The following is a 40,764-nucleotide window of genomic DNA, read 5'->3' on the forward strand; positions in this document are numbered from 1 at the left end:
CCCGCCTCCGCGTCGAGCGCCTTGGCGAAGCGGCTGAGCGCATCGGCCGGCGGGCGGATCGCCTCATTGGCTGCCGCCGTGCCGGAGAACTCGGCTTCCGCCTCGCCGAGCGCGACAAGTGCCGCAGGATCGGTGGCCAGCCATTCTTCGATGGCTTCCAGATCCGAACCTTCGAGCGAACCGTTCAGGTAGAACGGCAGCAGCGTTTCCATTTCGTCGCGGCGCGACATCTTTTCAGCGGCGCTCATGGCCACCCCCTGTCGTAACCGGCGGCCTTCAAGGCTTCGCCGAGTTTCTTGCGGGCGTAGAACATACGGGTCTTGACGGTCGCGACCGGGATGTCGAGCACCTGTGCGATCTCGGCCACCGATTGCCCTTGATAATAGGCGAGGTCGATCACCGTGCGGTGCTCGTCGGGCAAGGCGTCGATGAGGCGGCGCAAGGCGGCGGCCTTGTCCTCCTTCATGGTGACGACCTCAGGCGTGTCGGCGCTGTCGGGCACCGCCGCGGCGGCCTCGTCGTCGATCCAGTCTTCCTTCTTCTTGCGCAGCAGCGAGAGCGCCTTGAAGCGGGCGATGCCGAGCAGCCATGTCGAGACTTCGGACCGCCCTTCGAAGCTCGGCGCCTGGCGCCACAGTTCGAGGAACACTTCGTTCGCGATGTCGTCAGCCATCATTTCCGATCCCGTCTGGCGCGCCACGAAGCGGTAGACCCGCGCGTGATGACGCATGAACAGGAGCCGCACGGCGGCCCGGTCGCCCTTCGCGACCCGGTCGACAAGCGCGCGATCGGTTTCCGTCGCCGCCGTCATGGCCGGTCGAGCCGCCCGGCTCCTGTCTGCTCTGTCGCCGATCGATCCAAAAAGGTTCATCCTCCGCCAAGGAATTCTGGGAGGCTAACCGAAGAGCGGGACGGTTGCCAGAGCATCCCTTCTCGCCGTTTACGGGGAGAAGGTGCCGGCAGGCGGATGAGGGGCGGCGCCAGCCACTCAATCAGGAGAGAAAAGCCTTCGCCTTCATCGTCGCCGGCACTGGCACGCCAAGCCGGCTCAGAACCGTTGGCGCCAGTTGCAACTGGTCGAGCAGCGTATCGGCTTCCGGCCCTTCGCCCTGTCCGAAATAATACAGCGCGAAATCCTGCATCTCGTCGTCATGGCCGCCATGGTGGCCGCGGTCGGTCTGGCCGTGGTCGGCAGTGACGATGACCTCGTAGCCGGCCTCGATCCAGCTCGGCATGAAGGCCGCCAGCATGCCGTCCATGGCGTAGCAGGCATGGTCCATCTCGTGGCAGTCATGGCCGAAACGGTGGCCCATCGAGTCCAGCGTGCAGGTGTGCAAGACACCATAGTCGATGCCGTGGCGCCGGGTGAGCATGGTCAGCGTCGCGAACAGGTCGATATCGCTCGGCGTCATCTGGTTCTTGAGATTATAGCCGGTCATGGTGTGGAAGCGGCCATGCGTGATCGGGCCGTCCGGCTCGTCATATTCCATGTCCTCGACGAGGTCGAACGGGTAGGAGCGGAAGAATTCGGACCAGTAGGAATGGGTGACCGCGCCGGTCTTGCCGCCGGCCTTGCTGACTTCCGAGAAGATGTCGGGCTGCCCGACGCGAAAGCGGTTCTCGTTGGACAGAATGCCGTGCACCTGCGGCGACACGCCGGTGTGGATCGAGGCATAGCAGCAGGCCGAGGTCGACGGCAGCACCGAGCGCATCTTCCACACCCGTGCCCCGCCCGACTGCACCCAGCCTTCGAGATTGCCCATCAGCCGGCGCCAGTTCCGGTAGGGAACGCCATCGAGGATGATCAGCAGAAGCTTGGATTGGATCGCCACGGGCTGCTCCATGCGATTGTCTGTCGGTGGCGTCGATGAGCCGGTTGAAGAAGGGCATGATCAACCCGCCTCCGCCGCGCATCAGCACGGCCGTGTCGTGATAGATCACCTTGCGCTTTGCTAGTTCCCGGCGCTGGCCATGCGCCGCCCCTTGATCGCCTTTTCCAGCCAGCCGATCTCCATTTCCGGAACGGACGACAACAACAGGTCGGTATAGGCATCGAACGGCGGTGTGAGCACCTTGCTCTTGGAACCGTAGCGCACCACTTCGCCGCGATACATCACCGCGATCGAATCGGCGATCGACTTCACCGTCGCGAGGTCGTGGGTGATGAACAGATAGGCTACGTTTTCCTCCCTCTGCAGTTCGAGCAGCAGCTTGAGGATGCCGTTGGCCACCAGCGGATCAAGCGCTGATGTCACTTCGTCGCAGATGATCAGCTTGGGCTTGGCGGCGAGCGAGCGGGCAATGCAGACACGCTGCTTCTGGCCGCCGGAGAGCTCGGCCGGGTAGCGGTCGACAAAGCCCTTGCCCATTTCGATCTTGTCGAGCAGTTCGGCGACGCGGGCATCGCGCTGCCTGCCGCGCATGCCGAAATAGAATTCGAGCGGCCGGCCGATGATGGTGCCGACGGTCTGGCGCGGGTTCATCGCCACGTCGGCCATCTGATAGATCATCTGCAGCTGGCGCAGGTCTTCCTTCGGCCGGTCGGCAAGCCGGTTGGCCAAGGGGCGCCCGTCGAACGTAACAGTGCCTTGCTCGGGCGGCAAAAGTCCGGTTATGGCGCGCGCCAGCGTCGACTTTCCGGAGCCGGATTCGCCAACCACGGCCAACGTCTGGCCGGGGTAGATGTCGACCGAGACGTTCTTCAGCACCTTGACGTGGCCGCCGCCATAGGCGGCGGTCACGTTCTTGACCGACAGGAACGGCGTGGTGCCGGGTTTTTGCTCGGCATGTTCGATCTCGTGCACCGAAACCAGCGCATTGGTGTATTCCTGCCGCGGTTCCTTGATGATCTGGCGGGTGCCGCCCCATTCGACCAGCCGCCCGTGACGCAGCACCATGATCTCGTCCGAAACCTGGGCGACGACGGCCAGGTCGTGCGTGATGTAGAGCGCCGCCACATGGGTGTCGCGGATAGCATCCTTGATCGCCGCCAGCACGTCGATCTGCGTCGTCACATCGAGCGCCGTGGTCGGTTCGTCGAAGACGATCAGGTCAGGCTCCGAGCACAGCGCCATCGCCGTCATCACACGCTGCAGCTGGCCGCCCGAAACCTGGTGCGGAAAGCGTTCGCCGATGGCTTCCGGGTTGGGCAGGCTGAGCTTCTTGAACAACGCGACGGCGCGCTTCTCGGCCTCCGCTCGTGTCGCCGTTCCATGCAGCAGCGTGGCTTCCACCACTTGGTCCATCAGCCTGTGCGCGGGATTGAAAGCGGCCGCCGCCGACTGCGCGACATAGCAGACCTCGCGACCGCGCAGCTTGCGAAAGTCCTCCTTGCCGCCCTTGAGGATGTCGCGGCCGTTGAGGAGCACCTCGCCGCCGGTGATCCGCACGCCACCACGGCCATAGCCCATGGATGACAGGCCGATGGTCGACTTGCCGGCACCGGATTCACCGATCAGGCCGAGCACCTTGCCCTTCTCCAGTGTCAGCGAGACATCGTGCACCAGCGTGATGGTCTTCGGCGCCTCACCGGGCGGATAGACCGTCGCCTCGATGCGCAAATTGCGGATGTCGAGCAGGGGGGTGGACTTTGCCTTGCCGTCAGCCATCACCCGCGTCCTCCCTTCAGGCTTGTCGTGCGGTTCAGCACCCAGTCGGCGACAAGATTGACCGAGATCGCCAGCGCCGCGATCGCGGCCGCGGGGATGAGCGCTGCGCCTATGCCGAACACGATGCCGTCCTTGTTCTCCTTCACCATGCCGCCCCAGTCGGCGTCCGGCGGCTGCACGCCAAGGCCGAGAAAGGAAAGCGTCGACAGGAACAGCACTGCGTATATGAAGCGCAGGCCGAGCTCGGAGATCAGCGGCGACAACGCGTTGGGCAGGATTTCACGGAAGATGATCCAGACGCTGCCCTCGCCGCGCAGCTTGGCGGCTTCGACATAGTCCATGACGTTGATGTCGACGGCGACAGCGCGCGACAAACGGTAGACGCGCGTCGAGTCGAGAATGCCCATCACCAGGATCAGCGTCACCAGGTTGGTTGGCAGCACCGAGAGCACCACCAGGCCCATGATCAGTGTCGGGATCGACATCAGGAGGTCGACGAGGCGCGACAGGATCGTGTCGAACCAGCCGCCGAACACCGCGGCCGAAAAGCCGAGGATGGCGCCGAGCGAGAACGACAGCGCGGTGGCCAGCACCGCGATGAACAAGGTGATGCGGGCGCCATAGATCATCCGGGACAGCAAATCGCGGCCGAGATTGTCGGTGCCCAGCCAATGCGCCGCCGACATCGGCTCCCAGACATCGCCGACAATTTCGGCGTTGTCATGCGGCGAAATCCACGGCGCGAAGATCGCCGCCAGCACGAATAGTGCCGTCAGGACAATGCCGATCAACGCGGGGATGGGGATGCGTTTGATATCGAGCATGCCCGCCCCCTATTTCGGATGTCGCAGACGCGGATTGGCGACGATCGCCGCTATGTCCGCGATGATGTTGAGACTGATGTAAACGGCAGCGAAGATCAGGCCGACGGCCTGTACCACCGGCACGTCACGCTTGGTCACGTGATCGACGAGATATTGTCCCATGCCGGGATAGACGAAAATCACCTCGACCACGACGACGCCGACGATGAGATAAGCGAGGTTGAGCATGACGACGTTGATGATCGGCGCGATGGCATTGGGGAAGGCGTGCTTGCGGATGACGTTGAACGCTGACAGGCCTTTCAGTTCCGCCGTCTCGACATAGGCCGACTGCATGACATTGAGGATCGCAGCTCGCGTCATGCGCATCATGTGGGCGAGGACCACCAGCGTCAGCGCCGTCGCCGGCAGCGCGATCGCCTGCATCCGCTCACCGAACGGCATGCCCTCATAGACGGTCGAGATGCCGGGAAAGATCTGCCACTTCACGGCGAAGAAATAGACAAGCACATAGCCGATGAAGAATTCCGGGAAGGAGGTCGAGGCGAGCGCCAGGCCGGAGATCAGCTTGTCGACCCAGCCATTGCGGTAGCGCACGGCGATCAGGCCAAGCGTGATCGCCAGCGGAATGGCCACGATCGCCGCCCAGAAGGCGAGGAACAGTGTGTTCCACAAGCGCGACTTGATCGAGGTCGCGATATCCTGCCCGCTTGACATCGCAGTGCCGAGGTCGCCGGTCAAGACGCCGCCGAGCCAATGGAAATACCTGACATAGGCCGGGTCGTTCAGCCCAAGCTGCTCGCGCAGATTGGCCAGCGACTCCGGTGTCGCCGATTGTCCCAGAATGGCCTGCGCGACGTCGCCGGGCAGGATCTGCGTGCCGGCGAAGATCAGGACCGAGATGGCCAACAGAAGCAGGATGCCCAGCGCAATGCGCTGGGCAATTAGTTTCAGGATGGGTGAAGACATCTCTGCAAAGCCGGACTCAGGCCTGCAGCCAGCACTTCGCCAGGGCGTAGCCGTTCATCAGCTCCTGATGCGGGTCGTCCACCCAGCCATCGACCTTGGCACCGGTGGCGTCGATGAACTGATTGAACATCGGCAGGATCAGGCCGCCTTCGTCGCGCACCATGACAGCCATGTCGTGGTACATCTGCTTGCGCTTGGCCTCATCGAGTTCGGCACGCGCCGCCAGCACCATCTTGTCGAAATCCGGGCGCTTGAAACGCGTGTCGTTCCAGTCGGCGGTCGACAGATAGGCGGTCGAGTACATCTGGTCCTGCGTCGAGCGGCCGCCCCAATAGGAAGCGCAGAAGGGCTGCTTGTTCCAGACTTCGTTCCAGTAGCCGTCGCCGGGCTCGCGCTTGAGCTCGATCTTGATGCCCGCCTTGGCCGCGCTCTGCTGGAAGAGCTGTGACGCGTCGACGGCGCCCGGGAAGGCAACGTCCGAGGTCCTGAGCAGCACGGTGCCGTCATGACCTGATTTCTTGTAGTGGAACTTGGCCTTGTCGGGATCATACTTGCGCTGCTCGATCTCGCTGAACAGCGGATAGGACGCGTTGATCGGGAAGTCGTTGCCGAGCGAGCCGTAACCGCGCAGCACCTTGGTCAGCATCTCCTCGCGGTCGATCGCCAGCTTCAGCGCCATCCTGAGGTCGTTGTTGTCGAACGGCGCCGTGTTGCAATGCATGATGAACACGTAGTGGCCGGGGCCTGCGTGGTTGCGGATGGTGACGCCCGGCACGCGCTTGATCAGGTCGACGATCTTCGGCTCGACGCGGTTGATCATGTTGACCTGGCCGCCCTGCAGTGCTGCCGTGCGGGCCGTCGCGTCGTTGATGACAATGACCTCGATCTGGTCGGCATGGCCCATCTTGTCGCCCTGCCAGTAATTGGCGAAGCGCTCGCCGCCATGGCGCACGCCGGGCTCGTTGGTCTTGACCACGTATGGGCCGGCCGAGATGCCGGCATCAGGCTTGTCCTTGCCGCCATTGGGCTGGACGATCAGGTGATAGTCGCTGAGCAAATAGGGAAGATCGGCGTTGGCCTCCTTCAGCGTCAGCACCACTTCCTTGCCGCTGGCCTTGATGGTCTCGATGCCCTTCATATAGCCGAGCGCGCCGGATTTCGATTTCTCGTCCGAATGGCGCTCGAGCGTGGCGGCGACGTCCTCGGCGGTCACCGTCTTGCCGTTGTGGAATTCGACGCCGTCGCGGATCTTCAGCGTCCAGGTCTTCGCATCGTCCGAGGAGCCGATCTCTTCGGCGATACGGTTCTCGAGCTTGCCGTCCGGCGACAACTCGACGATCAATTCGCCCCAGCACTTGCCGAAAGCGAACGGCACCTGCGTCATCATCAGCGCCGGATCGAGGCTGTTGGTGGACTCACCGCCGACCAGGCCGGCCTTCAGCGTACCGCCCTTGACCGGACCCGCCGCGCGCGCAGCGCTTGAAAGCAGTGCGTTGGCGAAGGGTGCGGCGATGCCGAGCGCGGCCGCCCGGCCGAGAAAATCACGACGGCTCAGTTTGCCCGACGCAACCCGCCGGCTAAGGAATTCCAGTTCATTTGACATTTGAGTTCCTCACTCTGTTGGTTCGACTCTGCGGTCGATTTTCTTGCTTGTTGTTAAAGGGAATAATGACCGCAAGGGAAAGCGGTAAGCAAGACCGAATGCGACATGCCGTGGCGTAAATCGCACGTCGCATTTGGACCAACGATTTCAGTACTCAAACCAGCGCGCGCGGGACCTTTTCGTCGAAATCGCGCTCGAAGACGAGGTTTTCACCTTCGTAGGCCTCGATTCTAGCGCTGACGATGAAGTTTTGTGCGTCCGACCGCATCTGGGCCCATGTTTCGGTGCGGACCGACCATCCATTTCGCGACAGGGTCTGCGTCCAGTGTGTTTTCCCAGAGGCTGACAGAGGATCGTCGGGATGGATGGTCCAGGTTTCGCGGGCGATGCTGCCGTTGACCAGGCCGTGGTCGAGATCGCGCACTTCGCCGAAATCATCGGCAATGGAAAGCGTGACGATTCCCGTCTTTTCGTCGCGGTCGACATGGCGTTCGGAATTGGCGGGACGGATCGTCTCGGTCGCCCAGGGCGCGGCCCCTTCGGGCTCCGCGAAAACGGCTTCGTCGCCTGTTGCCAGCAGTCGCAACGGCACCGATAGCGTGGCGTCCGACAAGGTCAGTCGTGCCGGTTCCGGCGAAGGCCAGATCATTGGCCAGTAGGCGGTCGAAACGGCGACGCGCAGACGGTGGCCGGCCGGCACGCGGTAGGCGCATTGATCGAGCACGACACGCGCCGAAACCGTCTCCCCGGGGACCAGTGCTTCGGGGAATTCATGCGAGTTGCGGTGCGTCAGATTGAGCACGCCATAGGAGATAAGTTCCGAGGCGCCGTCGGGATGCACGTCGCAAAGCCGGACCGCGATGTTGGCCTGGGGCCGATCGGAGGCAAGCAGGACCTCAAGCTCCGGCGCGCCGACGATCTCGATCGGCTTGGTGAGCTCAGGCTGGTCGAAACACGCCGACAGCCCATCGTCAGGGCGCTGATCACCCGGCAATTCCGGCCCGAAGGTGAACGGAAAGTATTCGCCGCCGGCAAGCCCGCAGGTCTGCGGCGAAACGACGATTGAAGGCCCTGCATCAGGGGAAATGAGTTCGATCGCTTCAACCGCTATGCTGGACGACGGCCATTCCTGCTCGGCTATCCAGCGGCCGGGCCGCTCTGGATGCCAGCGTGCGGGACGCACGCTGTCCATCACATAGGCGCGATAGTCGGGATCGGCCTCGACGCCGGTCTCGGCGCCCTTCAGCCAGTGGTCCCACCAGCGCAGCGCTTCCTGGAGGAAGCCGATGGCGGGCTTGGGTTCGGCATAGTGCGGGTATTTATGAATCCACGGTCCGACGATACCCTTGACCGGGGCCTCGATGTTGCTGACGAGGTGCGAGATCGTGTTGCGGTAGCCGTCGTGCCAGCCGCCGATCGACAGCACCGCGGCATGAACAGCGGAAAAATCCTCGCAGATCGAACCGCGCTTCCAATAGGCGTCGCGATGCTGGTGGCTGAGCCACAGCGGCAAAAGGAACGACTGGTTCTCCAGCCGTTTCAGCCACAGATCGCGCCATTTGTCGTCGCCGGCAATCAGCGGATCCGGTGGCCGCGACGAATAGGACAGCATGGTCGAGGCCCAGCCGAAATTCTCGAGCAGCAGGCAGCCGCCCTTGTAGTGGATGTCATCGGCATAGCGGTCGACGGTCGAGCACAGGCTGATCACTGCCTTGAGCGCCGGCGGCTGTTTGGCCGCCACCTGCAGGCAATTGAAGCCGCCCCAGGAAATACCCATCATGCCGACATTGCCGTTGCACCAGGGCTGCGCCGCCGCCCAGGCAATGACATCGCAGGCGTCCTGCAGTTCCTGCTCGGAATATTCGTCGTCCATCAGCCCTTCGGAATCACCATTGCCGCGCATGTCGACGCGGACCGAGGCGTAGCCGTGGCCGGCAAAATAGGGATGGGTAAGCTGATCGCGAAAGATCGTCCCGTCGCGCTTGCGGTAAGGCAGGTGCTCAAGGATGACGGGTACTGGATCGTCGCCCGCATCCTCCGGCATCCATACCCGCGCCGACAGCCGGCAGCCATCGGGCATGACGATGCCCATGTCGGGAAATTCGACGACCTTGCGGGGAAATTCGGTGATGGTTTTCATGGCAGGCATAACGCTCCGCGGCACGAGAACTTTCAATCGGCATTCGCGACTGGAGCAGCGAAATATGCGACCTGTGCCGCTACCTGTTTCATACCGTCAATTTAGCGGAATGTCGTTTTCGGCCTTGTTCGCCTGATAGACGCCGGACAGCTCGTCATAGCGTCCGGAAATCCTGCCGATCCGCTCCTCCAGCCGCTGGCGCTCGACCTCGGGCAGCGCTCTCACCAGCCTGCGGATCGAAAAACTTTTCCAATAGGCGTTCTCGGCGTTGTAGCCGCCGGGATCAAGGGTGAAGACCTCTTTCAGGATTTTGAGATCATGCGGAATGGCGAAACTGTCGCGCGAATCCTCGTGGCTGAACAAATAGTAGAAATTGTCGAAGCCGGTCCAGGTGATCGCCGACAGGCAGAGCGAACAGGGTTCATGCGTGGCAATGAAGATGGCATCTTTCGTGTCGACACGTTCGGCCTTGGGCATTTCGTAAAAGCGCTTCAGGCAATGCACCTCGCCATGCCAGAGCGGGTTTTCCATCTCGTTGTTGGTCTCGGCCAGCACCAGCGACCGGTCGCCCTTGCGCAGGATCGCCGCGCCGAACAGCTTGTTGCCGTGCGCGACGCCTTCTGCCGTCTTCGGCACGATGTCGTGCTCGATCACGTCGAGCAGGCGGTCGATCAGCGAAATGTCGGTCATCACAAGCTCTCGTCGGGGATATGGATCTCGTAGGCGTGCGAGAAATGGAATTCCTCGAGATTGGCGCCGTCGCCGCCACGGTCGACGATCAAAAAGTCCTGAGGCTCTCCGATGGGCGTCAGCACGCCGTGCCAGAGATTGCGGGAATAGTTGATGCCTTGCCCCGGCACGGTGATGAAGGCATGTGGTTCGCCCGGCCCCTCCTTGCCGTCATGGCAGACGACGACCAGGAACGGACGCGGCGACAGCGGGATGAAAGCCTGACTGCCGAGCGGATGACGCTCGACCATGGTCAGCTTCAGCGGCATCTCGTAGGGCGTGCCGCGTACCATGGAAATCAGCACGCGGGCGTTATGTCCTGCCGCTTCAGCGGTGGCGAGAGCGTGGTAGCGCTCGGCCTTGCCGCCATTGATCGGATAGTGATTGTCGCCGCCCATGTCGATGACGTCGCCGAATTCGGCAAAGGCCTCGCGGGTCAGCGGCCGCGCGACGATGCGGGTCATGACGTCCGCTTCGCGATGCCAGCCCCGCCGAGCTTGGCATGCCGGTTGACATCCTTGTAGAGCAGATAGCGGAATTTGCCGGGGCCGCCGGCATAGCAGGCCTGCGGGCAGAAGGCGCGCAGCCACATATAGTCGCCGGCCTCGACTTCGACCCAGTCCTGGTTGAGCCGGTAGACAGCCTTGCCTTCGAGCACATAGAGCCCGTGTTCCATGACATGTGTCTCGGCGAAAGGAATGACCGCGCCGGGCTCGAGCGTGACGATGGTCATATGCATGTCGTGGCGCAGATCGGCGGGATCGACGAACCGCGTCGTTGCCCAGCGGCCTTCGGTGCCCGGCATCGGGGTCGGCGCGATCTCCTGTTCGTTGGTGAAGAAGGCCTTGGGGATCTCGAGACCGTCGACCGCCTGATATGCCTTGCGTATCCAGTGGAAGCGGACAGCTGCCTTGCTTTCGTTGCGGACTGTCCAGCCGCTGGCCGGCGGCAGGAAGGCAAAGCCGCCGGGGCTCAAGCTATGCTTCTTGCCGTCGAGCAGAACCGTCAGTTCGCCCTCGACCACGAACAGGGCGCCCTCGGCGCCGGCATCGGGCTCGGGCCGGGCGCTGCCGCCGCCGGGCGCGACCTCGACGATGTATTGCGAAAACGTCTCGGCAAAGCCGGACAGCGGCCGCGACAGGATCCAGACGCGGGTCTTGTCCCAGAACGGCAAGGCGCTGGTGACGATGTCCTGCATCACGCCCTTGGGAATGACGGCATAGGCCTCGGTGAAGACGGCGCGTCCGGTCAGAAGTTCGTTCTGGCCGGAATGGCCGCCCTGTGGGGCATAATAGGTGCGCTCGGGCATCCGGATCGTATCCATGGTTCAAACCTATTGTGGAAGCATGTCCTTGAGGCGGAGCAGCGCGATGCGCTCGACCTGCTTGCAGGCGGTTTCGAATTCGACGCCGCGGCCTTTGCCGATGCGGGCTTCGAATTCGGCGAGGATTTCCTCCTTTGTCTTGCCTTTCACCGCGATGATGAAGGGGAAGCCGAAGGTGGTGACGTAGGCGGCGTTGAGCTTGGAGAACAATTCACGCTCCTTGTCGGTCAGCGCGTCGAGGCCGGCGGAAGCCTGTTCCCTGGTCGATTCCGCCGTCAGCCGCCTGGCCTTGGCGAGCTTGCCGGCGAGGTCGGGATGGGCGTTGAGCACGCCGAGCCGCTCGGTTTCGCTGGCGGAACGGAAGATACGGCAGAGCGCATTGTGCAGGCCGCCGGCCGTGTCGTGCGCTGGGCCGAGTTCCAGCTCGTAGGCCCGTTCGGCAATCCAGGGCGAATGCTCGAACACGCCGCCGAAGGTGTGAACGAACGTCTCGAATTCCATCTTCGACGGGCGCAGAGCGGCCGGTTGATAGGGGTGATTTTCCTGCCAGTGCTTGGCGATGTCGATGCGCCGCGCCAGCCAGACCTTGTCGTGCGATTTGACATAATCGACGAAGCGTTTCAGCGCCGCCACCCGGCCCGGCCGCCCGACGAGGCGGCAGTGCAGACCGATGTTCATCATGCGCGGCCTGCCTGCCTTGCCCTCGGCATAGAGCGTATCGAAACTATCCTTGAGATAGGCAAAGAACTGGTCGCCCGAGTTGAAACCCTGCGGCGTGGCAAAGCGCATGTCGTTGGCGTCGAGCGTGTAGGGGATGATGAGCTGCGTGCCGTCCGCATGCTCGAACCAGTAAGGCAGTTCGTCGTCATAGGTGTCCGAGACGTAATCGAAGCCGCCTTCTTCGGCCACCAGCCGCACCGTGTTGACCGATGTGCGGCCCGTGTACCAGCCGGTCGGGCGCTGGCCGGTCACCTCGTAATGCAGCTTGATCGCCGCTTCGAGGTCGCGGCGCTCGTCCTCGGCGTCGTGGTCGCGGTAATCGATCCACTTCAGCCCGTGCGAGGCGATTTCCCAGCCGGCTTCCTGCATGGCCGTGACCTGGTCGGGTGAGCGCGCGAGCGCCGTGGCGACGCCATAGCAGGTCACAGGCACTTGCTCTTCGCTGAACAGGCGCAGCAGCCGCCAGAAGCCGGCCCGCGCCCCATATTCGTAGATTGATTCCATGTTCCAGTGGCGCTGGCCCACCCAGGGCGCCGCACCGACGATTTCTGACAGGAAGGCTTCCGAAGCCTTGTCGCCGTGGAGCACGCAGTTCTCGCCGCCCTCTTCGTAGTTGACGACGAACTGCACGGCGACATGCGCGCCGCCAGGCCATTTCGGATCCGGCGGATTGGCTCCGTAGCCACGCATGTCCCTGGTGTAACGCATCGTCCCTCCGCGCCCGGCATCACCGGAAGTATGATCAGGATATCGAAAGGGTGCTTCTCGCATTCCCCTCAAAATTTTTGAAAGTGTTTTTGTCGCACTCCGCTCGACCGGGACTTATGCATCGCCTTTAATTGGCGCACAATTCATCGCTAGTGCTCGATTGTACCGACCAATTTATTCGTATTGGAAAATGGGAGGCGGCCAATGGCAGAAACGTCGAAAGCCGATGGCGGGCGTCTGACGACCCATGTCCTGGATACCGCGACCGGCAGGCCGGCGGCGGGATTGTCGATCGCGCTCTACCGTCTCGACGGTGCCGATCGCACGCTTCTGAAGGAGGTCGTCACCAACGCCGACGGCCGCTGCGACGCGCCGCTGCTGGCGGGTGCCGACTTCCGCACCGGAGAATACGAACTGGTATTCGCGGCTGGCGACTATCTGCGCGGCCAGGGCACGAAGCTGCCCGCGCCTGCCTTCCTCGACAGCGTGCCGATCCGCTTCGGCATGGCGGAGGCGGTGCATTATCATGTACCATTGCTGATCTCGCCGTACGGCTATTCCACCTACAGGGGGAGCTGAGGCATGGCCAAGGTCAACATCCGCAACGAAATCCGCTTCATTCTCAATGGCAGGGATATCGCGCTGTCATCCGTGGCTCCCGATGCGACCTTGCTCGACTGGCTGCGGCTCGACCGTTCGCTGCGCGGCACCAAGGAAGGCTGTGCCGAGGGCGATTGCGGCGCCTGCACCGTGCTCATCGGCAAGCTTTCGGCCGCCGGACTGACCTATGAAAGCGTCAATGCCTGCATCCGCTTCCTCGGCTCGCTCGACGGCACCCATGTCGTGACGGTCGAGCATCTGCGTGGCGAAGCTGGCCAGTTGCATCCTGTGCAGCAGGCGATGGTCGATTTCCACGGCTCGCAATGCGGCTTCTGCACGCCGGGTTTTATCATGTCGCTCTATGGCCTGTGGATGAAATCACCGGACCCTTCGAACGGGGCCATCGAAAAAGCCCTGCAAGGCAATCTCTGCCGTTGCACCGGTTACGAGGCGATCATGCGTGCCGCGCACGCCATCTCGAGCTATGGCAAGGCGGCGAAGGATCCGCTGGCGGCGGAGCGCCGGGACATCACGACGCGGCTGCAGGCGTTGCGCGACGGCGCCAGGATCGAGATTGGCACCGGCAAGACACGGCTGGTCGTGCCGGCCGATGCCGACGATTTAGCGACCATCTTCGAAAAAGAACCCACCGCCACCGTCGTCGCCGGTTCGACCGACGTTGGCCTGTGGGTGACCAAGCATATGCGCGACATCTCGCCGGCGATCTTCATCGGCAATCTGCCGGGGCTTTGCACCATCACGGAAGACGATAGTGTCATCTCGATCGGCGCCGGTGTCACCTACACCGAAGCCTTTTCGACACTGTCGAAACGCATCCCGGCATTGGGGCCGTTGTTCGACCGCATTGGCGGCGAACAGGTTCGCAACATGGGCACGATCGGCGGCAACGTCGCCAACGGCTCGCCGATCGGCGACACGCCGCCACCTTTGATCGCGCTCGATGCGCGGCTGACGTTGCGCAAGGGCAAGACGCGGCGCACGATCCCGTTGCAGGATTTCTTTATCGCCTATGGCAAGCAGGACCGCCAGCCAGGCGAGTTCGTCGAGGCCGTGCATGTGCCGGTGCCGGCAAAGGACGTGAAATTCGCCGTCTACAAGGTCACCAAGCGCCGCGACGAGGACATCACCGCGACCCTTGGGGCCTTCTGCCTGGCTCTGGCCAAGGACGGCACGGTGGCCGATATCCGCATCGCCTATGGCGGCATGGCGGCAACGCCGAAGCGGGCTACGGCCGTTGAACAGGCTTTGATCGGCAAAGCCTGGAGCGAAGCGACGGTGGAGGCTGCGATGGCCGAATACGCCAAGGACTTCACGCCGCTCACCGACATGCGCGCGAGCGCCGAATATCGAGCGCTGGCAGCGAAAAACCTTTTGTTGCGCTTTTACGTGGAAACCACGGGCACCAAGGTGCCGGTGCAGGTATCGCGCAGCGAGGCGGCCTGATGAACAAGCACGCCACATCAAACCTCAAAGCCGAGAAGATCGTCGGCGGCATCGCTACCGACCAGCGGCATGATTCCGCCCACAAGCATGTCAGCGGCGGCGCCGTCTATATCGACGACATGCCGGAACCGGCCGGCACGCTGCATGCCGGCCTTGGCCTCTCCAAGGTGGCGCATGGCGTTCTGAAAAGCGTCGACCTCTCGGAGGTGCGCGCGGCCCCTGGTGTCGTCGACGTGCTCACCTATGCCGACGTACCGGGCGAAAACGATGTCTCGCCCAGCAATATGCATGACGATCCGGTGCTCACCGAAGGCAAGGTGCAGTTCTTTGGCCAGCCGATCTTCGCGGTGATTGCCGAGACGCGCGAGGCAGCCCGGCGCGCCGCGCGCCTGGCCAGGATCGAGTATGACGAGCTTCCCGCCGTGATCGACATCTGGGACCTAGATCCAACGAGGGACAAGCAGGTGACCACGCCGCTGGTCCTGAAGCGCGGCGATGCGGCCGCGGCAATCCACGCAGCGCCCCGCCGCATCAAGAGCCGCATGTGGCTTGGCGGCCAGGACCATTTCTACCTCGAAGGCCAGGTGTCGCTCGCCATCCCCGGCGAGGACGACGAGGTGACCGTCTACTGTTCGACCCAGGGGCCGAGCGAGACGCAGCATCTGGTCGCCCACACGCTCGGCGTGCCGAGTAACGCGGTGACGGTGGAGGTGCGCCGCATGGGCGGCGGCTTCGGCGGCAAGGAAACGCAGGCCAATCAGTGCGCCGCGATCGCCGCCATTGCCGCCAAGAGGCTGAAGCGCGCGGTCAAGATCCGGCTCGACCGCGACGAGGACATGACCGCCACCGGTAAGCGGCATGATTTCGCCATCGACTACGAGGTCGGCTTCGACGACGAGGGCAACATCCTTGGCGTCGACTTCACCTACGCTTTACGCTGCGGCTTTTCAGCCGACCTGTCCGGCCCGGTCGGCGATCGTGCGCTGTTCCACTGCGACAACGCCTATTTCTATCCAGCGGTGCTGGCCAAATCGGCGCCGCTCTTTACCAACACCGTCTCCAACACTGCCTTTCGTGGCTTCGGCGGCCCGCAAGGCATGATCGGCGCCGAGCGCGTCATCGACGAGGTCGCCTTTTCGGTCGGCAAGGATTCGCTCGAGATCCGCAAGCTGAATTTCTACGATCCGATGGAAGCGATCGGCGGCCGCAACGTCACGCCCTATCACCAGAAGGTCGAGGACTGCATCATCCAGCGCATCGTGGCGGAACTGGAAGAGAGCGCCAGCTATGCACGCCGCCGTCGCGAGATTTCCGCGTTTAACGCCAACAGTCGCTTCATCAAGCGCGGCTTGGCACTGACGCCGGTCAAGTTTGGCATCTCCTTCACCAAGACCGAGTCCAATCAGGCCGGCGCGCTGGTGCATGTCTATGCCGACGGCTCGGTGCACATGAACCATGGCGGAACCGAAATGGGGCAGGGCCTGCACCTCAAAGTGGCGCAGGTCGTGGCCGAGGAATTCCAGATCGACCTCGACCGCGTGAAGATCACCGCCACCACCACCGCCAAGGTGCCCAACACCGCGCCGACGGCGGCGTCCTCGGGGGCCGACCTCAATGGCATGGCGGCGCAGAACGCGGCGCGCCAGATCCGCCAGCGGCTGACCGACTTTGCCGCCGAGAGATACCAGATCCCTGTCGACCAGGTGGTGTTCCTGCCAAACCGGGTGCGCGTCGGCAACCAGGAGGTCAGCTTCAACGATCTGGTCAAGCAGGCCTATATTGCGCGTGTGCAGCTCTCGGCAGCCGGCTTCTACAAGACGCCGAAAATCCACTGGGACCGCGGGAAGGGCCAGGGCCACGCCTTTTATTACTACGCCTATGGCGCGGCCTGCGCCGAAGTGTCGGTCGACACGCTAACCGGCGAATATGTCGTCGAGCGCGCCGATATCCTGCACGATTGCGGCCGTTCGTTGAACCGGGCCATCGACCTCGGCCAGGTCGAGGGCGGCTTCATCCAGGGCATGGGGTGGCTGACCACCGAGGAATTGTGGTGGGACGACAAGGGCCGGCTGCGCACGCATGCGCCGTCGACCTACAAGATCCCGCTGGCGTCGGACCGACCGAAGATCTTCAACGTGGCGCTGACTGACTGGTCGCAGGCCTATGAACCGACCATCCATCGCTCCAAGGCGGTCGGCGAACCGCCGCTGCCGCATGGCATGGCGGTGCTGCACGCCCTGTCGGACGCAGTGGCCAGCGTCGCCGACCACAAGATCTGCCCGCGCCTCGACGCCCCGGCAACGCCAGAACGCGTGCTGATGGCAATCGAGCGGCTGAAGAAAGCGGTCAAGGCTGGCGCCTGAATCGGGCAGAACGTGCAATTCGGACCGAAAAAGCCTATATTTCCCATTCGGGAACCGTGAAACCATGACCTCGAAAGTACAAAACCTGAAAGCCTTTCTCGGCGGCGCCGGCCGTCTTGCCCTGGTCGAAGTGGCCGGCACCAAGGGCTCGACGCCGCGTGAGAAAGGCGCCTTCATGCTCGTCTCGCGAACGGCGATCTTTGGCACGATCGGCGGCGGTCAACTCGAATACATGGCCATCGACAAGGCGCGGCAGATGGTGGCGCCATCGGGTGGATCCAACCGCCTGCAGTCGACGTCCCGCGTCGCGGTCGACGAAGTCCGCACCACGCTTGACGTCCCGCTCGGCCCCGAAATCGGCCAGTGCTGTGGCGGGCGGGTCGAGGTGCTGATCCGGTTGGTCGATACCGCATTGGCCGCCGAACTGGTGGCAGTGGCGGAAGCCGAGGAAGCTCATATGCCGCATGTCTATATTTTCGGCGGCGGTCATGTCGGCCAGGCGCTGGCGTCGACCATTGCGCTCCTTCCCGTGCACGGCGTCGTCATCGAAACACGCGCCGAGGCGCTGGAAGGCATGCCGGAAACCGTCGAGACACGGCTGGCCCCCATGCCGGAGGCCGAGGTGCGCAACGCCCCGGCCGGCACCGCCTTCGCCATCCTCACCCATGACCATGCGCTCGATTTCCTGATCGTCGCCGAAGCGCTGAAACGCGACGACGCGGCCTATGTCGGCATGATCGGCTCGAAGACCAAGAAAGCCACGTTCAGGAGCTGGTTCCTGAAGTCGGCGGACGGTACGGAGGCTGAATTCGCCCGCCTCGTCTCGCCGATCGGCGGCGATGCGGTCAAGGACAAGCGCCCGCCCGTCATCGCCGCGCTGGCGGCCGCCGAGATCATGACGGCGCTGGTCAGCCACGTGACCCCGGATCATCGGGCTCTGCAGGGCAAGGTGATGGCCCCGGCTAGACCAGCCTAGGCTGGCTTTCACGCAAGGCAACCGGATCGGATAGGCCACGAGGCCATCACTTGCAGGCCAGTTCGCTCTTCCGCCTACTTGCCGGCCAGAAGATCCTTGATCAGCCGCTGGCAGCGCTCCGCCATGAAGTCGAGCAGCAGCCGCACCTTGGGGTCCTGCAGCTTCTTGTGCGGATAAACGGCCGCGAACTGCACCGGCGTCGGTGGCGTGTTGCTCAGGATCACCTTTAGCCGGCGGTCGCGGATGAACGGCTCGACCTCGAAGCGCGGCTTGTTGATGATGCCGCGCCCTGACAGCGCCCAACCGGTCAGCACGTCGCCATCATCGGTGTCGTAGGGGCCGTGTACCTCGAACTTTTGCGGCCCGGTCGGGGTCTGCAAGGTCCAGACATATTCGCGCGCGCCGGAATAGCGCAGCATCAGGCAGTCATGTTTCCTGCCGATCAGCTCCTGCGGCTCCATCGGCTCGCCGCGCGCCTCCAGATATTTTGGTGCGGCGACCAGCACGCGCTCGCATTCCATGATGCCACGCATCCGAAGACTGGAATCTTCGATGATGCCGAGCCGGAAGGCGACGTCGATGCCTTCCTTCATGATGTCGACATTGTGGTCCGAGAGCCTGAGCCGCACCTCGATGTCAGGGTATTTGTCATGGAAATCGGGAATGCCCGAGGCCACCAGCCGTCGCCCGAGACCGAGCGGCGCGGTGACGCGGATGGTGCCGCGCGGCTGGCCGGACAGCGCCGAGACGGCAGCCTCCGCCTCGGTGATCGCTTCCAGCACCTGCTTGGCGCCGGAATAGAAAACGGTGCCGTGTTCCGTTGGCATCAACTGCCGGGTGGTGCGGTTGAACAGCCGCACGCCGAGATGCTTCTCCAGTTCCTTGATGCGATTGGAGGCGACAGCCGGCGAAATGCGCATGTCGCGGCCGGCCGCCGACAGATTGCCGAGCTCGACGACGCGGACGAAGACGGCGATGTTGTCGAGATAGGCCATACGGAGCACTTTCGCCGGTTTGGGCCATCAACCTAGTATTTTCCAATTTTTTTTGAAAGTCATCGTATACCTCGCCTCTTTTCGTTTGCGCGCCACACCGTAAAGTCACCGGATCGGCAGGGACGACTTCAATGATGGATTTCGCGATTTTCTGGGACTGGCTGAACTTCGCCGTGCGCTGGCTGCACGTCGTTACCGGCATCGCCTGGATCGGCTCGTCCTTCTACTTCGTCGCGCTCGATCTTGGCCTGCGCCAGCGCCCGGGCATGCCGGTCGGCGCCTTCGGCGAGGAATGGCAGGTGCATGGCGGCGGCTTCTACCACATCCAGAAATATCTGGTGGCGCCGGCCGAGATGCCGGAACACCTGACTTGGTTCAAATGGGAATCCTACGCCACCTGGCTGTCCGGCTTCGCCATGCTGTGCGTGGTTTATTACGCCGGCGCTGACCTGTTCCTGATTGATCCCAACGTGCTGCCGATGTCGGTGCCGGTCGGCATCCTGCTGTCAATGGCGACGATCGGCGTCGGCTGGGTGGTCTATGATCTCTTGTGCCGCTCGCCGCTCGGAAAAAGCGATACCGGACTGATGCTGGTCCTCTACGGCGTGCTGGTGTTCATCGCCTGGGGGCTGACGCATCTGTTCACCGGCCGCGCCGCCTTCCTGCATCTGGGTGCCATCACCGCGACGATCATGTCGGCCAATGTCTTCATGGTCATCATTCCCAACCAGAAGATCGTCGTCGCCGACCTCATCGCCGGCCGCAAGCCGGATCCGAAATACGGCAAGATCGCCAAGCAGCGTTCGCTCCACAACAACTATCTGACGTTGCCGGTGCTGTTCCTGATGCTGTCGAACCACTATCCGCTGGCGTTCGGCACCGAGTTCAACTGGGTCATCGCCTCGCTGGTGTTCATCATCGGCGTCCTGATCCGGCATTATTTCAACACCCGGCACAAGCGTGCCGGCAATCCGCACTGGACGTGGCTGGGTGCCCTTGTCCTGTTCCTCATCATCATCTGGCTGTCGACCGTGCCGAAGGTGCTGACTGGCGAGCCCAAGGCCTCCGCCGCGGCTGAGGTCTATATTGCATCGGCGCATTTCCCGGCGGTGCGCGACACCGTGCTCGGCCGCTGCTCGATGTGCCATGCGCAGGAGCCGGTCTATGAAGGCATCTATCACGCACCCAAGGGGGTGATGCTGGATACCGACGCCGGCATCGCCGAGCATGCCCGCGAGATCTATCTGCAGGCCGGCCGCAGCCACGCCATGCCGCCAGCCAATGTCTCGCGGATCACCGACAAGGAACGGGCGTTGCTGGTGGCGTGGTTCGAAGGCGCGGGGAAATAAGCATGACCTCGACACTTCTGCGTGGCCGCACGCTGTCCTTCGTGCGCTGGCCGCAAACCATCGACGACCACTCCGCCTGGCGCTACGAGGAGGATGGCGGACTGCTGATAAGCGACGGCAGGATCGTTGCAGCAGGCGCCTATGCCGATGTCGAGAAACAGGCCGGTGAGACGGCGAAAAAAATCGACCACCGGCCGCATCTGCTGCTGCCGGGCTTCATCGATGCCCATGTGCATTTCCCGCAGATGCAGGTCATCGCGTCCTATGGCGCCGAATTGCTCGATTGGCTGAACACCTACACCTTTCCCGAGGAGACAAAATTCGCCAACGCCCAGCATGGCCGCCGCATCGCGCGCCTGTTCCTTGATGAGACGGTGCGCCATGGCACCACCACGGTTGCCGCCTACTGCTCGGTGCACAAGGCGTCGGCGGAAGCCTTCTTCGCCGAGTCGCATGCGCGCGACATGCTCAACGTCGCCGGCAAGGTGATGATGGACCGCAACGCGCCCGAAGGCGTGCTCGATACGCCGCAATCGGGCTATGACGACACCAAGGCGCTGATCGCCGAATGGCACGGCAAGGGCCGCCAGCTTTATGCCATCACGCCACGTTTCGCCATCACCTCGTCACCGGAGCAGATGGAGATGGCCGGCGTGTTGTGCCGCGAACATCCCGACCTGCACATGCAGACGCATCTGTCGGAAAACCACGCCGAGATCGCCTTCACCGGGGAACTCTACCCTTGGTCGCGCGACTACACCGATGTTTACGAGCATTATGGGCTGCTGGGCAAAAAGAGCCTGTTCGGCCACTGCATCCATTTGTCGGAGCGCGAGGCGGACGCGCTGTCGGACAGCGGTTCGGTGGCCGTGTTTTGCCCGACCTCGAACCTGTTCCTCGGTTCCGGCCTGTTCGACTATCAGCGCTTTCGCCGCCGCGACAAGCCGTTGCGCATAGGTGCCGCCACCGATGTCGGCGGCGGCACAAACTATTCGATGCTGCGCACCATGGACGAGGGCTACAAGGTCATCGCGCTCAATGGCGAGAAGCTGAACCCGTTCCAGTCTTTCTGGCAGATCACGCGCGGCAACGCAGAGGCGCTGTCGGTGGCGGACAAGATCGGCACGCTGGAGGAAGCCACCGATGCAGACATCGTCGTGCTCGATGCCAGGGCGACGCCCGCCATGCGGCTCAGGATGGAAACGGTCGAGACGCTGGCGCAGGAATTGTTTCTGCTGCAGACGCTTGGCGACGACCGCGCCGTGCGCGAGGTCTATGTGGCGGGACGGGCGGCCAAAAGCGACATGATCGCGGGGTGAACCCCGTCTTGCCAACCGAATTGCGAAGGGCAATTCGGGGCGATCCGGCCTCTCCCCAAGGAGAGAGGAGACCGCCGGCGCTGGCGCCAGGCTCTTCTCCAAACCGGGGACAACGCGGCCGCGCAGCGGCCGGATGAGGGGGGGCCGCGATGGAAGCTTGACCGGGCCGATGTTGTCGTACAAACGACACGTCACGATTTTCGGAGAAAAGAGACATGGCCGTTGCTGACGACATCGCTCTGATCAAGAGACAGGAAGAGACCCTTGTCTTCGCAGCCTTCGACGAGGCCGTCGCCTTCGAGATCGGCGCAGCCATCCGTGGTCGTGCAATGGCCGAGAACCTGCCGATCATCGTCGACATCAGGCTATGGGACCGGCCGCTTTTCTATGCCGCCATGCCGGGTTCGAACGCTTCCAACCCCGACTGGGCGCGGCGCAAGATCAATGTCGTGAAGCGCTATCTCAGAAGCACTTACCGTCTGGTGCTTGAACAGCAACGTCCTGACCGCACCTTCAAGATCGGCGAGGGGCTGGATATTGCTGACTACGTGCTGGCCGGCGGCGGCTTCCCGGTCACGGTCAAGGGCGCGGGTGTCATCGGTGTGATCGCGGTGTCTGGCCTGCCGGAGCGCCAGGATCATGGCGTGGTGTTCGATGCGCTGTGCGATCACCTGGGCATAGACAGGCGCGAGCTGGCGCTGTCCGCGGACCCCGAATGACCGTGCCCGATCCCAAGGTTTTTCTCACCTCGATCTTCAATGCCGCCGTCGCCGCCGCCGATCCGGAGCGTACCATCCGCGACCATTTGCCGGCCAAGCCAAGGGGCCGCACCATCGTCATCGGCGCCGGCAAGGGCTCGGCGCAGATGGCCGCGGCCTTCGAAAAGGTCTGGGATGGCCCGATCGAAGGGCTGGTCGTCACCCGCTACGGCTATGGTGCCAAATGCGAGCGTATCGAGATCATCGAGGCGGCGCATCCGGTGCCGGACGCCGCCGGGCTCGAGGCCTCGCGGCGGCTGCTGGACAAGGTGCAAGGGCTGACAGCGGACGATCTGGTCGTGGCGCTGATTTCCGGCGGCGGTTCGGCGCTGCTGCCGTCTCCAGCCGCCGGCCTGACGCTGGCCGACGAGATCGCCGTCAACGAGGCGCTGCTCGCCTCCGGCGCGCCGATCGCGGCGATGAACACCATCCGCAAACACCTCTCCACCATCAAGGGCGGCCGGCTGGCTGCCGCGGCCTGGCCGGCCAAGGTGGTGTCGCTGGTGGTGTCAGACATTCCTGGCGACAATCCGGCCCTTGTCGCGTCCGGCCCGACCGTTCCCGATACCGGCAGCCGTGAAGATGCGCTGGCTTCGATATCCGCCTATGGCATGAAACTGCCGAACGCGGTCATGGCGCACATCCAGTCGCCTGCGGCCGACGCGCCAGATCCCGACGACGAGCGCTTTGCGCGCAACGAGGTGCACCTGATCGCCTCCGCCGGTGTGTCGCTGGAAGCGGCGGCAGTGGAAGCGAGGCGGCAAGGCATTGAAGCCGTCATCCTCTCCGATGCCGTTCAAGGCGAAGCGCGCGAGGTCGGCGGCGTCCACGCCGCGATTGCCCGCGAAGTGGCGACGCGCAACCGGCCCTTCCAAAAGCCGGTTCTGATCCTGTCGGGCGGTGAGACCACCGTGACCTTGCGGGCCAAAGGCAAGGGTGGCCGCAACTCGGAATTCCTGCTCGCCTTCGCCATCGGCATCAATGGCGTGGAGGGTATTCATGCCTTGGGGGCCGACACCGACGGCATCGACGGTTCGGAAAACAATGCCGGCGCCTTCGCCGACGGCTCGACCGTTTCGCGCATGCGCGCGGCGGGCGTGGATGCCAAGGCGATGCTCGCCGGCAACAACGCCTGGACAGCCTTCAATGCCGTCGGTGATCTCTTCGTGCCCGGCCCGACCGGCACGAACGTCAACGATCTCAGGGCAATTCTCGTCCGCTAATGCATGTCGCCCAAGTGACCTCGGTTTTGGGGGAAGGACATTCATCAAAACAAAGACCTAAAGCGCGTCGCATGGGTCCGTTTCGACGCGACGCGCGCTAGAGCAATTCCAGGAAAAGTGCGTAGCGGTTTTCCGCCTGGAATTGCGTGAAAACCAAGAGTTAGAGCGGTTCGGCGTTTCCAACAAACACTGAACCGCTCTAGACCGGCAATCAAGCGGCCATAAGCCGCTTCACCTGCTTCATATCCTGCAAAAACCGCTCGCGTTCGGCCTCTTTGTCGGCGTGATCACGAATGCGCAGGATGAAGGAGGGATGAATGGTGATGAAGACCCGCAAGCCATCCTCGCGTTCGATCACCTGGCCGCGCATCTTGGTCACCGGTATCGCCTTGCCAAGCAGGGACAGCGCCGCAGTGGCGCCGAGCGCCACGGCGACGTTCGGCTTGATCAGGTCAAACTCCTGGTCGAGCCACCAGCGGCAGGCTTGAACCTCGCCGACATTCGGCTTGGAATGGATGCGCCGCTTGCCGCGCGGCTCGAATTTGAAGTGCTTGACCGCGTTGGTGACGTAGACCTTCAGGCGATCGACCCCGGCATCGTCCAATATGGCATCGAACACCTTGCCCGCCGGGCCGACGAATGGCTGGCCGGCGAGGTCTTCCTGGTCGCCCGGCTGTTCGCCGACAAAAATCACCTTGGCATCGTCAGGCCCTTCACCGAATACCGTCTGCGTCGCATCGCGCCAAAGCGGACAGCGGCGGCATCCCTTGGCGACCTCTCGCAATTCGGAAACCGTGTCCGCGGCATCGTCATCAGGTGTTTCGGCTGGCTGCTGCTTCGGCCAGTGCCTCGCCTGCACCTTGGCCTGGTGCGGCGCCGGCGTTGTCGGCATCTTCGCAATCATATCTCTGGCGGCCTTGTCCGCTCTCGCGACCAAGTCAGGAATGAGCGAGGCCTCGGGAAGGTTCCGCCAATATTTCTATGGGAAAGCTGATACGCCACCTCATTTTGATGACGACGGCGAAAAAGTGATCGTCGCCGGGTCACCCAGCCATCAGACTTCGTGCAGATAAAGATGATAGTCCAGTTCGCTGACCGTGCGCGCCACGCGCAGGTATTCGGACTGCTTGATCGCCACGAAGGTGCGGTGCAGGTCCTCGCCGAGCGCGCCTTTCAGGAAGCTGGACGCCTTGGCTGCTTCGATGGCGGCGCGCCAATCGGCTGGCATCGTCGTACGGGTGACGGACGCCTCATAGCCATTGCCGGTCGTTTCGGGGCCTGGATCAAGCCCTTCATCGAGGCCTTTGACGATGCCGGCGAGCACCGTCGCCGCAATCAGATAGGGGTTGGCGTCGACGCCGGACGGACGATGTTCGATGCGCCGGTTTTTCGCATCGCCCGCCGGCACGCGTAGCGCCACCGAGCGGTTGTTGACGCCCCAGGTCGGCGCGACCGGTGCATAGGATTGCGAGACGAAGCGGCGCCAGGAATTGGCGTGCGGCGCAAACACCAGCATCGATTCCGCCATGGTCTGGATCAGCCCGCCGAGGCCACGCAGCAGCGGCAACGACCAGTTCTCGCCGGCTGCTTCGGAAAAGACGTTTCGGCCGTCCTTGTCCTGGAGCGAGACATGGAAATGCATGCCGGAGCCGGCATATTTCTCGATCGGCTTGGCCATGAAGCAGGCGGTGACGCCGTGGCGGCGCGCCTGCGCCCGCACCAGCCGCTTCAGCATGACCAGATCGTCCGCCGCCCGGATCACGTCCTTGCGGTAGTTCAGCGTCAATTCGTACTGGCCAGGCGCATATTCCGAGATCACCGTCTCGGCCGGAATGCCTTGCGCCTTGGCGGCGGCGTAGATGTCGGAGAACAGCGGCTCCATGCCGTGCAGATGGTCGACGGAATAGACTTCCGTCTTGCCCGAGACGCGGCCATCGAGCACCGCGCGCGCCGGCTGCACCTTGCCCTCGGCATCGCGCTCATTGGCCAGCAGAAAAAACTCCAGCTCGAAGGCGCCAGCCGGATGGAGGCCCTTGGCCGCCAGTATGTCGACCTGCCGGGCAAGCGCCAGCCGTGGGTCCGACGACATTGGCTGGCCGTCGAGATGGTGCATCGCCATCAGCACCTGGCCGCGGGGCGGGTTCGTGCCGTAAAGCGGCACCAGCGTGCCGGGAATCGGCCAGGCCCTCAGATCGCCATCGCCGCTGTCCCAGATCAGCCCGGTTTCGTGCACATCCTCGCCGGTGATGTCGAGGCCGAGGATCGAGATCGGCATATGCCGGCCGCCTTCGAAAATGCTTTTCAGCTCATGCCGGCGCACGATCTTGCCGCGCCCGACGCCGTTGGCGTCGGTCAGCACGATATCGAAGGCCTCGACCTCGGGATGGGCGTCGAGGAAGGCTTGCGCCTCGGTGGGCGTCGAGCCCGAAGGTGAAGTCATGATGGAACTCAGGTTTGGCTTGGTGGCTTGTCTCATGCCGCAAGCTTTGCCGCAACCGAGCCAAAAGCGGTGATCAGTCGGTTGACCTGGGCGCCTGACGTTGCCGGTGAGATCAGCATCATGTTGTGGAAGGGTGCGATCAGCACGCCGCGATTGACCAGCGCGACATGGATGGCGGCCTCCAGTTCCGGTGCATGCGCACCCTCCGCCTCGGCGCCGTTGCGCAGCGGGCCGGGCGCGCAGATGAACTCGACGCGGGCCCCGACACGGGAGACATGCCAGGGCAGACGATGGCGATCGATCACGCCGGTCAGCCCGGCATCGAGCCGCCGCGCCAGATGATCCAGGCGGTCGTAATTCTCCTGCGTCATCACCTCCTCGAGTGTGGCGCGCATCGCCGCGAACTGCAGCGGGTTGGCCGACAGGGTCGTGCCCATGCCGGAATAGCCAGGCTCTTTCGTCCTGTTGTAGTCGGCATAGCGCGACGCGACCTCCTCGCTCATGCCCCAGACGCTCGCCGGCACGCCGCCGGCAATCGGCTTGCCCAGCACGAACAAGTCCGGCTCCAGCCCATATTTCCTGGTGTAGCCGCCCGGGCCGGTCGAGATCGTGTGCGTCTCGTCGATCAAAAGCAGCGTGCCCGCTTCGCGCGTCAATTTTCGCAACTCCTCATGGTAGCCGGCATCGGCAAGAACCATGCAGGAATTGGTCAGCACCGGCTCGGCAATGACGCAACCGATATCCCTGTCCTTCAGCGCCGCTTCGAGAGCGGCGACATCGTTGAATTCGATGACCTTGGCCGTGCGGGTCAGGTCGCGGAATTCACCCGCCAGTCCTGGCCGGTTGACGGGCTTGCCGTCGATCAGCCGCACCATCGTCTCGTCCACCGAGCCGTGATAGCAGCCGTTGAAGACCAGGATTTTTTCTCTCCCAGTGATGGCGCGGGCGACGCGTAGCGCGAACCGGTTGGCGTCGGTCGCCGTCGTCGCGATCTGCCAGAACGGCAGGCCGAAGCGCTGCTGCAGCAGCGGCCCGATGGCGAGCGCGTCTTCCGAAGGCAGCATGTAGGTCAAGCCGCGCCCAGCCTGGCGGCGAAGGGCGCGTGCCACCGGCGGCGGCGAATGGCCGAACATCGAACCGGTGTCGCCGAGGCAGAAATCGTCGAGCTTGTTGCCGTCCATGTCGGTGATCGTGGCGCCGCGGGCACTGTCGACCAGGATCGGAAACGGCGTCGGCCAGTCGTTCATCCAGTGCATCGGCACGCCGCCGAAGAAGCCGGAGATACCATTGCCGACCTTGGCCTGCGATTTCGGCCGCGCCTTGCGGAATACGGCACCTTCCGTCTCGCGCAATTGCGCGATGCGGTCGCGGCTGATGCCGCCGATGGTTTTTGAACTGTCGCTGTGCATGAAAACCCCTCTGGCACGTCCCTCTTAGCCAATCCACCTCCGCGACGGCAATTGGCCGCGCGGCCGTTCTGCATTGGCTCAGCCCTAGCTGGCGGCGCTTGACGCTCTGCGCGAAGTCGGCGCCAATGGGAACGGCAATAGGGGGCAAGGGAAATGCGGACGATCATCTGCGTGACGGCACTGTTCCTGTCGGCCGGTACGGCCTGTGCGACCGGCGGCATCTGGTGCTCCGTCGATGATCCCCAGGTGAAATTCCAGGTCGATGCCGGCGTCACCACCGGCATGGGCGGCCCGACCTTCAACTTCCGCGGCGACCTCGAAATCAAGGCAAGGCCCGCCGGCGATCAGCTGCGCAGGACCACTTTCGAGAACTCCAACCTCATCCAATACTGGCTCGACAACAAGGAGCTGCGGCTGAACATCTACCACGAGCAGGAGGTGGCCCAGACCTACGGTTCGGTCGAACTGACGATCCTGACCAGGGCCAGCGACGAGGGCGTCTATGATGGAGATTACAAACTCGCCGTCTATGACAGCACGGGCGACAAGGACAGCGATGGCAAGCCGGTCGATCTGACCGGCAAGATTTCCTGCGGCGCCGAGTAATCCGCTGTTTCGAAACTACGCAGTGATGTCGATGACGCCGCAGTCGCCGGCGGCACTGCCGAAGGCGACGCGGCGTTCTTCCTTGTCCCACATCATCGCGGTGATGGCGCCTTTGCCCGGGCGCCGCAAAAGCACTTCCTTGGCGTCGGAAAAGCGCACCGCCATGACCATGCCGTCGTCATAGCCTACGGCGACGACATCCTGGCTCGGGTGGCAAGCGACCGCCGTCACCATGGCGTTGCCGCGCGTGCCGAGTTCCAGCGGCGCCTTGCCCATCGGCCCGTCCTTGGCCGAAAACGGCCAGACGATCGCCGCCGGCGCGCCGGAACTGGCCAGCCACTTGCCTTTCACGCTCCACGACAGGCTTTTAACCTTGCCGGGATAGCCGCTCATGCGCATGTGCTTGCCGTCGGCGAGTTTCCAGCCATGCAGGGCGTTTTCCTGCATGGTGGTAACCAGAAAGGCGCCATCCGGCGAGAAGGTGATGCCGGTGTGGGCGCCCGCCCATTCGAGTTCCACCGGCTTGCCTTCGGCGGCCGGGAAATGCAGCGTCGCGCCATTGTAGCGGGCAACGCCGAAGCGCATGCCCTTGGGCGAGAACGCCAGCCCCTCGACCGAGCGCGGATGGGCAAATTCCCGGGTCTTGCCATCGGCGAAGCGCACGAAGGCGGTCTTGCCCGTGGCATAGGCGATGGCCCCTTGCGGCCCGGCGGCAACGCTGGTGATCCATTTCTTGCCGGCGCTCGCCACCTCCTGGGTCTCACCGCCGGCTTTGACGGCAAACACCTTGCCGTCCTCACCGCCGGTGATCAGCCGGTCGTTGGCCGCGTCATGAAAGGCCGCGAGCAGCCCATCATTGGCCTGCACAGTCTTGTGGCCATTGTCGAGCCGATGGATAGCGCCATCGGCCAGCGCGAAATGCGGCACATCGCCAAGGAAGACGGCGGTAACGCAATGGCCTTCGAGATCAAGCGGGGCGACTGTGGGCATGATTGTCTTTGTTCAACTGAATGAGATTACAGAGGCGGCTTACTCGACGTTTGCGGTTCCGGCAACCGGCAGATCAGATGGCGAGAGGCTGTCATCAAAGCAGGCCCTTCGCCCGCAGATCGGTTGCGAACGTCGCCAATGGCATCACCAAGGTCAGATCCGATCTATCGAGACGCTCGGCCCCGTAGCTGGCATACCATCTTGCGGCCCGCTCGCTCTTGGCATCGATGATGAGCAGGATGCCGCCGCCTTCGCCAGCAAGTCGCAAGCAGCGCAACGCGGCGGCGGCAAGCAGTTGACCTCCAAGTCCTTGCCTGGCGACGCTGCGGTCGGTCGCCAGCCGGACAAGCTTGAAGCCGGAAACCTCGTGCCGCGCCAAGCCTCTCGTCATCGTCTCCGGCACGGTTTCATGAGCAATGGCTGACGGCGCGATCGTATAGAAGCCAAAGATCCGCTCCAAAGCGGTATCGTCGATCGCACAGAAAGTCTTGGCGGCATTTTGTTCGTGGCTTTGCCGCGCGAACCGCCGCAGAAAATCGTTCATCTGCGCATCGCCGCAATCGAACGAGGCCCGATCATGGCGTTTCGCAATCGGCTCCTCGTGCCAGGCGGGAAGCGTCACAGAGTATCCGGCAAGGCTGCGATCGCTGCTCGGAGCTTGGCATTGGGTTTCGGCGGGTTCTCCAGCAGATCGAGTATACGTGTGAAATCGCGGTCGGACACTTTCGCAACCTCGGCTGCTTCGATTACGGCCTGTGCTTCCGGAACCACCTTGTTGAGAATGAAGTCGGTAACGTCCTGATGAGATAGCGCGGCGGCGCGCGCGATCATCGCCTTCTGCGCAGGCGCGATGCGGATTTGATAGCGCTCGGTTTTGTTGTCGGCCGACCTGGGCATCGGAAATCTCCTCGGGTCCATGTACACATGATATGTGTACATGGACCCATAGTCAATCTCGAGAGCCTTCAATACAGCCCTACGAGGCTTGGCAGGCCTCGAAACTCTTCCTCAGCCGCTCGGCGTCGAGTTCGCGGCCGATGAACACCAGCCGGCTTTCGTGCTTCTCGCCGTCCTTCCAGGCGCGCTGGTGGTCGCCTTCGATGATCATGTGCACGCCCTGGATGACATAGCGCTCATCATCCCCCTTGAGCGCGATGATGCCTTTCAGTCGCAGGATGTTGGGGCCTTCCATCTGGGTGATCTTCTCGATCCAAGGGAAGAATTTCTTCGGGTCCATCTCGCCGCCGCGCAGCGACACCGACTGCACCGTCACGTCATGGATGTCGGAAGGATGTGCGTGATGGTCATGCCCGTCATGATCATGGTGGTGGTGATCGTGGCCATCATGGTCGTGATGATCATGATCATGATCATGATCATGATCATGGTCATGGTGATCATGATCATCATGCGCCTCGAGGAAATGCGGATCGTTTTCCAATGCCCGGGACAGGTCGAAGGCGCCGCGGTCGAGCACTTCCGACAGGTCGACACCGGCGCGGGTCGTACGATGGATCCTGGCCGCCGGATTGATGGCGCGGATCGTCGCCTCGACCTTGGCGAGCTCTTCCGGGGTCACAAGGTCGGTCTTGTTGAGCACCACGACGTCGGCGAAGGCGATCTGGTCCTCGGCTTCCCTGGAATCCTTGAGCCGCAGCGGCAAATGCTTGGCGTCGACCAGCGCCACCACGGCATCGAGTTTGGTCTTGGAGCGCACGTCGTCGTCCATGAAGAAGGTCTGCGCCACCGGCACCGGATCGGCGAGCCCGGTGGTCTCGACGACGATGGCGTCGAAGCGGCCGGGCCGGCGCATCAGGCCCTCGACGACGCGGATCAGGTCGCCGCGCACCGTGCAGCAGACGCAGCCATTGTTCATCTCGTAGATTTCCTCGTCGGATTCCACGATCAACTCGTTGTCGATGCCGATCTCGCCGAATTCGTTGACGATGACGGCGTAACGCTTGCCGTGGGTCTCCGACAGGATGCGGTTGAGCAGCGTCGTCTTGCCGGCGCCGAGATAGCCGGTAAGAACGGTTACGGGGATCTGCGTCTGTGCGTCGCTCATGGCTTGCCTCGAAATGACTGGGCCCTGAAATCCAGGCCGCGAAAGGGATTGTCGGTTCCATATAGGATGTGCGCCGGGCTTTTGCACGGGGCAAACCATGGGCCAAATTTTACCGCTGGGATTCGTTCTGACATCGTGGCCGCGAAAAGCGGTCGCCGCCGCGCGATGGAATGATCAGGGGGTCGCCTTGCCCGGCCTGCCGGGTGTCGGACCGCATTCACGCAGCGGTTGGTCCGAATTTCCTGCACGCGAAACTCGTTTGTCATCTAACTGAAATAAACATCTGGCATCACCACGGCGGACACCGCAAATGCTTGCCGGCAAAGCTGTTTCGGATGCCGGAATCTTTTTCGATCGTCGATTGCCAACCGGCCGGCTGCGTCTATGCTGTGCGCACCGGTACGGCCGAAGAGGGATGACCATGGCCAAGGCGGACAAGACTGCAACGATGAGCCGGCTGCATTCGGCGGCAAGGCTGGCAAGGACCGCGCTGGCGGCACGGCTTCTGGCGCACGGCTTCTACGCCGGCCAGGATCAGATCATGCTGTCGCTGGACCGCGAGGACGGCCAGACACCGGGCAATCTTGCCGGGCGTCTCGGCGTGCGTCCGCCGACCATCACCAAGACCATCAACCGGCTGCAGGCGCAGGGCTTTCTGGAAAAACGCGCATCGGAATCCGATGCCCGCCAGGCCCATATCTTCCTCACCGATACCGGCCGTGAAACCATCCGCGCCATCGAGAAGTCGGTGAAGAAGACCGAAAAGCAGGCGCTGAAGGGCCTCGACAAGAAAGACCAGAAGGCGCTGTTCAAGCTGCTCGCCCGTATCGAGGCCAACCTCTCCAACGAGGAACTGGTGCTGATCGACGACGACGCCGAGGCGGACGAATGATCTCTTCGGCTATCCAGCCGCCGCGGCAGCTCCGTGGATCAAGGACGACCAGCGTCCCGGTGTCATGCCGAACGCTTTCTTGAATTGCCTGTTGAAATGGCTCTGGTCGCTGAAGCCGGCCTCGACCGCGATCTGTGCCAGGGGCTCGCCGGCGGCGATCATCCTGCGCGCGCTCTGAAGCCGGCGCATCACCAGGAAACGATGCGGACTGGTCGAGAAGGCCGCGCGGAAATGTCTCGACAGGGCATAGCGGTCGAGACCCGTGATGGCTTCCAACTCGTCCGAACGCACGGGCCGGTCGAGGTTTTCCGTGAGATATTCGCGCGCCAGGGTCGCCGCCCGCCACGCCGTCCCGGCTAGTGCCTTTGCCGGCTGACCGGCATGCCGGGCGAGGCTTTGCATCAGTTGAGCCAGGAAGTCGTCGATGAATAGCTCGTCGAGTTCCCGCTCCAATGGCCCGAGCGCCGAAAGCAGCGTCGCGCAGAAGGCATCGTCCGTCACCACGCCATCCCTGACGAACGGCAGCGCCGTGCCGCCGAGACAGTCGAGCATCAGTGACGGCTCGAGATAGAGCATTCTGTAGCGCAGGCCTTCCTCGGTGCCCGCGCCGCCATCGTGCAATTCGTCCGGATGCAGCACGATGACCTGGCCGGGCAGGCTGTGCTGCGCGGCACCACGATAGCGAAAGGTCTGCACGCCGCGCAGCGTCACCCCGATCGCATAGGTGTCGTGGCGATGCGGATCGAAGGCGCTGCCGTGAAACCGCGCCTCGATGCGCTCCATCCCCGCAGGGTCGGGAGCGGAGATGATGCAGCTTTCAGCGGCATCGGCGCACAAACGTCCAAGACCCTCGAAGGCCTGGCGGTCTAGTTCGAACGACATCGTCTCCTTCAGCCTCGCAATACGGGGCTTAACCTCGAATGGCGCATTTTCTCATGTTTGATACGAAATTTGCAATCGTACTGCGGGAAGACCTGCCCGTCTGGCAGAAACTCAACGTCACCGCCTTCCTGACCAGCGGCGTCGTCGCGCAATTCCCCGACATCATCGGCGAGCCCTATCGCGACCGCGCCGACAATCTCTACAATCCCCTATCGATCCAGCCGGTCATCGTGCTCTCGGCCGACCATGCAGCGCTTGGTGCGATCCACCGGCGTGCGCTGGAACGCGGCGTCACCACCTCGCTCTATGTCGAGGAGATGTTTTCGACCGGCTTCGACGCCGCCAATCGCGCCGTCTTTGCCGAATTCGCGCCCGAAGACGCCAAGGTGGTCGGCATCGCGCTGCGCGCCGGGAAGAAGGTCGTCGACAAGATCACCAAGGGTGCCCGCATGCATGCATAGAGCAAACTCACAAACTCAATCGACTGGCTGCCGCCGATCGAGAAGAGCGGCATACAGTGCCGCCAGCAATGCGAATGCCGCCGACACCAGCATCATGGACAAAAGCGCTGGAGCTGAACCTGCAAGAAACAGACCGGCGATGGAGGCGATGACTGCCCCGCCGCCGATCCTCATTGCGGCGGCCAGTCCTGTGGCGGTGCCAACCAGATCCGGCCGCGGAACGGTGCATGTCGTCAAGTCGGCATGCTTTCGACGTCGATCAACAAAAAAAGACCATGGAGCCTGTACTCAGACTTGACCTGAGCTGGTGGCGGTTTGGGCCGTGACATGCCGGACGAGGCTAAGCCTGTCCAGGCGTCTTGTTGTGCCAGACGGTTTTGGCTTGCCGGCAAGCGACAATTCCCGCAAAGGTGGGCTCCAGCCCAGCTTTCCCCCGGCCTGCACGTGAATCCTTCCCAAAGAGATGCAGAAAGCGTGACGCCGCCGGTGGCGATCCTGTGCATGCTGACGACCTATGTCTTCTTCACCTTCCTCGACACCAGCAGCAAATATCTCGTCCTTGCAGGCGTCTCCGTCCTGATCGTCGCCTGGGTGCGTTTTGCCGTGCATGTCGTGCTGGTCGGGGCGCTGCTGCGCGGCTGGCGCGAGCCGGTGCGGTTCCGCCCGGTCAACTTGCCCGCGCATGTGATACGCGGCGCCTTCCTGTTCGGCTCGACCATGTTCAACGTCCTGGCGCTGCGCTCCCTGCAACTGGCCGAGACGACATCGATCTATTTCTTCGGGCCCATGGTGATCACCGCGCTTGCCGGCCCGCTGCTGGGCGAATGGGCCGGTTGGCGGCGTTGGCTAGCGATCCTGGCCGCTTTCGCCGGGGTCTTGATCATCACGAGGCCGGGTGTCGGTGTTTTCGGCGTCGGACATCTCTTCGCGCTCGGCTCGATGCTGTCGAACTGCTTCTATGTCATCATGACGCGCCGCATGTCGGCGACCGAAACGTCGGAAAGCCTGATCCTGTTCTCGGCGCTGGCGCCGGCGGTGCTGCTTTTACCCATGCTGCCGTTCTCCTTCTCCTTGCCGCACGATGGGTGGCACTGGTTCGTCCTGCTCATGCTTGGTGTGTTCGGCGGCGTCGGCCATTGGCTGCTGGTCCAGGCCTATCGGCTGGCGACGACCACGGCGCTGGCGCCCTATCCCTATTCGCAGATGGTGTGGATGATCATTTCCGGCTGGCTTGTCTTCAACCAGTTCCCCGACCGCTGGACGCTGGTCGGCGCCGCCATAATCGTCGCCAGCGGCCTCTACATCGTCCATCGCGAACGCCGGCTTCGGCTCCGCAGCCGCGCGGCCTCGGATGTCGAGGCCGAAGCACTGGCAAAAAAACTTTGATTTGGCCCCGATCGATGGCATAAGGCCGCCCTAAACAGTTTAAAAAACGACGGGGGAGCGAAAGCCTGGCACAGAAGATCAAGCTGTCGACGATCGCGGATGCGCTCGGCGTGTCCACGGCCACGGTTTCGCTGGCGCTGCGCGACAGTCCGCTGGTCGCCGGCTCGACGCGCGACCGCATCAAGGAACACGCCCGCGCCATCGGCTATATCTACAACCGCCGCGCCGCCAGTCTGCGCACCTCGCGCTCGGGTATTGTCGGTGTCGTCGTGCACGACATCATGAACCCGTTCTTCGCCGAGATCCTGCGCTCGATCGAGAGCGAGCTCGACCGCAGCCGGCAAACCTTCATCCTGTCCAATCATTATGATCAGCTCGAAAAGCAGCGCACCTTCATCGATACGCTGCTGCAGCTCGGCGCCGACGGCGTCATCATGTCGCCGGCCATCGGCACGCCCGCATCAGATATCGTCATGGCCGAGGAGAACGGCTTGCCGGCGGTGCTGATCGCACGCACCGTGGAGGGCGCCGACGTGCCGGTGTTTCGCGGTGACGATGCCTATGGCACGGGCCTAGCCACCAACCACCTGATCTCGCTCGGCCACAAGCGCATCGCCATGATTGGCGGCACCGACCAGACCTCGACCGGGCGTGATCGCTACCAGGGCTATGTCAACGCCATGGAGGCGGCGGGGCTTGAAGTCAGACCGTCCTGGCGCATTGCCGGCCCGCGCACCAAGCAAGCCGGCTTCGAGGCGGCCGGGCAGTTCCTGGCGCTGAAGGACAGACCGACCGCCGCCTGCTGCTGGAACGACCTCGTCGCCATCGGCCTGATGAACGGCATAGCGCGCGCCGGCCTGGTGCCGGGCATCGACATCTCCGTTACCGGCTATGACGATCTCGAGGAGGCGGCGATCGCCACGCCGGCGCTGACCACCGTCTGGAACGGGCAGCGCGAAGTCGGTCGCCGCGCCGCCAGCGCGCTGCTCGACAAGCTCAACGGGCAGACGGTGCGGCCCTCGCAGGAATTGATCAAGCCGGAACTGCATGTGCGCCAGTCGACCGGCAAGCCGGTGGAGCGTGCATGACCAGGGCCAAGGATCTGCAAGCCGTCGCCGTTTTGGTGCCGGCGGATTTCAGCGATCACGCCGTCGGGCGTATCGAACGGACCTTCAGGCGCGTCGGCATCGAGCGCGCCGATCCGGCGCTGGTCTCCGAGGAGATGCGCCGCGCCGTGCGTGGCATCGCATCCTTTGCCGGTATCAGTGCGGCGATGATGGATGCGTTGCCCAATCTCGAACTCATCGCCTCCTTCGGCGTCGGCTATGATTCGGTCGACGTCCACCATGCGGCGGCGAAGAACATCATGGTCACCAACACGCCCGACGTCCTGACCGAGGAGGTCGCCGACACCGCGATCGGCCTGCTGATCAACACAATCCGCGACCTGCCGCGCGCCGAGACCTGGCTGCGTGACGGCAGCTGGGTGCGCAAGGGCAACTATCCGCTGAGCCGGCTGACCTTGCGCGCGCGCCGTGTCGGCATTTTCGGCATGGGCCGCATCGGCCAGGCCATTGCACGGCGGCTGGAGGCGTTCGGACTGCCGGTCGCCTATCACAATCGGCGTCGTGTCGAAGGTCTTGCCTACCAGTATCACGCGACGCTGAAGGGCTTGGCCGAGGCGGTCGACACGCTGATTTCGGTGGCGCCCGGCGGTGCTTCGACACAGAAAGCGGTCAATGCCGAGATCCTGTCGGCGCTCGGCGCGAACGGCGTCTTCGTCAACATCGGCCGCGGCAGCACCGTCGACGAGGCGGCCCTGGCGGCCGCTCTCGCCGGCGGCACCATCGCCGCAGCCGGGCTCGATGTCTTCGCCGACGAGCCGAATGTCCCCAAGGCGTTGCTCGACTTGCCAAACACCTCTCTGTTGCCGCATGTCGGCTCGGCTTCGGAGCATACGCGCCGCGCCATGGCCGATCTGTGCGTCGACAATCTGATGTCGTGGTTCAGCGAGCGCCGGCCGCTGACACCGGTGCCCGAGACTGTTGACGTGAAGGCACGCGCTTGAGCGCCGGGCTCTGCCCTATTTATTAACGTCTGCTTAACCCTTTGAAATCATTCTTCATTCTGTGTACGCGTGGGTGAGGATCGGGATGAAGACGCTTTCCACATTGATCGGGGCCTCTGCCTTGTTCGGCGGCGTTCAGCTGTTTCATGCCGGCGGTGTTGAAAGCGTCGGCGAAGAGGCCACGCCGTCCGACACCTACAGGCTGGTCGCCAATGGCGACGAGGGGGCCTGCGCGGTCACGCGCGGCGCCTCGGTCTCGGATGGCTTGTCGCTGTTGACCGTGGCTCCGAATTGCCGACGGCTCCTGCCGGGCCTCGATCAGGCGAAATTCTGGCGCGAGCAAAACGACGGAACGGTCGCCTTCAGCGCCAACGGCATCGATCCGATCGTCACCTTCGCCGTGGCTGACGGCAACGGCTACGAATCCTACGCCCCGGCGCTGCCGTTGCTGTCGCTGGCATCGGACGTGAAGCGCGGAGACTGACTACTCAGCCGCGGCCCGTGCGCCGGCTTTCGCCGCCGCGTGCAAACGCACCGCATCACCGAAAGCGCGAAAAATCTTGGCGGAATTGCTGTCCGATTTGACCCAGTATTCGGGATGCCATTGGACGCCGACGGCGAAGGCGCGCGCGCCCTTGACCGAAACCGCTTCGACCGTGCCGTCAGCGGCGACAGCCTCGATCTCGAGCTTCGAGCCCAACCGGTCGATCGCCTGGCGATGCAAGGAATTGACCTTGATGTCGCCCGCGCCGAACACGCCGGCGAGGCAACTGCCTGGCTTGATCGAAATGGTCTGGTGAATGGCGAAGCGCTCATCCTGTTTGTCGCTCACCGCCGCGCGGTGGTCCAGCGACCCCTCGCGCTCCTGGATCTCGGTGCCCAGCGTGCCGCCAAGCGCAACGTTCAACTCCTGGATGCCGCGGCAGATGGCAAGCAGCGGCACGCCGCGCTCGATCGCCTTGCGGATCAACGGCAGCGTCGTGGAGTCGCGCGCGGTGTCATAGGGGCCATTGGCTTCGCTGGCATCGCCGCCATAGAGCGAGGGATCGACATTGGATTTCGAGCCGGTCAGCATGACGCCGTCGACCGACGACAGGAGTTCGTCGAAGTCCAGCCGGTCGCCGAACGAGGGCACCAGCAGGGGGAAAACGCCGGCACCTACGATTGCTGCTTCCAGATATTGTTGGGGCGCGGCATGCCAGGTGTAGTTGTCGAATTGACGGACGTCGGTCGATATGGCGACGAGCGGCTGCTGCATTTTGGTCTGTTTTCCATCTGGAAGGGATGTCCTGCCTTTAAAATAAGCGATCCCCGGGCATTTTTCCAGCCAAGTTTCAGCGTGTCGCATGGGCCATGAAACCGCCTGTTAGACTATAGTTGCAGGGTCGCGCGGCTTCGCCACCAAATCCGGCCGCGGTGCTGGACTCGACTCCTTGCCCGTGTATTGTTTCGTGCGAACCGATGCGGGGGCCGAGGATTTCCCGAACGTCGGTCTGTTGATCCAAAAGGGAGGAACTGCATGGATCGTCGTTCATTCATCCGCAAGGCCGGCGTCACCGGCGTCGGCGCAGCCGCGGCAGCGGCCACGCTCGCCGCACCGGCAATAGCCCAGTCCAATCCCAAGGTGACATGGCGGCTGGCGTCCTCCTTCCCGAAGTCGCTCGACACCATCTATGGCGGGGCCGAAGTGTTCTCCAAGATGCTGTCTGAAGCCACCGACGGCAATTTCCAGATTCAGGTCTTTGCCGCCGGCGAACTCGTTCCCGGCCTGCAGGCCGCCGACGCCACCACGGCCGGCACGGTCGAGGCCTGCCACACGGTGGCATATTATTACTGGGGCAAGGATCCGACATGGGCGCTGGGTGCGGCGGTGCCCTTCTCGCTCAACGCGCGCGGCATGAATGCGTGGCACTACCATGGCGGCGGCATCGACCTATTCAATGAGTTCCTCGCCACGCAAGGTCTTTTCGGCCTGCCGGGCGGCAACACCGGCGTGCAGATGGGTGGCTGGTTCCGCAAGGAGATCAACACCGTCGCCGACCTCTCCGGCCTCAAGATGCGCATCGGCGGCTTTGCCGGCAAAGTGGTGCAGAAGCTCGGCGTCGTGCCGCAGCAGATCGCCGGCGGCGACATCTATCCGGCGCTGGAAAAGGGCACCATCGACGCCGCTGAATGGGTCGGCCCCTATGACGACGAGAAGCTCGGCTTCTACAAGGTCGCCCCCTATTACTACTATCCGGGCTGGTGGGAGGGCGGCCCGACCGTCCACCTGATGTTCAACAAGGCGAAATACGACGAGCTTTCGCCGATCTACAAATCGCTGCTGCGCACGTGCGCCCAGGCCGCCGATGCCAACATGCTGCAGAAATACGACTACGTGAACCCTCCGGCGGTGAAGCGGCTGGTGGCCGGCGGGGCGAAACTGCGTCCGTTCAGCCAGGAGATCATGGCCGCGTGCTTCGAGAAGGCCAACGAGGTCTATGCCGAAATGGAAGCCTCGAACGCGCCGTTCAAGAAGATCTGGGAATCGATCAAGGGCTTCCGCAAGGAGCACTATCTCTGGGCGCAGGTGGCCGAATACAACTACGACACCTTCATGATGGTCCAGCAGCGCAACGGCAAGCTGTAGGCGATCGCACTTTGCTTGTTCGAAAGCCCCGGGCTCTTCTGTCCCGGGGCTTTTCCTTGCTCAACGGCGACGGCAATTGCCAGACGCCCGAAGCCCGCGCCTCAGCCCGAACCCGGCACCACCAGCACCTTCACTTCGCCTGGAGCCGGCGCGTTGGCGATCACCGCCGGCGCCTCTTCGAGCGTGACTTGCCTGGAGATCAGCCGGTCGATCTCGATGGCGCCCGACGCGATGAGCGCGGCGGCGCGGCGGTGTGTGTAGGGGTTGAGGAACGAGCCCAGCACCTTCAGCTCCCGGAACAACAGGTCGAAGGGCTCGAATTCCGCCTTCATGCCTTGCGGTGTCACGCCGACGATGACGACGGTGCCGCCGGCCCTTGCCAGCCGTATCGATTGCTCGACGGTCTCGCGCACACCGGCGCATTCGAACACCACGTCGACGCCATCAGGCATCAGGCCGGTCGGACCGGCGATGGCATCGATCACATCGGCGGCTGTGGGATCGACCGTCGCCGTCGCACCGAGTTCCCTGGCAAGCGCGCGCCGCGAGGCTTGCCTTGTCGACAGGATGATGGTGGTGGCCCCGGCAAGCCGCGCCAGTTGAACGGTGAGCAGGCCGATGACACCGCCGCCGAGCACGACAACCGAACTGCCTGGCCTGATCTCGGCAAGCTCGACGCCGTGCAGGCAGCAGCCGAGCGGCTCGCAGAACGCGCCATGTGTCGGCTTCATATCCGCAGGAAGGAGAAAAGCCTGTTTCTGCGGCATCACCACATAATTGGCAAAGCCGCCGTCGCGGTGGATGCCGATGGCGGTGAGATTGCGGCACAGATTGACGCGGCCGGCATGGCAGTGGCCGCAGCGTCCGCAGGCAATGTTGGGGTCGCCAGTGACCCGGTCACCGACGGCAAAGCCGGAGACGGCGGTGCCGACCGCCTCGATGATGCCGGAGAATTCGTGCCCGGGCGTCACTGGAGGCCTGCAGGGGAACTCGCCGTGGAAAAGATGCCGGTCGGTGCCGCAAACACCGCAGGCCTCGATCCGCACCAGAAGCTCGTCCGGACCGGGGACCGGCTTGGGAATTTCGCGTAGCGCGATGCTGCCCACTCTCTCCAGCCGCACGGCTTTCATGGCGTCTTCCCCCCGAGCTCAGTTGAAATTCGGCGGCTGCGACAGGTCCGGCGTCGGTGCCGCCGGCTTGGCTGGTGGCGTATCGCCGAAATTCGGCGGTTGCGACAGGTCGGGCGTGCCGGGCGCCGCCGGTG

At 63.4% G+C, this 40,764-nt stretch carries 39 protein-coding genes and 1 pseudogene; 16 read left to right on the plus strand and 24 right to left on the minus strand.

Translation table 11 applies throughout. From position 1 onward, the window contains the following. The 12 genes and pseudogenes from O7A61_RS13560 to puuE form a co-directional block, all read right to left on the minus strand. Positions 1 to 248 (minus strand): annotated as a pseudogene (locus O7A61_RS13560) (anti-sigma factor); the annotation flags it as partial. After that, a complete protein-coding gene (locus O7A61_RS13565) occupies positions 245 to 811 on the minus strand; it encodes a sigma-70 family RNA polymerase sigma factor (RefSeq protein WP_337130237.1) in 567 nt (188 codons plus the stop codon). The pseudogene O7A61_RS13560 and the gene O7A61_RS13565, both read right to left, overlap by 4 nt. Before the next feature lie 181 nt (positions 812 to 992). Next, a complete protein-coding gene (locus tag O7A61_RS13570; protein ID WP_337130238.1) occupies positions 993 to 1,832 on the minus strand; it encodes an alkaline phosphatase family protein in 840 nt (279 codons plus the stop codon). A 120-nt stretch (positions 1,833 to 1,952) separates the two neighbouring features. Beyond that, a complete protein-coding gene (locus O7A61_RS13575; RefSeq protein ID WP_027142769.1) occupies positions 1,953 to 3,608 on the minus strand; it encodes an ABC transporter ATP-binding protein in 1,656 nt (551 codons plus the stop codon). Continuing rightward, entirely contained in the window at positions 3,608 to 4,432 is an 825-nt protein-coding gene (locus tag O7A61_RS13580; RefSeq protein ID WP_140716338.1) for an ABC transporter permease, read from the minus strand. Before O7A61_RS13580 ends, O7A61_RS13575 begins: the two co-directional genes overlap by 1 nt. A 9-nt stretch (positions 4,433 to 4,441) precedes the next feature. After that, on the minus strand, positions 4,442 to 5,401 hold the full coding sequence (locus tag O7A61_RS13585) for an ABC transporter permease (RefSeq protein ID WP_027142771.1): 960 nt from the start codon (positions 5,399 to 5,401) through the stop codon (positions 4,442 to 4,444). A gap of 16 nt (positions 5,402 to 5,417) precedes the next feature. Next, positions 5,418 to 7,004 carry an ABC transporter substrate-binding protein gene (locus O7A61_RS13590; RefSeq protein ID WP_337130240.1) on the minus strand — a complete coding sequence of 529 codons (1,587 nt, stop codon included), beginning with the start codon at positions 7,002 to 7,004 and terminating at the stop codon, positions 5,418 to 5,420. Positions 7,005 to 7,158: 154 nt separating this feature from the next. Continuing rightward, positions 7,159 to 9,144, minus strand: a complete 1,986-nt coding sequence (locus tag O7A61_RS13595) for a CocE/NonD family hydrolase (RefSeq protein WP_337130241.1) — start codon at positions 9,142 to 9,144, stop codon at positions 7,159 to 7,161. A gap of 96 nt (positions 9,145 to 9,240) precedes the next feature. Continuing rightward, a complete protein-coding gene (locus O7A61_RS13600; RefSeq protein ID WP_337130242.1) occupies positions 9,241 to 9,834 on the minus strand; it encodes a nucleoside deaminase in 594 nt (197 codons plus the stop codon). After that, positions 9,834 to 10,337, minus strand: a complete 504-nt coding sequence (locus O7A61_RS13605; RefSeq protein WP_337130243.1) for an ureidoglycolate lyase — start codon at positions 10,335 to 10,337, stop codon at positions 9,834 to 9,836. Before O7A61_RS13605 ends, O7A61_RS13600 begins: the two co-directional genes overlap by 1 nt. Continuing rightward, positions 10,334 to 11,197 (minus strand): bifunctional allantoicase/(S)-ureidoglycine aminohydrolase, encoded by an 864-nt coding sequence (locus O7A61_RS13610; protein ID WP_337130244.1) that lies wholly within the window; start codon positions 11,195 to 11,197, stop codon positions 10,334 to 10,336. The genes O7A61_RS13605 and O7A61_RS13610 overlap by 4 nt, the downstream gene beginning before the upstream one ends. A 9-nt stretch (positions 11,198 to 11,206) precedes the next feature. Continuing rightward, the gene (gene puuE, locus O7A61_RS13615; protein WP_337130245.1) at positions 11,207 to 12,625 is read right to left on the minus strand and encodes an allantoinase PuuE; all 1,419 of its coding nucleotides are present in this window, start codon (positions 12,623 to 12,625) and stop codon (positions 11,207 to 11,209) included. A gap of 204 nt (positions 12,626 to 12,829) precedes the next feature. Between puuE and uraH the strand changes: the two genes are divergently transcribed. From uraH to xdhC, 4 genes are all read left to right on the plus strand, one after another. After that, entirely contained in the window at positions 12,830 to 13,204 is a 375-nt protein-coding gene (gene uraH / locus O7A61_RS13620) for a hydroxyisourate hydrolase (protein WP_140716344.1), read from the plus strand. 3 nt (positions 13,205 to 13,207) lie between these two features. Continuing rightward, the gene (gene xdhA, locus O7A61_RS13625; RefSeq protein WP_337130246.1) at positions 13,208 to 14,689 is read left to right on the plus strand and encodes a xanthine dehydrogenase small subunit; all 1,482 of its coding nucleotides are present in this window, start codon (positions 13,208 to 13,210) and stop codon (positions 14,687 to 14,689) included. Continuing rightward, on the plus strand, positions 14,689 to 17,052 hold the full coding sequence (gene xdhB / locus O7A61_RS13630) for a xanthine dehydrogenase molybdopterin binding subunit (protein WP_337130247.1): 2,364 nt from the start codon (positions 14,689 to 14,691) through the stop codon (positions 17,050 to 17,052). The genes xdhA and xdhB overlap by 1 nt, the downstream gene beginning before the upstream one ends. Before the next feature lie 64 nt (positions 17,053 to 17,116). Continuing rightward, positions 17,117 to 18,028, plus strand: a complete 912-nt coding sequence (gene xdhC, locus O7A61_RS13635) for a xanthine dehydrogenase accessory protein XdhC (protein WP_337130248.1) — start codon at positions 17,117 to 17,119, stop codon at positions 18,026 to 18,028. A 74-nt stretch (positions 18,029 to 18,102) separates the two neighbouring features. On the opposite strand, the gene O7A61_RS13640 is transcribed toward xdhC, so the two are convergent. Continuing rightward, positions 18,103 to 19,023, minus strand: coding sequence for a LysR family transcriptional regulator (locus O7A61_RS13640; RefSeq protein ID WP_027142784.1), 921 nt, complete (start codon positions 19,021 to 19,023; stop codon positions 18,103 to 18,105). 131 nt (positions 19,024 to 19,154) lie between these two features. On the opposite strand from O7A61_RS13640, the gene O7A61_RS13645 reads away from it, so the two are divergent. The 4 genes from O7A61_RS13645 to O7A61_RS13660 all read left to right on the plus strand — a co-directional run bounded on the left by O7A61_RS13645 (position 19,155) and on the right by O7A61_RS13660 (position 23,672). Continuing rightward, positions 19,155 to 20,372: a urate hydroxylase PuuD gene (locus O7A61_RS13645; protein WP_337130249.1), complete on the plus strand. Its 1,218-nt coding sequence runs from the start codon at positions 19,155 to 19,157 to the stop codon at positions 20,370 to 20,372. Between the two features lie 2 nt (positions 20,373 to 20,374). Continuing rightward, a complete protein-coding gene (gene guaD / locus O7A61_RS13650) occupies positions 20,375 to 21,691 on the plus strand; it encodes a guanine deaminase (RefSeq protein WP_337130250.1) in 1,317 nt (438 codons plus the stop codon). A gap of 215 nt (positions 21,692 to 21,906) precedes the next feature. Continuing rightward, positions 21,907 to 22,410: a heme-degrading domain-containing protein gene (locus O7A61_RS13655; protein ID WP_337130251.1), complete on the plus strand. Its 504-nt coding sequence runs from the start codon at positions 21,907 to 21,909 to the stop codon at positions 22,408 to 22,410. Then, positions 22,407 to 23,672, plus strand: a complete 1,266-nt coding sequence (locus tag O7A61_RS13660) for a glycerate kinase type-2 family protein (protein ID WP_337130252.1) — start codon at positions 22,407 to 22,409, stop codon at positions 23,670 to 23,672. The genes O7A61_RS13655 and O7A61_RS13660 overlap by 4 nt, the downstream gene beginning before the upstream one ends. A gap of 211 nt (positions 23,673 to 23,883) precedes the next feature. Here O7A61_RS13660 and O7A61_RS13665 read toward each other — a convergent pair whose 3' ends face one another. The 3 genes from O7A61_RS13665 to O7A61_RS13675 all read right to left on the minus strand — a co-directional run bounded on the left by O7A61_RS13665 (position 23,884) and on the right by O7A61_RS13675 (position 27,521). Continuing rightward, positions 23,884 to 24,564 carry a UdgX family uracil-DNA binding protein gene (locus tag O7A61_RS13665; RefSeq protein WP_442921067.1) on the minus strand — a complete coding sequence of 227 codons (681 nt, stop codon included), beginning with the start codon at positions 24,562 to 24,564 and terminating at the stop codon, positions 23,884 to 23,886. Between the two features lie 162 nt (positions 24,565 to 24,726). After that, on the minus strand, positions 24,727 to 26,112 hold the full coding sequence (locus O7A61_RS13670; RefSeq protein ID WP_337130254.1) for a glutamine synthetase family protein: 1,386 nt from the start codon (positions 26,110 to 26,112) through the stop codon (positions 24,727 to 24,729). A gap of 32 nt (positions 26,113 to 26,144) precedes the next feature. Further along, positions 26,145 to 27,521: an aspartate aminotransferase family protein gene (locus O7A61_RS13675; RefSeq protein ID WP_337130255.1), complete on the minus strand. Its 1,377-nt coding sequence runs from the start codon at positions 27,519 to 27,521 to the stop codon at positions 26,145 to 26,147. Between the two features lie 153 nt (positions 27,522 to 27,674). On the opposite strand from O7A61_RS13675, the gene O7A61_RS13680 reads away from it, so the two are divergent. Further along, the gene (locus tag O7A61_RS13680; RefSeq protein WP_337130256.1) at positions 27,675 to 28,127 is read left to right on the plus strand and encodes a hypothetical protein; all 453 of its coding nucleotides are present in this window, start codon (positions 27,675 to 27,677) and stop codon (positions 28,125 to 28,127) included. A gap of 15 nt (positions 28,128 to 28,142) precedes the next feature. Here O7A61_RS13680 and O7A61_RS13685 read toward each other — a convergent pair whose 3' ends face one another. The 4 genes from O7A61_RS13685 to O7A61_RS13700 form a co-directional block, all read right to left on the minus strand. After that, on the minus strand, positions 28,143 to 29,117 hold the full coding sequence (locus O7A61_RS13685; RefSeq protein ID WP_140506748.1) for a WD40 repeat domain-containing protein: 975 nt from the start codon (positions 29,115 to 29,117) through the stop codon (positions 28,143 to 28,145). Positions 29,118 to 29,211: 94 nt separating this feature from the next. Continuing rightward, positions 29,212 to 29,739, minus strand: a complete 528-nt coding sequence (locus O7A61_RS13690; protein ID WP_337130257.1) for a GNAT family N-acetyltransferase — start codon at positions 29,737 to 29,739, stop codon at positions 29,212 to 29,214. Beyond that, entirely contained in the window at positions 29,736 to 30,014 is a 279-nt protein-coding gene (locus O7A61_RS13695) for a type II toxin-antitoxin system TacA family antitoxin (protein ID WP_027142795.1), read from the minus strand. Before O7A61_RS13695 ends, O7A61_RS13690 begins: the two co-directional genes overlap by 4 nt. Positions 30,015 to 30,093: 79 nt before the next feature. After that, on the minus strand, positions 30,094 to 31,182 hold the full coding sequence (locus tag O7A61_RS13700) for a CobW family GTP-binding protein (protein ID WP_337130258.1): 1,089 nt from the start codon (positions 31,180 to 31,182) through the stop codon (positions 30,094 to 30,096). 421 nt (positions 31,183 to 31,603) lie between these two features. Between O7A61_RS13700 and O7A61_RS13705 the strand changes: the two genes are divergently transcribed. Beyond that, positions 31,604 to 32,074, plus strand: a complete 471-nt coding sequence (locus tag O7A61_RS13705; RefSeq protein ID WP_027142797.1) for a MarR family winged helix-turn-helix transcriptional regulator — start codon at positions 31,604 to 31,606, stop codon at positions 32,072 to 32,074. 9 nt (positions 32,075 to 32,083) lie between these two features. Here the strand turns inward: O7A61_RS13705 and O7A61_RS13710 are convergent, their stop codons facing one another. Beyond that, entirely contained in the window at positions 32,084 to 32,956 is an 873-nt protein-coding gene (locus O7A61_RS13710; protein ID WP_337130259.1) for an AraC family transcriptional regulator, read from the minus strand. A 53-nt stretch (positions 32,957 to 33,009) separates the two neighbouring features. Between O7A61_RS13710 and O7A61_RS13715 the strand changes: the two genes are divergently transcribed. Beyond that, on the plus strand, positions 33,010 to 33,417 hold the full coding sequence (locus tag O7A61_RS13715; protein WP_337104544.1) for a DUF2000 family protein: 408 nt from the start codon (positions 33,010 to 33,012) through the stop codon (positions 33,415 to 33,417). Positions 33,418 to 33,432: 15 nt separating this feature from the next. On the opposite strand, the gene O7A61_RS13720 is transcribed toward O7A61_RS13715, so the two are convergent. Next, complete coding sequence (locus O7A61_RS13720; RefSeq protein ID WP_337130260.1) at positions 33,433 to 33,591, minus strand: hypothetical protein; 159 nt, start codon at positions 33,589 to 33,591, stop codon at positions 33,433 to 33,435. Positions 33,592 to 33,918: 327 nt separating this feature from the next. Between O7A61_RS13720 and O7A61_RS13725 the strand changes: the two genes are divergently transcribed. The 4 genes from O7A61_RS13725 to O7A61_RS13740 all read left to right on the plus strand — a co-directional run bounded on the left by O7A61_RS13725 (position 33,919) and on the right by O7A61_RS13740 (position 37,355). Beyond that, positions 33,919 to 34,803 (plus strand): DMT family transporter, encoded by an 885-nt coding sequence (locus O7A61_RS13725; protein WP_337130265.1) that lies wholly within the window; start codon positions 33,919 to 33,921, stop codon positions 34,801 to 34,803. 65 nt (positions 34,804 to 34,868) lie between these two features. Further along, a complete protein-coding gene (locus O7A61_RS13730; RefSeq protein WP_084636511.1) occupies positions 34,869 to 35,891 on the plus strand; it encodes a LacI family DNA-binding transcriptional regulator in 1,023 nt (340 codons plus the stop codon). Beyond that, positions 35,888 to 36,871 carry a 2-hydroxyacid dehydrogenase gene (locus O7A61_RS13735; RefSeq protein WP_337130261.1) on the plus strand — a complete coding sequence of 328 codons (984 nt, stop codon included), beginning with the start codon at positions 35,888 to 35,890 and terminating at the stop codon, positions 36,869 to 36,871. The genes O7A61_RS13730 and O7A61_RS13735 overlap by 4 nt, the downstream gene beginning before the upstream one ends. A gap of 85 nt (positions 36,872 to 36,956) precedes the next feature. Next, the gene (locus O7A61_RS13740) at positions 36,957 to 37,355 is read left to right on the plus strand and encodes a hypothetical protein (RefSeq protein ID WP_337130262.1); all 399 of its coding nucleotides are present in this window, start codon (positions 36,957 to 36,959) and stop codon (positions 37,353 to 37,355) included. Here O7A61_RS13740 and O7A61_RS13745 read toward each other — a convergent pair whose 3' ends face one another. Continuing rightward, positions 37,356 to 38,129, minus strand: coding sequence for a gamma-glutamyl-gamma-aminobutyrate hydrolase family protein (locus O7A61_RS13745; protein WP_140506725.1), 774 nt, complete (start codon positions 38,127 to 38,129; stop codon positions 37,356 to 37,358). A gap of 261 nt (positions 38,130 to 38,390) precedes the next feature. Here O7A61_RS13745 and O7A61_RS13750 point away from each other — a divergent pair, with 261 nt between their 5' ends. Further along, positions 38,391 to 39,500, plus strand: a complete 1,110-nt coding sequence (locus tag O7A61_RS13750; protein ID WP_337130263.1) for a TRAP transporter substrate-binding protein — start codon at positions 38,391 to 38,393, stop codon at positions 39,498 to 39,500. Between the two features lie 101 nt (positions 39,501 to 39,601). Here the strand turns inward: O7A61_RS13750 and O7A61_RS13755 are convergent, their stop codons facing one another. Further along, the gene (locus tag O7A61_RS13755) at positions 39,602 to 40,630 is read right to left on the minus strand and encodes a zinc-dependent alcohol dehydrogenase family protein (protein WP_337130264.1); all 1,029 of its coding nucleotides are present in this window, start codon (positions 40,628 to 40,630) and stop codon (positions 39,602 to 39,604) included. Positions 40,631 to 40,764: the final 134 nt, after the last annotated feature.

This window comes from Mesorhizobium sp. Cs1321R2N1 (assembly GCF_037179725.1).
In the GTDB taxonomy this organism is placed as follows: domain Bacteria; phylum Pseudomonadota; class Alphaproteobacteria; order Rhizobiales; family Rhizobiaceae; genus Mesorhizobium; species Mesorhizobium salmacidum.

Coding starts and splice junctions, on each gene's coding strand:
- O7A61_RS13610 (WP_337130244.1), bottom strand. CDS start 11,197: ATGGATACGATCCGGATGCCCGAGCGCACCTATTATGCCCCACAGGGC.
- O7A61_RS13580 (WP_140716338.1), bottom strand. CDS start 4,432: ATGCTCGATATCAAACGCATCCCCATCCCCGCGTTGATCGGCATTGTC.
- O7A61_RS13715 (WP_337104544.1), top strand. CDS start 33,010: ATGTTTGATACGAAATTTGCAATCGTACTGCGGGAAGACCTGCCCGTC.
- O7A61_RS13645 (WP_337130249.1), top strand. CDS start 19,155: ATGATGGATTTCGCGATTTTCTGGGACTGGCTGAACTTCGCCGTGCGC.
- xdhB (WP_337130247.1), top strand. CDS start 14,689: ATGAACAAGCACGCCACATCAAACCTCAAAGCCGAGAAGATCGTCGGC.
- O7A61_RS13725 (WP_337130265.1), top strand. CDS start 33,919: ATGCTGACGACCTATGTCTTCTTCACCTTCCTCGACACCAGCAGCAAA.
- O7A61_RS13640 (WP_027142784.1), bottom strand. CDS start 19,023: ATGGCCTATCTCGACAACATCGCCGTCTTCGTCCGCGTCGTCGAGCTC.
- xdhA (WP_337130246.1), top strand. CDS start 13,208: ATGGCCAAGGTCAACATCCGCAACGAAATCCGCTTCATTCTCAATGGC.
- O7A61_RS13670 (WP_337130254.1), bottom strand. CDS start 26,112: ATGACTTCACCTTCGGGCTCGACGCCCACCGAGGCGCAAGCCTTCCTC.
- uraH (WP_140716344.1), top strand. CDS start 12,830: ATGGCAGAAACGTCGAAAGCCGATGGCGGGCGTCTGACGACCCATGTC.
- O7A61_RS13575 (WP_027142769.1), bottom strand. CDS start 3,608: ATGGCTGACGGCAAGGCAAAGTCCACCCCCCTGCTCGACATCCGCAAT.
- O7A61_RS13705 (WP_027142797.1), top strand. CDS start 31,604: ATGGCCAAGGCGGACAAGACTGCAACGATGAGCCGGCTGCATTCGGCG.
- O7A61_RS13565 (WP_337130237.1), bottom strand. CDS start 811: ATGACGGCGGCGACGGAAACCGATCGCGCGCTTGTCGACCGGGTCGCG.
- O7A61_RS13685 (WP_140506748.1), bottom strand. CDS start 29,117: ATGCCCACAGTCGCCCCGCTTGATCTCGAAGGCCATTGCGTTACCGCC.
- O7A61_RS13605 (WP_337130243.1), bottom strand. CDS start 10,337: ATGACCCGCATCGTCGCGCGGCCGCTGACCCGCGAGGCCTTTGCCGAA.
- puuE (WP_337130245.1), bottom strand. CDS start 12,625: ATGCGTTACACCAGGGACATGCGTGGCTACGGAGCCAATCCGCCGGAT.
- guaD (WP_337130250.1), top strand. CDS start 20,375: ATGACCTCGACACTTCTGCGTGGCCGCACGCTGTCCTTCGTGCGCTGG.
- O7A61_RS13655 (WP_337130251.1), top strand. CDS start 21,907: ATGGCCGTTGCTGACGACATCGCTCTGATCAAGAGACAGGAAGAGACC.
- O7A61_RS13735 (WP_337130261.1), top strand. CDS start 35,888: ATGACCAGGGCCAAGGATCTGCAAGCCGTCGCCGTTTTGGTGCCGGCG.
- O7A61_RS13695 (WP_027142795.1), bottom strand. CDS start 30,014: ATGCCCAGGTCGGCCGACAACAAAACCGAGCGCTATCAAATCCGCATC.
- O7A61_RS13675 (WP_337130255.1), bottom strand. CDS start 27,521: ATGCACAGCGACAGTTCAAAAACCATCGGCGGCATCAGCCGCGACCGC.
- O7A61_RS13710 (WP_337130259.1), bottom strand. CDS start 32,956: ATGTCGTTCGAACTAGACCGCCAGGCCTTCGAGGGTCTTGGACGTTTG.
- O7A61_RS13755 (WP_337130264.1), bottom strand. CDS start 40,630: ATGAAAGCCGTGCGGCTGGAGAGAGTGGGCAGCATCGCGCTACGCGAA.
- O7A61_RS13590 (WP_337130240.1), bottom strand. CDS start 7,004: ATGTCAAATGAACTGGAATTCCTTAGCCGGCGGGTTGCGTCGGGCAAA.
- xdhC (WP_337130248.1), top strand. CDS start 17,117: ATGACCTCGAAAGTACAAAACCTGAAAGCCTTTCTCGGCGGCGCCGGC.
- O7A61_RS13600 (WP_337130242.1), bottom strand. CDS start 9,834: ATGACCGACATTTCGCTGATCGACCGCCTGCTCGACGTGATCGAGCAC.
- O7A61_RS13720 (WP_337130260.1), bottom strand. CDS start 33,591: ATGAGGATCGGCGGCGGGGCAGTCATCGCCTCCATCGCCGGTCTGTTT.
- O7A61_RS13680 (WP_337130256.1), top strand. CDS start 27,675: ATGCGGACGATCATCTGCGTGACGGCACTGTTCCTGTCGGCCGGTACG.
- O7A61_RS13595 (WP_337130241.1), bottom strand. CDS start 9,144: ATGAAAACCATCACCGAATTTCCCCGCAAGGTCGTCGAATTTCCCGAC.
- O7A61_RS13750 (WP_337130263.1), top strand. CDS start 38,391: ATGGATCGTCGTTCATTCATCCGCAAGGCCGGCGTCACCGGCGTCGGC.
- O7A61_RS13585 (WP_027142771.1), bottom strand. CDS start 5,401: ATGTCTTCACCCATCCTGAAACTAATTGCCCAGCGCATTGCGCTGGGC.
- O7A61_RS13700 (WP_337130258.1), bottom strand. CDS start 31,182: ATGAGCGACGCACAGACGCAGATCCCCGTAACCGTTCTTACCGGCTAT.
- O7A61_RS13745 (WP_140506725.1), bottom strand. CDS start 38,129: ATGCAGCAGCCGCTCGTCGCCATATCGACCGACGTCCGTCAATTCGAC.
- O7A61_RS13665 (WP_442921067.1), bottom strand. CDS start 24,564: ATGCCGACAACGCCGGCGCCGCACCAGGCCAAGGTGCAGGCGAGGCAC.
- O7A61_RS13660 (WP_337130252.1), top strand. CDS start 22,407: ATGACCGTGCCCGATCCCAAGGTTTTTCTCACCTCGATCTTCAATGCC.
- O7A61_RS13740 (WP_337130262.1), top strand. CDS start 36,957: ATGAAGACGCTTTCCACATTGATCGGGGCCTCTGCCTTGTTCGGCGGC.